The sequence below is a fragment of the Salegentibacter haimaensis genome (assembly GCF_054121495.1).
Window position 1 is genome coordinate 13003 of sequence record NZ_JBSYGH010000010.1, and the last position, 57402, is coordinate 70404.

Here is a 57402-nt window from a genome sequence, read left to right on the forward strand (position 1 = left end):
GGCAAGGCCCCGGGATACACGGCACCAATCACCTTCAGGCTGAAGGCCTGACATATCACACCTTGGGGCAACGCCCCGGGATACCCGGCACCAATCACTCTCAGGCTGAAGGCCTGACATATCACACCCTGGGGCAAGGCCCCGGGATACACGGCACCAATCACCTTCAGGCTGAAGGCCTGACATATCACACCTTGGGGCAACGCCCCAAGCATCCCCCTAATATCGCCCCCGGCCCCGCCCATCCGGCCGACCGCTCATCACAGGCTACAATTGCGGGAAGGGAAGACTTCAACAAATGCAAAATTTTAAAACTTTCATTATAATTATTTTGCGACTTAAAAATTGCGTTCTATATTTGACCACAATGAAAAACAGAATTGCAAATACCTGGTGGTGGAACAACTTACGTCAAACGTCGTGAGCTGATTTGCCATTGTATCAATATAATTGAAAGGCCTGTCTCACGACAGGCCTTTTTTTATTTAATAACATTGTCATTTCCGCAGTTTATACCGAATTCACTTGGGTACAGGCGGAAATCTCGATCAAACAAAGGTCATTTCCGCGTAGGCGGAAATCTCTAAAAAGATAAAGAACTAAATTAGACTCCCGTCTTCACGGGAGTGACAATTGTAAAACATATGTTCAAATTAACCACAACTCATAAAAAACTCCTCGCCGACACCATTACCCCGGTGAGTGTTTATCTAAAACTGAGGGACAAATACCCAAACTCCCTGCTTTTGGAAAGCAGCGATTACCACGCCAGCGACAATTCGTTTTCCTATATCTGCTGCAATCCTATCGCAAGTATAAAACTTCAAAATGAAGTGATCACCGAAGTTTTCCCAGATGGAAGTAAGAAAAGCACTCACATTTCTGCGGAAATAAACATCCCCGAAAAGATCCAGGAATTCTCTCAAAAGTTTGATGCTAAAAATGGCAAATTCAAGTTCATCAACAACGGACTCTTCGGCTATATCGCCTACGACGGGGTGCGGTATTTCGAGAATATTGAAATCAGCAAAAAAGAGGGCGATCTTCAGATTCCCGACATTTATTACGCGGTTTACCAAAATATCATAGCGATTAACCATTTCAACAACGAGGCTTATATCTTCGATCACAGTTATAATACCGAAAGCCGAATTGAGGAGATCGAACAGCAAATAAAAGTTCGCAATTTCGCTACCTATAATTTCTCCAGGCAGCAAGCCCCTACTTCCAACCTTACCGATGAGGAGTTTATAGAAAATGTAAAACTCGGTAAAAAACACTGTCAGCGTGGCGATGTATTTCAAATGGTGCTTTCCCGCAGGTTTTCCCAGAAATTCAAAGGAGACGAGTTCAATGTGTATCGCGCGCTTCGAAGCATAAATCCTTCCCCCTATCTTTTCTATTTTGACTACGGAAGTTTTAAAATCTTCGGAAGTTCGCCTGAAGCCCAGCTGGTGGTGAAAGAGAGCCGGGCCGAGATTCACCCCATCGCCGGCACCTTCAAACGCACCGGAAACGACGAGGAAGATGCCGAACTGGCCAAAAAACTCGCCGCCGATGAGAAGGAAAACGCCGAACACGTTATGCTGGTTGACCTGGCCCGAAACGATCTTAGCCGCCACGGTAATGATGTAAAAGTCGAAAAATACAGGGAAATCCAGTTTTTCTCTCACGTGATTCACCTGGTAAGCAAGGTCACCGGGCAAAAAGATCCCAACACCAATACCATGGAGGTGGTGGCTGATACTTTTCCAGCGGGAACGCTTAGCGGAGCGCCAAAACACAGCGCGATGAAACTCATTGAAAAATATGAAAATGTGAACCGCGATGCCTACGGTGGCGCTATCGGATTTATGGATTTTGAGGGCAATTTTAACCACGCCATCATCATTCGTTCTTTCGTAAGCAAAAATCACCAGCTGCATTACCAGGCCGGCGCCGGCGTGGTGTCTGAATCAAAAGAGGAAAGCGAATTACAGGAAGTTTATAATAAATTGGGAGCTCTTACAAAGGCTTTGGAAATAGCAGAGGAAATATAGCCCTCCCCCCTCCCGAAAGCTATCGGGACCCTCCGAAGGAGGGGGAGTTTTAAATAATTTTAAAATAAATGAGTACTAAGAATAAAAATATTAATTCAAAGAATGCCAACTCCCTCCCCCCAGGGGAGGATCGGGCTGGGGCCAGTATGGCCAGTGGGACCAAAGTATTGGTTATAGATAATTACGATTCTTTTGTGTACAACCTGGTGCATTATCTGGAAGAACTCGGCTGCGAAGTGATCGTGAGAAGAAACGATCAATTAGCGCTGGAGGATGTAGAGGAATTCGATAAAATCCTGCTTTCTCCCGGGCCAGGGATTCCCGAGGAAGCCGGATTGCTGAAACCAATCATTCAAAAATATGCAGCAACCAAAAGCATTCTGGGAGTTTGCCTGGGCCAGCAGGCCATAGGCGAGGTTTTCGGTGGAAAATTGGGAAATTTGGAAAGCGTTTACCACGGGGTCGCTACCGATATTGAAATTTGCGTGGACGACGAGCCTTTATTTAAAGATCTTCCGAAGAAATTAAAGGTAGGTCGCTACCATTCGTGGGTAGTGCTTAAAGAATTGCCCGATTCCCTTATCGCCACCTCTTATGATGATAATGGCCAGGTGATGTCCCTGCGCCATAGAGATTATGATGTACGCGGCGTGCAATTTCATCCCGAATCGGTATTGACGCCAGAGGGGAAGAAGATGATTGCGAACTGGATACATTCCTGAGTCATTTCCGCGAAGGCGGAAATCTCTTAGAAACTCCAAATTTAATAGGTGCAATTAATTTATTATGAGATCAAATCCAGAATATCACGTATATATAATTACCAACCGTAAAAATGGCACCTTATATATTGGTATGACGGGAAATATAAAGCAAAGATTGTATCAGCATCGCAACAAAAATTTAAAGAGTTTTAGTGGGAGATATAATTTAAATAAATTAATCTATTATGAAAAATTTCATTCTCCATTGCTGGCAATTCAACGGGAAAAACAATTAAAGAAATGGAATCGGTTATGGAAAGTGAACCTGATAAATGATTTTAATCCTGATTGGGAAGACCTAAGCTCAAGATTCAAAAATTATTAAATATCCTAAAAGCGGCAAACCAAATTATAATTCAGACTCCCGCCTTCGCGGGAGTGACAAGGAAACAAAAATGAAAGCACTACTCAACCGACTCATAAACCACGAAACCATCTCCAAGGAGGAGGCCAAACAGGCGCTTTTCAGCATTTCGAAGGGGGAATACAACGAAAGCCAGATCGCGGCTTTTCTTACGGTGTATATGATGCGCAGCATTACAATCGAGGAACTGGAAGGTTTCCGTGACGGGCTTCTGGAACTCTGCCTGTCCGTAGACCTCAGCGCTTACGATCCTATCGATCTCTGCGGAACCGGGGGCGATGGCAAAGACACTTTTAATATTTCTACCACGGCTTCCTTTGTGACTGCCGGAGCAGGAGTAAAAGTCACCAAACATGGGAATTACGGGGTTTCTTCGGTGAGCGGAAGTTCTAATGTGATGGAACAGCTCGGCATTAAATTCACCAACGATGCCGGATTTCTAGAAAAAACGCTTGAGAAAGCCGGAATTTGTATTCTGCACGCCCCCCTGTTTCACCCGGCGATGAAAAATGTAGCCCCGATCAGGAAATCGCTTGCGGTGAAAACTTTTTTCAATATGCTGGGACCAATGGTGAATCCGGCATTTCCCAAGCATCAACTGGTAGGCGTTTTTAATCTTGAACTGGCCAGGATGTATGCGTATTTATATCAGAATACCGATAAGAATTTTAGCATCCTGCACGCACTCGATGGTTATGACGAGATCTCGCTCACCGGCAGCACCAAGATTATTTCAAATGATTCAGAAATGATGCTAAGCCCCGAAGACCTGGGGCTTGAACCGCTGAAGCAGGAAGAGATCGCCGGCGGTGGAAGCGTGGAAAGTTCAGCAAAGATCTTTACCGATATTTTAAGCGGAAAAGGTACTGACGCTCAAAAAAACGTGGTTTGCGCCAACGCCGGGATGGCCATCGCCACCGCAAAAAACCTGAGCCCGCAGGAAGGTTTTGCTGAAGCTCAGGAAGCCCTGAAATCAGGCCGGGCATTGGAAACCTTGAAAAAATTACAGGAACTTAGCAGGTAGTTTTTAGTCGTTAGATTTTAGTTTATAATATGGAGGTTAACAACAAACCACAAACAGTAAAAAATGAGAGCAGATTGCCACGGGCTGCGCCCTCGCCATGATGAATTTTAAAAAACCGAAAAGACAGAACCGGGAACAGACAACAGAGAACCGAATTATGAACATACTAGACAAAATAATAGCCGACAAACACAAGGAAATAGCTTTGAAAAAGCAGCTAATCCCGATTTCGCAACTGGAAAATTCTGCACTTTTTGACAGACAAACTATTTCTTTAGCAAACCGACTTAGAAATTCGACCAGCGGCATCATCGCCGAACATAAAAGGAGATCGCCATCAAAATCGGTGATCAATCAGGATTTGAATGTGGCCGATGTTGCCAGGGGGTATGAAAATGCCGGGGTTTGCGGGATGTCGGTCTTAACCGATGGCAAGTATTTTGGCGGTTCTCTGGAAGACCTGATATATGCCAGAGCTTCGGTAAAAATGCCTTTGCTGCGGAAGGAATTCATCATCGACGAATATCAGCTGCTGGAGGCCAAAGCCCACGGCGCCGATGTGATTCTGCTTATCGCTGCGGTGCTGGAGCGGGAGCAGATAAAACAGCTTTCAGAATTTGCAAAAAGTCTGAATCTCGAGGTGCTGCTGGAAGTGCACAATGAAGAGGAACTCCAAAAATCTATTATGCCCAGCCTGGATATGCTGGGCGTAAATAACCGAAATTTAAAGACCTTTGAAGTAAGCACCGAGATCAGCAAGCAGCTTTCAGGAAAAATCCCTTCCGACTTTGTAAAGGTTTCCGAAAGCGGAATTAGCTCTGTTGAAGCGATAAAAGATTTAAAAACCTATGGCTACAAAGGCTTTTTGATAGGAGAGAATTTTATGAAAACCGAAAACCCCGGGGAGGCTGCCGGAGAATTTATAAAGGAGTTGGAAAACAATTAAAAGCTCTCCTCCTTTTCAAGGAGGAGTACCCGGAGGGGGAGGTGGTTTTCTTTCGTTGAAAAAGAAGAAAAGATTGCCGTGGGCGATGCCCTTGTAATGACAATATTCGTGAATTCGTGGCGAAAACTTACGCACGGATCAAGATAAAAATTTAAGATGGAGACCTGACAGGTTTCTGAAACCTGTCAGGTCTGAAGAAATAAAAATTACTTCTGGAGAAAACGAGAGAATAAGAGAAAAAAGAATATTTAAAAATGTCAAAGCTGAAAATCAAAATCTGCGGGATGAAGCAGCCCAAAAACATCAGCGAAGTAGCCGAGCTGCAGCCAGATTATATGGGGTTCATTTTTTATGAAAAAACGCCGCGTTTTTTCGAGGGAGAAATTCCGCAGCTGGATTCAGAAATAAAAAAGACCGGGGTTTTTGTGAATGCTTCCGTAAATTTTATCCTGGAAAAGGTAAAAAATCACAAACTCCAGGCGGTGCAGTTACACGGTGGGGAGTCGGCGGAATTTTGCAGCGAATTAAAAACCATCTTCGCAGGGATGGATGAAATGGAACTTATAAAAGTGTTTTCGGTAAAAGAGGAGTTCGATTTTTCAGAATTAGCAGGCTTTGAGGGCATAGTTGATTACTTCCTCTTCGATACCAAAGGAAAAACCAATGGCGGCACCGGAGTAACTTTTAACTGGGAGCTTTTAAAAAATTATCCCTCCTCCACCCCGTTTTTCCTCAGCGGCGGAATTGGACTCGAAGAAATTGAAGCCATCAAAAAGCTTCAGCATTATTTCAAAAATCAGGGTAGAAATGAGATTTTCTATGCAGTAGATCTCAATTCAAGGTTTGAACTGGAACCAGGGTTTAAAGATGTAGAAAGATTGTCTGCTTTTATAAAGCAGGTATAAGTTTAAGATTTAAATTGAAAACTAAAAAGCTGAATAAATAATAACTGCCTGGCCTGAATTTCACGCAAAGTACGCAAAGCCAAACGCAAAGGGCGCAAAGAATTTAGATTGATTTTGAAGTTTATGGTTTGGGGTTTATTGTTAAAAACCGAATATAAATAACAGGGACAAATATCAATAATAAAATAATCCGGCAGCGATGTCGTCCCAGTAACAAGTGTATTCGTGACCGAAAAGATCTTGAATAGACCTGACAGGTTTTCGAAACCTGTCAGGTCTGGACCAGAGCTTAAGGTAAACAGGTGAGGCATAAATGAATCTGGCAATGAAATACAAAAATATTAGTGTATTCGTGGCAAAATAACTTAGTTAAATCCGTAAAGAAAATTGCCCCGGGCCTCGCCCTAGCAACGACAAGTAAAAGACCTCACAGGTTTCCAAAACCTGTGAGGTCTGAAAAGAAGATTACCACGGGCTTCGCCCTCGCAATAAAGAAAAATAAATAGTTTAGAGTTTGTGGTTTCTATAACCGACAACTTATAACCGACAACAGATAAAAAAATGAGTTATCAGGTAAACGAAAAAGGATATTACGGCGATTTTGGCGGAGCTTATATTCCCGAAATGCTGTATCCCAATGTTGAGGAGCTGCGCAGGCAGTATCTCGATATTATGAAGGAAGAATCTTTCCAGAAGGAATTCAAAGCGCTTCTGCGCGACTACGTGGGGCGGCCCACCCCGCTATATTTTGCAGAGCGCTTCAGCAAAAAATACAACACCAAAGTCTACCTTAAACGCGAAGATCTTTGCCATACCGGGGCGCATAAGGTGAACAACACCGTGGGCCAAATCCTTATGGCCAAACGCCTGGGCAAAAACCGTATCATCGCCGAGACCGGTGCCGGCCAGCACGGGGTAGCAACGGCGACGGTTTGCGCACTTATGGGCATTGAGTGCATCGTCTATATGGGCGAGATCGATATCGAGCGGCAGGCTCCCAATGTAGCGCGTATGAAAATGTTGGGGGCAAAAGTCGTTCCCGCTAAATCGGGTAGCCGAACGCTTAAGGATGCCACTAACGAGGCGATTAGGGATTGGATCAATAATCCGCTGGATACGCATTACATTATAGGTTCGGTGGTTGGTCCGCATCCCTATCCCGATATGGTGGCCAGGTTACAGGCGGTGATTTCTGAAGAGATCAAAGTGCAGCTGAAGGAAAAGGAAAACCGGGAGAATCCCGATTATGTTGTGGCCTGCGTGGGCGGTGGAAGTAATGCCGCCGGTGCTTATTATCATTACCTCGATACCCCTGAAGTAGGCATCATCGCGGTGGAAGCCGCCGGAAAAGGTATAAATTCAGGAGAAAGTGCAGCGACTTCGGCTTTGGGAAAAGAAGGCATTATTCACGGTAGTAAAACCCTGTTGATGCAAAGCGAAGACGGGCAGATCACTGAGCCCTACTCCATCTCTGCCGGACTCGACTATCCCGGGGTTGGACCTATGCACGCAAATTTATTCAGAAGCGGGCGTGGGGAATTTATCTCTGTAACCGATGAAGCTGCGATGCAGGCCGGGCTTGAACTGGCAAAACTCGAAGGCATTATCCCTGCCATCGAAACCTCACACGCCCTGGCGATTTTTGAAGACCGGAAGTTTAAGGAAAATGAGATTGTGGTGGTGAACCTTTCCGGGCGCGGGGATAAGGACCTGAGTACGTATATTGATTATTTTAAGTTGTGAATTTCCGGCAGACCTCACAGGTTTCTAAAACCTGTGAGGTCTTAAGATGGTTGCCGCGGGCTATGCCCCCGCAATGACAATATTAGTGTATTCGTGGCAAGAAAGAAGAAAAGATTGCCGCGGGCGATGCCCTCGCAATGATGTAAAAATAAAAGTTTAGGGTTTAGGGTTTGTTGTTTATTTTCTAACAACAGATAGCCGAGAACAGACAACGGACAATAAACTCCAAACAACAAACAACAAACAACAAAAAATGAACAGACTACAAAAAACATTAGCGCAGGATAAAAAACTGCTTTCCATATATTTCACCGCCGGATACCCGGAGCCTGAAGACACGCTTTCCATCATCAAAGACCTGGAAAAAAGCGGGGTCGATTTTATTGAAATCGGGCTGCCTTTTAGCGATCCGCTGGCCGATGGGCCTACCATCCAGGAAAGTTCTACTATTGCCCTTAAAAATGGGATGACCACTAAAAAGCTTTTTCAGCAACTGGAAGGGATTAGAAATGAAGTTGAAATTCCGCTGATCATTATGGGCTATTTTAACCCTATACTTCAGTTTGGGGTGGAGGAATTCTGTAAGAAATGTGCTTCAGCTGGTATAGACGCTCTTATCATTCCCGATCTTCCGGTAGAAGAATACAATGAAAAATACCGGGACACATTCGAGAAACACGGCCTGAGCAATATCTTTTTGATTACCCCGCAAACTTCCGAAGATAGGATTCGGTTTATCGATTCGGTTTCAGACGGATTCATTTATATGGTTAGCACCGCCAGCGTTACGGGCTCTACCAAAGGATTTAGCCGGGAAACCCGGGATTATTTCCGAAGAATTTCAGCAATGAAACTCCGGAATCCGCAGATTATTGGTTTTGGAATCAGCGATGAAGAAACCTACAACCAGGCTACCGAATTTGGGAAGGGCGCCATTATTGGTTCGGCTTTTATCAAGCATCTTAATCAGGGTGGCAAGAATGATATTGCCAAATTTATTAAAAATATCAGGCCACTTTAACCACATTCTAACATTCCCTTGGCAGCTTTTAAGACTCCTGTTTCTTAACTTAGTAATTCACTAAAAAAGAGAAGATTATGCCAGGACCAATTGAAAAAAATAAAAAGCGAAGAAGAGAAGAACAGAAAAATCCTACCAATCCTACCGGAAATCGGAATGAGAAAACCAATGAGGTAGATTTTGATGAAAAGACCATAAAAGACCAGCAAAACAAAAAGTAGTTTATGGGTAGAGGAGATAAAAAGACAAAACGTGGCAAGATCGCCATCGGCACACACGGCAGGTTACGCCCCAAGCGTAAAAAGTTTAAGGTAAAGCCTACCACAATGGCCGAACAGGATAAAAAAGAACTGGAATAGCGGTAAAATGCTATTCAACAGTGGTCCCGGGTTCAGGAGCTTATCTTGAGTCCGGGATTTTTTTTGTTCCGGTTGCCGGTTGTCGGTGAAAAATTCAAGATTTAAGATTTAGGATTCAAAGTTTTTTGGCGGGTTGGATTCCGCGTCGCTGCGCTCTGTCGGGATGTCAAAAACTCCATTTGCGATAATCATTTAAATCTGCGTCATCGGCATTCCATAAAAAATTCAAGATTTAAAATTTAAGATTCAAGATTGTTTCTTTCAGGATGAGATTCCTCGTCGCTCCTCTGTCGCTCTGTCGGAATGACAAAAAATCAAAAATCATAAATCAATTTTGCGATAATCCTTCAAATCTGGGTCATTGGTGATCTATTGATGTAGGTTGTTGCCGGTTGCCGGTTGCCTGTTGCCTGTTGTCGGTGAAAAATTCAAAATTTAAGATTCAAGGTTTTGCGGTGGTGGGATGCGACTCCTCCGCGCTTCGCTCTGCCGGGACATCAAAAACTCAATCTGCGTCATCTGCGTTCCATTGTTGTAGCTTGTTGTGGGTTGTGGGTTCTCGGTTAAAAATTCAAAATTCAGGATTTAAGATTCAAAGTTTTTCTCGTCGCTTCGCTCTGGCGACAAGTCAAAAACTCAATCTGCGGAAATCCTTCCAATCTGCGTCATCAGCGTTCTATTATTGCAAGTTTCACGCAATCCCGATAACTATCGGGACCGCGAAGCTTAACGCAAAGCTCGCAAAGACCTTTTTAATTCAAAATTTAGGATTTAAGATTCAAGGTTGTTTTGGCTATATTCAATCTCCGGAATCCTTTCAATCTGCGTCATCTGCGTTCCAATCCCTTTAATAACCTCAAATTTCTACCTTCGTGCTTCTAACCTCGTACTTCAATATCAAGCTCGCAAAGACCTTTAATTCAAGATTAAAGATTCAAGGTTTTTGAGCAACAAATTAATCTGTGAAAATCCCTCAATCTACGTCATCTGCGTTCCAATCCCTTAAATAACTTTAAACTTCTACCTTCGTACTTCTAACCTCGTACTTCTACCCTCGTACTTCAATATCAAAACCATTCCCTGTACTGCATCACCCGGAAGTCTATCGTATTAAAATTTGGGTTGGCTTGTTTGAGTTGCTTGTAGAGCGGCATACTGCCAATAGCCCGGTTGGCAGAGCCTGATGGTGCCGTGAGGGAGACGGTCTCGATTCGCCGCCTGCCAAGAAAAAATTCGTGAACCCTGGGAGCTTCGGTAGAAACCGGTTGCAATTTGATATTTTCATCTATTTCTCGCAGATGTCTTCTAAAGAAATATTCGGGGCCGTTGCGGGAGTTCCCTCCTGTGAATAGCAATCTCTTAATCTTTGGATACCTGCGTAAAATCCCAATCATATCGCGCAATTCCACCTGCTGCATTCCCAGGTCGCTAGCATCGATCTTATCGCGTTTGCTGCTTTCTACCATATCGCAGATGCCAATGCCCCGCTCTTTTAAAAAATCTATACGCTGCTGTTTGGCTGCTTCCGAAGTTTCAAATTTGAGGTTGAGCTCAAAGATCCGGTCAAGCACCAGCCATAGGAGTCCGTCGCGGCTGCCGTAGCAGAAGTCTACATCGCCTTCTTTAAACTCGCCCATCGTAAATCGCGGAGGTGGTAAAGTACCTACGATAAGTTTGGTGGCGTTTTCAGGGATAAAGGGGCGATATGGATGGGTGTGGTGGAAGATGTTGTTTGTTGTTCGTTGTTTGTGGGTTCTCTGTTATGGGTTGAAAATTCAAAATTTATGATTTAAGATTCAAGGTTTTTGGGTGGGATGCGATTCCTCGTCGCTTCGCTCTGTCGGGATATCAAAAACTCAATCTCCGGAAATCCTTCAAATCTGCGTCATCGGCGGTCTATAAAAAATTCAAGATTTAAAATTTAAGATTCAAGGTTATCTTCCAAAATTCAATCAGCCTATGTCATCGGCATTTCATTATTGCACGTTTCACGCAATCCCGATAACTATCGGGATCGCCAAGCTTAACGCAAAGCTCGCAAAGACCTTTTAATTCAAAATTTAGGATGTAAGGCTCAAGGTTTTTTGGAATATTCAATCTCCGGAAATCCTTCAAATCTGCGTCATCTGCGTTCCAATCCCTTTAAAAACCTCAAACTTCTACCTTCTAACTTCGTACTTCTAACCTCGTACTTCTAACTTCGTACTTCAAACCTACCTCACAAATACCGGTTCGTTTTGCTTTTTGGTGTCCTGTTCGCTAAAGCGGTAGTCCATATAATCGAAGCCTTTGATGTCTTCCAGAGTTTTGGCATCTGAGTCGATGATATACCTCACCATAGCGCCCCGGGCCTGTTTCGCGAAGAAACTGATGATTTTGAGTTTTCCGTTCTTATAATCCTTAAAAACCGGAGAAATTACCGGGACTTTGAGTTTTTTAGCGTCTATCGCCTTAAAATATTCCTTGCTGGCGAGGTTGAGAAAAAGCTCGTCGTCCTGGAGTTCGCTGTTAAGGTACCCGGTCACTTTTTGTTGCCAAACCTCATAGAGATTCTTTTTGCGGTCTATGCCAATATCGGTTCCCATTTCGAGTCGGTAGGGCTGGATGAGATCCAGCGGGCGCAGAATTCCGTACATTCCCGAGAGGATGCGCAAAGTATCCTGAAGCCGGTCGAGTTTTTCGGTAGGAATGCTGTAGGCATCCAGGCCGGTGTACACATCGCCGGCAAAGGCGTAGGCTGCAGGCCTGGAGTTTTTCCTGTTATGTTCCTCCTGAAAATCCTGGTATCGGCTATAGTTAAGCTCGGCCAGCTTATCGCTGATGTTCATCAAGTCTGAAAGTTCTTTTTTGCTAAGTCGGCTAAGTTTGCGGTTTATTTTTGCGGCGGTTTCCAGAAATTCGGGTTGGGTACCGCGACTCGTAGGTAATTTGCTTTCATAATCCAGGCTTTTCGCCGGACTCACAACTATCTTCATAAGGGCAATGTTTTGACTCAAAGATAAGTGAAAGCCCCAAAACCTGAAACCCTGCCGCTTTGTACTTTTTTATCCAGGCATAGAGGGAGGTTATTTTTCCCCGTTTTACGGGAATCCGTTTTTTGAATTCTGAATTAAATGTTAAATTGGGGCGGGTTTAATCCTAAACGCATAAGTTCCGCTAACATAAATATTACATATTATTAAGTTTATCAAGGAATTGAAAAAATTAATAATGAAAAATTAGTTCATGAAAAAAGGACAAAGACTTTGGACTAGAGATGAACTAGTCTTAACCATAAATCTTTATTGCAAATTACCTTTCGGAAAATTACATAAATCAAACCCTCAAGTCATTCACCTTTCTAATTTACTCGGAAGAACACCTAGTTCTATAGCGTATAAACTAGTTAATTTTGCAAGTTTAGATCCAAGCTTACAGGCAAGAGGCATTAAAGGTGCAGCTAATACCAGTAAACTTGACAATGAAATTTGGAATGAATTTTATAATAATTGGAATGATTTACCATATCAAAGTGAAATACTTCGGGCTAAATTTGAACAAATTCCAGTTGAGTTTTTAAATAATATTAAATTAGATGATATACCAAAATCAGGTTTCTATAGAGAGTACACAATTAAATCGAGAGTAAATCAGGCATTTTTTCGACAAATGGTTTTAGCCTCTTACGATTCAAAATGTTGTATTACCGGAATAAATATTCAAGATTTATTAGTAGCTGGTCATATAAGGCCTTGGGCAAGTGATGAAAAAAATCGGATAAACCCAGAAAATGGGCTTTTAATAAATTCTTTACACGATAAAGCTTTTGAAAACGGATGGATTTCTATTGATGATAAATACAAATTTCAAGTTTCATCAAAAATTAATCAATTCTTACCGAATGAAATGATCGAAAAAAATTTCCTCCATTTTGCAAACAAGAAAATTTCTTTACCTAATAAATTTTTACCCAATCCAGAATTTCTCAAAGAACATTACGAGCAAAGATTTAAAAAATAAAATGGCTATTATGGATGATTAAATACTATTAGGCATATTTTAACTATCTGTATTAGTATGAAATATAGGAAGTCTGAAGAGCTATTATATCAATATTCAGCACAATTCAAAAAACTCAATCGAGGTTATTCCAAAAATCTCGGTCGAGCGCCCCATAAACCTGTATTATTGCTTTCAGTAATTCAACTAATTGCAAAAGGAGTAATAACCACTAACAAAATATTCATTGACCATCATTTAATGCTAGCATTTCAAAATAATTGGAAATTATTAGTAGATACTGGTCACTCAGAAAACTTTGCTCTACCTTTTTTTCATTTACGCTCTGAACCTTTTTGGCATTTAGTTACAAGGCCTGGAAAGCAATTAAGCTTAACCAGTTCAAAAAGTATTAAAAGCTTTAATAGCTTGAACCAAACCATAGCTTTCGCTGAAATCGACAAGCAATTATTTCATTTATCACTTCTTCCTGAAAATCAGTTATGGTTTGAACAGCTATTAATTGATTCATATTTCCCAAATATTAAATCCTATTATAAAAGACCAGAGAAATATTCAGAAGAATTAGAAATTGAAAATGAAATTTTGAATGAACCTTCCGAAAAATATCAAGCTCATATTTCAGAATTAAAATCAAAGCTTGAAGAGAACCAATTTGAGGAAGAAATTTTTATAAGAGGCAGCCTATTTAAAAAAACTATACCCAGAATTTACGATTTCACTTGCTGTATTTCAGGATTAAAAATAAGGTCTTCTCATAATGTACAAATGATTGATGCTTGTCATATTTATCCTTTCAGCATATCAAATGATGATACAGTAACTAATGGTATTGCTCTTTCTCCAACGCTTCACCGAGCATTTGACAGAGGAATAATCACTATAAATTCAAATTATATTGTAAGAGTTTCACCATCTATTGAGGATGAAAGCGAACAATTCCCAATTTCTAGATTTGATGGCAAGCAGATTCAACTTCCGAAAAATAAAAATTGGTATCCTTCCCAGGAATCACTAAGTTGGCATAATAAAGAAATATTTCTTCTTTAGAGATCAATCAAAATAATTAGTTTTTCACTTAAGAAATTCGATGAAAGAAAATTGTATATCTTTCGAATATATGTTTCGAGACGGAGGTAATTATAAGACCTTTGGAAATATTGTATTCAGCAATAAATTCAATAAATCGATTCAAGATTTAACCAAAGAAATAAAGACTGTTTTGATTGATGGGGAATATTTTTATCCGAATGATGCAGGTATTCCTAGATTTGATCAAATTGTTATAGATCTGGATTCAGATCCTAGTTGGTATGAGTTTTTAGGAGTCGAAGCATCAAATCAGAAGACAACTGATAATAGAGATATTTCAGAGTTTATATTGGCATTGAAAAACACATAAAAATTTTTCGTACCTTCTATCTCTCTATAAACCCGAAGCTTATGCAAGGTCCTAAAAAACAGCCCCCGCTAATAAAAGCCTACACCTCAAGATTTAGTTTCAGGGAGTCCTGTGATTTTTTGCTGGATTATAACGGCTTTATGCTGAGCGATCAAAAAAGCGGGGAAGGGAAATTCATAAAAATCAGCTTCAACCGCAACCGACGCAAAGCCAAAAAACAACATTTTAAATGCTTTTATAAAATGCTTTCGGCATACGGGAGATCGCTTAATTAAAAGCCTTTGGCTTTTTGGGGTTTATGGTTTATTGTTTGTTGTTGGGGGTAAAAATTCAAAATTTCTACTCAATACTCCCTACTAAGTACTCCACACTAATCCTCAAATCCGCTTTTAAAAAACACCCGAAACAGCGTGCCTTCGCCGGGGGTGCTTTCCATATGAATGCGGCCGTCCTGGCTTTCTATCATTCTTTTTATAATATAAAGTCCCATCCCGGTGCCGTGAATTTCGGGGTGCAGCCGGGTCGATTTATGGAAAATATTGCGCTGTTCCTCCATCGGAATTCCCAGGCCGTTATCTTCAATACACAAAATCACAAAATCTTTTTCCCTGGTGGTGGTAATTTTTATTTCTGAAGTCTTTGAAGGGTCGCGAAATTTAATCGCATTATGTACCAAATTATAGATTATACTGCGCAGGTTGTTCTTCGGAAAAATAATTTCAGAAGCATTGTAATCTGTACGGATTTTGATTTCCTCCTTATCTATAACCTCCCGCAGCGCATCGATCACATCCCGGCATATTTCCTCGATATTCAACCGGGTCTCTGCATCGGCCTTCGGAAGTTCATTCGATTCTTTTGAGGTGAAATCGGTGATTAAATCATCCAGATGCCTGGTAGCCGATTTTAATGCCTCTATCCATTTATTGAATTTTTCGGTATCTCCGGTAGAATAGGCGGCTTTTAAGGCATCGGCCAGCATTGTCATAGAAGATATGGGTTGTCTCAGGTCGTGAGATAGGGCAAAGAGCAGCACCTCGTGCTCGGCATTGAGCTTTTCGAGTTCCTTTAGAGCGGTTAACCGGCTGGTGATATCTACAAAGGTGATAATTACCCCATTTACCACTCCTTTTTCGTGCTCCACATAGGGAATGATATTCATTTCGTACCATTTCCCATCGGTGGTTTGCACTTCTTTTTCCAGAATCTCCTGGGTGGCGATCACCTCTTTGATATTCTGAATTATCGTGGGATATTTAATATTATCCTTCACCTCGGCTATGTTGCGGTCTATGTCTTTATGCGACAGGGAAAATTGTTTCATCGCCGGAGGGGTGAAAATGCGAAGAATCAAATCGGAATCGACAAACAACTGCGGAATGATCGTATTGGCAAAATAATTTTCCAGATCGAAATTGAGTTTCCGAAGAGCACGAACGTTACTTTTTCCAGATTGTGACATAATAGATTGGGTGTTATCAGTACTTAAAACCCTAATCAATTATGCTATAGGGAATTATTAAAGCTTCTAGCTGAACTAAATTAAAAACAATTGCAAAGAGAGCAGTTCTATATAAATTAATTTTAACATTTGACGGGTCGGTTGCCGGTTGTCGGTTCTGGGTTGTCAGTTCTGGGTTGTGGGTTTCCGGTTGTGGGTTCTGGGTTATCGGTTGTTGGACAACTAACAACAAACACTAAACACCAACCAACTCACATTAGAAAACTGGCAACAGGCAACAGGCAACAGGCTACTGACAACAAGCACAAATACTACAAACTGCTCTGTGCATATTTACGCCACTTCTCAACAGCTGCCTGAATATCTTCTGGCACCGGACTTTCAAAATGCATTTTTTCTCCGGTTTCGGGATGGGTGAAGCCCAGGGTCCTGGCGTGTAATGCCTGGCGGGGCAGAATTTTAAAACAATTTTCTACGAATTGCTTGTATTTGGTAAAGGTGGTGCCTTTTAAAATTTTGTCTCCGCCGTAGCGCTCATCATTAAACAGCGTGTGCCCAATATGTTTCATATGTACGCGTATCTGGTGAGTTCGTCCGGTTTCCAATCTGCAGCTCACCAAAGTCACGTAGCCCAGTCGTTCCAGCACTTTATAATGCGTTACTGCCGGTTTGCCTTTTTCGGCTTCCTGGCCTTCGTAAACCGTATTCTGGAGTCGGTTTTTGGGGTGCCGGCCAATATTGCCTTCAATACTTCCTTCATCTTCTTCCACATTTCCCCAAACCAGGGCCAGGTATTCCCGCTCGCTGGTCTTATCGAAAAACTGTTTGGAAAGATGGGCCATCGCCTGTTCGTTTTTGGCGATTACTAAAAGTCCGCTGGTGTCTTTATCGATGCGGTGTACCAGCCCGGGACGCTCGCTGGAATTATTCGGCAAATTATCAAAATGATAAACCAGGGCATTGATAAGCGTGCCGCTGTAATTCCCGTGGCCGGGATGTACCACCATTCCGGCGGGTTTATTGACTACCAGCAGGGTATCGTCTTCGTAAACGATATCCAGCGGAATGTTTTCCGGCGTAAGCAAAAATTCATAAGGCGGATGCTCGAACATTACCTGCACCACATCGCCGGCTTTTACCTTGTAATTCTGTTTTACCTGCTGCTCGTTAACATAGATATTTCCGCTTTTTGCCGCTTTCTGAATCTTGTTCCGGGTAGCGTTTTCGATAAAATTCATCAGAAATTTATCTACCCTTAAAGGCTTCTGGCCTACATCGGCCTTAAATTTATGATGTTCGTAGAGCTCATCGTCCTGCTCTTCGATGTCGTTTTCTTCCTCTCTCATTAAAATTCCAGTTCTTCGTCTTCAGAAATAATACTATCCTGAGATTCCTCTTCTTCTCCTTCCAGTCTATACCTGCCCGAGCCATCGCCCAGCACCAAATCGATTACTGAAGTTTTCATAAGCTCATCCCCGGCTTCGATCTTTTCGCCTTTATGACGAAGCTCCAGAACCGCATCTTTCGCGATATCAGGTTTATAGCTTATCTGCCCGATTTCAAATCCAAGCGAACGCAAAGTGGGTTCGGCCTGCCGGCGGGTGCGGCGAATGAGATCGGGGACCATCACCTTGCGATAACCCGACGGATTTAGCGTAAGATAAATTTTGCGGTTCTCCTTTACAAATTGCCCGGGTTCGGGTACCTGCTCGATCACCGAATAACGCGGGAAATCGGGATTAAAATTTGCCGAATCCAGAATTTCATAGCGCAATTCCAGCTCATCCAGGCGTTGATCTACCTTATCTAGCGAAAGTCGGGCAAGGTCTGGCACCTCAATTCGCTGATCCTGATTGGTAGAAAAATCAAGCCATTTCATAGCCAGAAACGCGAGTACCACCACCGCGATAGCTGCCAGTACCAACTGAATTAAAAAAGTTTTACTGAAGATAAATCTAAATAATCCCATTATTTTTGTTTGAGTGAGCAAAGATATAAAACGCTGCTATGATTGATGTTTATTGTTTAGGGTTTATTGTTTTTTTGAACTACAAACAATAAACGACAAACACCAAACTACTAAAAATGAAAAAAAAGATCGCCATCGCAATGGGCGGATATTCCAGTGAGTACCGCATTTCCATCAACTCCGGAAATATGGTTTACAAACACCTGGACCGCGAAAAATACGAACCTTACCGGGTGCATATTTTACCTAAAGAATGGTTCGTGGTGACCGACGATGACAGCCCCTACCCCATCAATAAAAATGATTTTACGGTTAAAATTGGTGGAAAAACCATCTCGTTCGACTGTGTTTTCAATACCATTCACGGTACACCCGGCGAAAACGGATTGTTACAGGCCTATCTTGAGCTGGTGGGCATTCCGCAAACCAGCTGTGATTATTACCAGGCGGCGCTTACCTTTAATAAACGCGATTTGATAAGCGTTTTAAAGCCCTACGGAATCAAGTCGGCTACAAATTATTTTCTCAATAAAGGCGATAAGATCGATGCTGCGGAAATACTGGACCGGGTGGGTCTGCCCTGTTTTGTGAAGGCCAATCGCGCAGGCAGCAGTTTTGGGATCACCAAGGTGAAGACTGAAGAAGAATTGCTCCCGGCCACAAAAACCGCCTTTAAGGAAGACGATGAGATCATTATCGAATCTTTTCTGGACGGAACTGAAGTTTCTGTGGGTGTAATTACCTGGAAAGGCAAGGTACGGGCGCTTCCGGTGACAGAGATTATTTCAGAAAATGAGTTTTTCGACTACGAGGCTAAATACCTCGGAAAATCCCAGGAAATCACCCCGGCGAATATTTCTGAAGAGAAAACCAAACAGGTACAGGAAATCGCCAAAACCATCTATAAAAAACTAAAAATGCGAGGATTCACCCGATCGGAATTCATCTTTCATAATGGCGAGCCGCACTTTATAGAGATGAACACTACCCCCGGGCTAAGCCAGGCCAGTATCCTGCCTCAACAGGCCCAGGCTGCCGGGATAAGCCTAAGCGATCTCTACGGCAGCGCCATAGAAGCTGCTTTAAAATAACTAAAAAAAGCTCCTCCCTTTTTCAAGGGGAGGTGGCCGAAGGCCGGAGGGGTTTATAGTTGGAAGTAAAATTCACGTTCCAAAACAAACCACCTCTTTCTTCAGCTCCCGCTGAATTCAATCCCCTCCTTCAAAAGGAAGGGGAGCTCATTCCCAAAACAAGAAACACCAAAAACACAAAATTCAAAAGCTCCTCCCCTTTCCCAAGGGGAGGTGGCCGAAGGCCGGAGGGGTTTTCCGAAGAAATACCTACATTTATATTTTAAAAGAATTTATATGAAAAAAGCCGTATTCCCGGGTTCTTTTGATCCGATTACTCTAGGTCATACCGATATTATTGAACGTGCCCTGCCGCTATTTAATGAGATCATCCTGGCTATTGGAACTAACTCCAGCAAAAAATATATGTTTTCTTTAGAAGAGAGACTGAATTTTCTCGAGGAGACCTATAAAAATGAGCCTAAAATAAAAGTGATGACCTACAGCGGACTTACCGTAGATTTCTGTAAAGAGCAGGGAGCAGCTTTTATTTTGCGCGGTCTGCGCAATGCGGTAGACCTGGAATTTGAAAAAAGTATAGGCCAGACCAATTTTAAAATGGCGGGAATCGACAGTCTGTTTTTTATCACCTCTTCGGGCAAGAGTCATATTTCTTCTACCGTGGTACGTGATGTTATAAAACACGGCGGAGATTACAGTTTTATGGTACCCCCGGCCGTGCTTCAAAAATAGGCCTAGAAAATATAATTGAGATTGATTCCCGCATAATAATTCCTGGGCATTCCGGGGTAAAAATAGCGGGGCGCCGCCCCACCAAACCCAACGGCATTGGTAAGTACACTGGCCGCATAATGCTCATCAAGCGCATTATTGACCCCGGCATACACATTCATTTCCAAATCACGAAACAGATTGAAATTATAGGCCGCTTTAAAGTTTAAAAGCTGGTACGAATCGGTATAAAGCGAATTGGCATCATTCAGCGGAATTTCTCCTACAACCTGATACAGGCTTAAAAACTGAAATCCGGCATCAGTTCTCACATCCAAACCGAAATTTAGCGTAGAAGCCGGTGCCCCCGGGATCTCATTTCCGGAAAAATCCTGGTCATTATTGATAAAATCTTCAAACCTGAAAAAATTAAAAGCAGCATTGAAATAAGGATTCAGTGACAGTCCGTTAACCGGGCTAAAAGTATAGCTGCTTAGCAACTCGATTCCGTTATGCCGGGTTTCCCCTGCGTTGAGCCCCACATATTGATCTTCGGCTACTCGCTGGGCCACCAACAGATCTGAAATATGTATGGAAAAAGCAGAAATTTCGGTATAGAGCTGATTGTTCAACCAATTAGCTTTAAATCCGATTTCATAGTTCACCCCGCGTTCAGCTTTGAGATCGGTATTAATGCTGCCATCGGGGGTTAGGGTTTCGGCTACCGTGGGAATACTGAAGCCGTGGCTTACCGAGGCATAAATATTTTTGCCTGCAGCCAGCTCGTAGCTGCTGCCAAGCCGGGGCGAAAAAATTGTTCCGAAACGATAGTCTCCTGAAATATCGGTCTCCTCATCATAAAATAAATCTTCCAGGCTGTAACCGGTGGAATTTATACTAAAACCTGCCTCCCACCTCCATCTATCGGTAAGTTGCAAATTCATTTGAGCAAAAACATTGAGATAATTTCTTAGCTGCTCATTATTGCTTAATCTCGCCCCGCGCACACTCCCTGGAGTTTCGAATTGCCGAAAAATATTTTCGAAGGTGCCGGTTTCATACCATTCGTTGAAATATTCGGCACCAAAGGCAAAATCGGTTTTTTTAGAAAACAATTCTGAAGACAGATTAAATCGCGTCCTGGCCCCGGCCGAAACCCGCTCTTCTTTTAAAATATCGAAAGGCCTGGGTTCGTAAGCATCCCTGAAATTCATAAATACACTGGTAGAATTGCTTAAATTTTCAGAAAAACGGTGCTGGTAGGTAACCCCAATCAAACCCCTGTCATAAGACTCAAATCCACGGGACTGTGCCCAGTTGGCATCGGCAGTTTCAGGATTATTTCTGAAGTCGCTTTCGTTGATTGAACTTGGAATGTAGGCTTTAAGCCTGGTTAAATTTGCCAGAAATGAAAGGCTGTTATTTTCCGAAGTAAGCAATCGGGCATTTACCAACCCCGATTGCCGGGAGTATTCCCCATTCTCCCGAAAGCCATCGCTTTGCAAATCGGTAAATGCAATATTTATCCCAGAATTTTCAGAAGCCAGGCTGGCACCAATTACCTGTTTTCGGGTATTAAAACTTCCCATTTGAGAGCGCACCGAAATTTGACTTTCCTGCGGCATTTTTGAATACAGATTGATAGAACCTGCCAGGCCGGCACCATAAATACTGGAAGTTGGACCTTTGATTACCTCGATTCGGTCTAAAGTTTCAGCGTCAAAATCATCAAGTGTTAGTTCACCCTCGGCGGTAGTAAGCGGAATTCCGTCGAAATACGACTGAATTCGATTAGTGCTGTACTGTGCCCGGGTCCCAATGCCCCGAATATTGATTTTATTGGTATTTAGCGCCCCCACATTGGTAAACATCCCGGGCACGCGGTTAAAACTCTCGGTGAGGTTTACATTATCATTCCGCATTAATTCTTCCTGCGGAAGAAGACTTACCGAACCGGCCATCTCCCGTATTCTTGTAGGAATTGCGGTGCTGCGCACAATAACTTCAGATAAATTTTCGGCCAGGGGCTGCAAGCTTATTTGCAGCCTCAAGTCTGGTTGGTTAAAGCTGATGCTTCGGCTCACAAAGCCCAGGCTATTAAATTCCAGCAGCACCGGAAATTCTTCTATGTTGATACTGAAATTTCCCTGTTCATTAGAAACGCCGAGAATTTCTGAAGCCTGATTCAGGATAGTTACTCCAGCCAGGCTTTCAGAAGTTTCAGCATTATAGATGGTACCTTTTAAATTTTGGGCATTTCCTGCAGTGCCAAGAAGCAGCAGGAGCAGTAGTAGTTTTTTCAATTCAGTAATTTTTATTCGGCACTAACTTTCCAGATGATATTTCCGTCGTCATCGTTTACCAACAGGGAACCGTCGGGATGGGTAGTTACTCCTACCGGCCGGCCGTAAACTTCGCTTTTGGTTTCATCGGCGATAAATCCGCCAAGAAAATCTTCGGGTTGTCCTGCAGGTTCACCATTTTCGTCGAAAGGTACAAAAACCACTTTATAGCCCGAAAATGAAGCCCTGTTCCAGGAGCCGTGTTGACCTATAAATGCTCCGTTTTTATATTTTTCCGGAAACTGATTTTGGGTGTAAAACCAAAATCCCAACGAAGCGGTATGGGGCCCTGTAGCCACATCGGGCATCAGGCTTTCCGCGACCAATTCAGGATGAGGGTCCTCTTCCCACCGCGGATCTTTAATTTGGCCAAAATAAGAATATGGCCATCCATACCAGCCATCTTCTTTAACTCTGGTGATATAATCGGGCACCAGGTTATTGCCAATTTTATCTCTTTCGTTTACGGCAGTCCAAAGTTCGCCGGTAATTGGGTTCCAATCCATCCCCACCGGATTTCTTAAGCCGGCAGCATAGATTTTTTCTCCCGAACCGTCGGGGTTAATTTCAAGGATGGCGGCGCGACGTACTTCTTTCTCCATTCCGTATTCCCCCACATTACTGGCCGAACCTACAGAAATATAGATTTTGCTGCCATCTTCGCTGGCAATTAAATTTCGTGTCCAGTGATTATTGTAACCCCCGGCGGGTAAATCAAGGATCTTCTCCCCTTCTCCTTCCAGGCTGGTTGCATCCTCCTGATAGGGATAACGAACCAGGGCATTGGTATTGGCAACATAGAAATAGCCATTTAAAACCAGCATCCCGAAAGGTTGATTGAGATTATCCAGAAAAACCTCTCTTAGGTCTGGCCTTCCATCGCCGTTTTCATCTCTTAAGATCGTGATACGGTTCGCGCTGTTTTTGGTATTCGATTCTACCACGAAAATATCTTCGTTGGGCGCGACATAAGTCCAGCGGGGATGATCGAAACCATCGGCAAAACGCTCTACCTTAAAACCGGCAGGAGCCTGCGGGGTTTTATCGGCAGGCCATCCAATCACTTTGCTTTCTTTGCGAACAGATTCTGAAGAAAAAGGCGGCACCAATCTTAAGGGGCCCACACTGGTTTCGACCACATCGGGCTGCCGGGCGGCCAGTTCTTTTTTTCTTTCTTCGCTTAGGTTTTCGTTCACCTGGGCAAACAGACTGCCCGAGAGCAGCACTGCTGTGGTAAACAGGCAGGTAATCTTTTTCATAATGCAATGTTTTTGTTTAAAAATAAGCCTAAAATCCCTGCGCCAAAAGATGCGGTCTGGCTTTGGGTTTACTTTAACAGGTTAGAAAACTAAGCTAAATGCCCATAGTATTTGGTGACTTTTGGTCTTTTCAGTAAGTTTATACCTGAATTTTATCGTTTTTTTATGAAAAAACTTCTGGCCATTGTACTGGCGGCATTCTGTTTATTTTCCTGCGATTTCGAGCGCTACAGGTTGGTGAAAGAATATGATTTGGAAACCCGCTTTGAGAAATCACAAGGCAGGGAAACCGCTACTTACCAGGAAGTAATGGATTTTTACAGGCAGCTCTCTGAAGTACATTCCAGTATTAGCATTCAGGAATTTGGAAAGACCGATAGCGGCGAACCTTTGCATTTGGTAATCTTCAATAATGGAAAGGAAAAAGATCTGGACAAGCTTCGCAGTAATCATAGTATTTTATTGATAAATAATGGCATTCATCCCGGTGAGAGCGATGGCATAGACGCTACGATGATGCTTTTTCGGGATATGGCTGGCGATTCTATAGCTGCACCAAAAAACACGATTCTGGCAACGATTCCGGTTTACAATATTGGGGGCGCGCTAAATCGCAACTCGGCTACCCGAACCAATCAAAACGGCCCTGCTGAATATGGATTTAGAGGAAACGCCCGCAATTACGACCTGAATCGTGATTTTATAAAAGCCGATACCCGAAATACACGCGCTTTCTATGAGATCTACCACTACCTGCAACCCGATGTTTTTATAGATAATCACGTGAGCAACGGAGCCGATTACCAATACACCCTCACCCATCTTTTTACGCAACACAACAAATTAGGCGGGGAGTTAGGTGAATATTTAAATGATCGAATGATGCCGGCCCTGGAAGATTCCTTAAAGCAAAAATCCTGGGATATCACGCCGTATGTAAATGTATTTGGGGATGTGCCGGAAAAAGGATTTTCACAATTTCTGGATCACCCCCGCTATTCTACCGGGTACACCACTTTATGGAACAGCCTCGGAATGATGGTTGAAACCCATATGCTGAAAGATTATGCCAAACGAGTTTTAGGCACATACGAGCTGTTGCGTTCAATGGCCTACATCACCGATGCTGAAACGCCAAGAATCAAAGATCTTCGCGATCGCGCCAGGAGAAAATATCTAACCGAACGCTGGTACCCTTTAAATTTTAGACCTGATATGGAGAATCCCAGCCGGCGGGAATTTAAAGGTTTTGAAGCTTCGGTTAAAACAAGTGAGGTGACTGGCGGCAACCGCTTAGCTTACGATAGAAATTTGCCCTTCACCCGGGAAATCGATTATTTCAATAATTTTATTGCTGAAGATCGCGTGGAGATTCCAAGGGCTTATGTAATCCCCCAGGGCTGGTGGAATGTGATCGAACTGCTGGAGCAGAATAAAATCACCTACGAACGCTTTTCACAGGATACAATTATCGAGGTGGAACGATACCGGATTGAAGATTATGAAACGGTAGAAGCTCCCTACGAGGGACATTATATGCACCGAAACACAAAGGTTTCGATGAAAAAAGATAGCGTGAAATTCAGAAAAGGAGATTATTATGTGCGTACCTTTCAGGATGGAGCCAGGTACCTGGTAGAAACCCTGGAGCCTATCGCCCCCGATTCATTCTTCAACTGGAATTTCTTTGATACCGTGCTTCAGCAAAAAGAAGGTTTTTCGGGCTATGTATTTGAGGATACCGCCGCTAAAATGCTGGAAGAAGATGAAGCTCTAAGGGATGAATTTGAGCAGAAAAAGCGCAGCGATTCAGAATTTGCTTCCAATCCTTATGCACAGTTACAATGGCTGCATAAAAGGAGTAAGCATTACGAACCCGCACATCTAAGCTACCCGGTTTTTCGCATTCCCCGCTAAAAATTCAGCAGGAAACAAGAGACGTATGTTAGCATAGGATTTCTGAAGGGCTTTTCGGCTCTTTTCGGCGTTTTTCCATTTCACTTTTTCGATGCCTTCACTCTGTTCAGGAATTAGTTCCCCAGTATATGACGAGTGCATCTGGTACCAATAAGTCACCTTGAGCTTATATTTCCCTTTTCGTTTGAAGATGTGATAGGTTTTTTGGAGAAATCCGGTGATTTTGAGGTCTTTTACTCCGGTTTCCTCTTCAACCTCACGAATAGCCGAATCTTCCAGGCTTTCATTTTTTTCGGTTTTACCTTTAGGCAGATCCCAGCGTTTATTGCGATAAATAAACAGGATCTCGCCATTGTCATTATAAACCAGGCCACCGGCAGCAATTACTACAGGCAGTTTTTTAAGCAAATGCTTTAGTAACTTTTTTTCTTTGCGATGATAAAGATGTACGTATCTTAGCTTTCCCTTGGCGACTCTTTTAACCAGCTTTTTGAAGTCTACGGTTTTGATCGAATAATTTTCGTATTTCTCGCCAAAATCCTCTTTTGAGGAAAGGATTATAGGAATATCATTAACAAAAACTTTATACATTTGCAGTATGATTTTAAATAAAGAAACAGCAAAAACCACCGCTGAACTCCTCCTGCAAATTAAAGCAATAAAACTGGAACCACAACAACCCTTTACCTGGGCCAGTGGATGGAAATCTCCTATTTATTGCGATAACCGGGTGGTGCTTTCATATCCTCCTATTAGAAACTACATTCGGGAACAATTTGCCCGGCAGGTAGAAGAGCTTTACGGCAAACCCGATGTGATCGCAGCAGTGGCCACAGGCGCCATTGGTATTGGAATGCTCGTAGCCGAATATCTAAGTCTCCCTTTTGCCTATGTTCGCCCGGAACCCAAGGGTCACGGAAGAAAAAATCAAATTGAAGGCAAGCTCGAATCGGGCCAGAATGTTGTGGTGATAGAAGATCTTATAAGCACCGGAAAAAGCAGTCTTAATGCGGTGAAAGCCCTTAAGGAAGCGGGTGCCAATGTAAAAGGAATGCTGGCCATTTTCACCTACGGATTCGATACTGCTGAAGAAAACTTTAAACAAGCCGGGGTAGACTTACACACATTGAGCAACTACGAATTTTTGCTGGAAACCGCCCAAAAAACAAATTATATCAATGCCGCTGAAGCCGAAACTCTGAAGACCTGGCGGCAGGATCCCGAAAACTGGAAAAAATAATATGCACTTAGAAAGTCAAAAAGTAACCACGAGTAAGAGCCAACAGGAAATGTTCGAATTTCTTACCAATGTTGAGAATTATGAACAATTAATGCCTTCAAGCAAAGAGAAATTTGAAGTTATAGATTCAAAAACCTTTGCTTTCGCGCTTAAAGGAATGCCTGAGATAGAATTGCAAATTCAGGAAACCCGCGAGCCCGAATTGGTAAGACTGGGATCTACTTCAGAAAAATTTAATTTTAGCCTGGATATTCATAATCAGGCCGCAGGCGAAAATCAAAGTGAAGTGCAGCTCGAATTTGAAGGAAAATTCAATGCGATGATGAGTATGATGGTAAAAGGCCCCTTGAAAAAATTCATCGAGAGCCTGGCCAATAATGCTTCGAAGCTTTAGTACTGTAATTCTACCTCTTTTAGGTCGAAGAATTTGATGATTTCGGAATCGGTTTCTACTTTTAGAAGTCCCTGATTAGAAACGCCTCTTATAATTCCTGAGAGATAGGTGCCGTTTGGCAATTTAAAGGTAGAAACCATATCTTTTTTAAACATTCTGGAACTATACCGGGAGAGGATTTTATTCTTTTCTGAATCGTTTTTTAGAAGATTGATTTCAGCTTCCAGGTATTCCAAAATTTGCTGAAGCAAATGCCGGGTATCGAAATGAATTCCGGTAATTTTTTTTAGCGAGCCGGCTTTGGGAAGGCCGGAGAATTCGGTTTGATTCACATTCAAACCTATCCCGATCACCGAAGCGGCCAGTTTATCCTGTTTTAAAATGTTTTCGATAAGAATCCCTGCAAGCTTTTTATTGCCTGACATTATGTCGTTGGGCCATTTTACCGAAACCGCGGGAATTTGGTTTTTCAGTAAAAACTCCTGAATAGCTATGGAAACTGCAGCACTAAGCAGAAACTGCTCTCCGTTATTAAGGTTTAGATCTGAAAATAACAGGCTAAAGGTGAGGTTTTCGCCAGGATTAGACTGCCAACCCGCTCCCCGCTGGCCTTTCCCCCGGGTTTGGTCGTAAGCTACTACGCATAGTGGGGCTTCAGGCCCATTTTGCCGGTAAAGTTCCCGGGCAAAATCGTTGGTAGAGGGGATGGCATTAACTTTGATTATACGCATATAGCTTTTAAGGAGTGAATAGGCGTTAATTCTTATGTTAACGCACAGTAAAAAAGGCTAAAAAATAATAACTTTGCGAAAATAAAAATTTTTAATGGCAAAAAAGGAAACGAACAGCGATCAGCTTATTGCAGAAATTATCAAAGGGATTGAGGAGGTAAAAGGAAATGATATTGATATTCTAGACCTTAGGCAAATAGAAAATACCGTTTGTGACTATTTTGTGATCTGCAATGGTACTTCCAATACACAGGTAAACGCCATAGTGAATTCCGTACAAAAATCAGTTAGTAAAGCTTTAAAAGACAAACCCTGGCACGTAGAAGGCAGCGAAAATGCCGAGTGGGTGCTTATGGATTATGTGAACGTGGTAGTGCACGTGTTTCAAAAACACATCAGGGAGTTTTACGATATCGAAGGTCTTTGGGGTGATGCAAAAATCACTTCTATCCAGACCAATTACTAGACATTTAATTTAGATTTACCAGCTAATGGCAAAACAACAACCCAAAAATACCAATACAAAGCCAGACCCGCGCAAACCAAAATTCAGTGCATACTGGATTTACGGGGCGATTATTATCTTTTTCCTGGCGATCAATTTCTTTTCTGGTGGCGGATTTAATGAACCCACCAAGACCAATCAGGCTGAATTTGAGTCTTATCTAAGAAACGGCGATGTAGAAAAAGTTCTTATCGTAAACCGAAAACAGGCTCAGGTTTTTCTAACCGAAGAAGCCAAGAATAAGGACATCCATAAAAAAACCCAGGAGCAGGAGATTTTCGCTACCGGCGAGTCACCTGCCTACACCTTTGAATTCGGAGATCTTCAGAATTTCGAAAACAGCATAAGCGAAATTAAACGTGAAAATAATCTGGATACCGTAGTAACTTACGATACCCAGAGCAATGTATGGGGTGAAATCTTTATCACTCTGCTTCCGTTTGTGTTGATTATTGGAATCTGGATTTTCATTATGCGACGAATGAGCAGCGGTGCCGGCGGTGGCGCCGGAGGCCAGATCTTCAATATTGGAAAATCCAAAGCCAAGCTTTTCGATCAAAATACCGATGTAAAGGTTTCCTTTAAAGACGTGGCCGGCCTTGAAGGCGCCAAGGAGGAAGTACAGGAGATCGTGGATTTCCTGAAACAACCCGAAAAATACACCTCTCTTGGAGGGAAAATTCCGAAGGGAGCCTTACTGGTTGGACCTCCGGGAACCGGTAAAACCTTATTAGCAAAAGCTGTAGCCGGAGAAGCCAAAGTTCCATTCTTCTCGCTATCGGGCTCAGATTTTGTTGAAATGTTTGTGGGGGTTGGTGCTTCCAGAGTACGCGACCTCTTTAAGCAAGCCAAGGAAAAATCGCCTTCGATCATATTCATCGATGAGATCGATGCGATAGGGCGCGCCCGTGGAAAGAGCAATTTTTCAGGCTCTAACGACGAGCGGGAAAATACCCTAAACCAGTTGCTTACCGAAATGGATGGGTTTGGAACCAACACCAATGTAATTGTAATTGCAGCCACCAACCGCGCCGATGTGCTGGATAAGGCCCTAATGCGGGCCGGGCGTTTTGACCGCCAGATTTATGTAGATCTTCCCGATCTTAACGAAAGAAAAGAAATTTTTGAAGTACACCTGAAGCCGCTTAAAAAAGTGGCCGATGAACTCGACACCGAATTCCTGGCCAAACAAACCCCGGGCTTCAGCGGTGCCGATATTGCGAATGTTTGTAATGAAGCTGCCTTAATCGCAGCGCGTAAAGGCAATAAAGCCGTTGGCAAACAGGATTTCCTCGACGCGGTAGACCGTATTGTAGGTGGACTTGAAAAGAAAAATAAAATCATTACCCCCGAAGAGAAAAAGGCGATCGCATTCCACGAAGCGGGTCACGCTACTGTGAGCTGGATGCTTGAACACGCAGCTCCCCTGGTTAAGGTGACAATCGTACCTCGTGGGCAATCTCTGGGTGCAGCCTGGTATTTACCTGAAGAGCGCCTTATTGTAAGACCAGAACAAATGCTGGACGAAATGTGTGCAGCCCTTGGAGGTCGTGCCGCAGAAAAGGTGATTTTTAATAAAATCTCTACTGGAGCCCTTAGCGATCTTGAAAAGGTGACCAAACAGGCCAGGGCTATGGTAACCATTTACGGGCTTAACGATGCGGTAGGGAACCTTACCTACTATGATTCTTCAGGGCAAAGTGAGTATAACTTCACCAAACCTTATAGTGAAAAAACTTCCGAATTAATAGATAAAGAAATTTCCAGCCTGGTAGAAACCCAGTATCAAAGAGCTATTGAACTTCTTACCAAACACAAGGATAAACTTACCCAGCTTGCCGAAATTCTACTGGATAAGGAAGTAATCTTTAAAGATGATCTGGAACGTATCTTCGGAAAACGACCTTTTGAAAAAGATCGTTTGGACGAGGAGCGAGATAAAGCCAGAGAAGAAGAAAAAGCTGCAAAAAAAGCTTCTGAAGAGCAAAATGAAACTACTGCTGAAGCCAAAGACGATAGCACCAACGGCGATTCACCGAAGCCTGTAGAAGAAAACGATTCGGTTAATAAATAGTTAGTAAGATCGAGGTAAAAAATTTTAATTTAAGTTAATGTTAAATTAAGATTTTTTACCTTTGGTTTTAATGATAGCCAGAAACTTACCCCAATCTCTATGAGTCTATTTAGAAAATTTCTTAAACCAAATAAATCTAAATCAGACCAGGCCCGGGATACCCCCGAGGCCAAGGAGCGCGGCAAATATATGCCCGAGGTTAAATTACCTACCGACGAGCGCTTTATGCTTAACTTCAAAAATAACGGAGGTAAATTTTTGTACTGTGAAAATACTCAGGAACTTCTGGATGCCTTCGATAATATTTTGATGGAGAACGACTGGTACGAAACCCAGTGCTGTTGTTTTGACCCAAATCTGAAAGAAAAATTCAAAGGTTTTAATCTGGAGTTCAATAAAAGTGAGCAGGCCTCTTTTTACCTTTCCACCTGCGAATATCTGGTGGCTAACGATGGCTCTATCCTCGTATCCTCCAATCAGATCAAAGAACGAAAACTTCACGAATTACCGGCTAATTTTGTAATTATCGCTTCAACCAGTCAACTTATAGACACGATTGGCGAAGGTTTAAGCCGAATTAAAAACAAGAACAAACAACGTATTCCTTCCAATATTACCACCATCAAAAACTTCGAAACACAGAAAGAAGGGGATTTTATGAGCTATGGAAGTAGCACAAAAAACCTATATTTGCTGCTTCTTGAAGATTTATAACACATGAGGGAAGGTATTATTAGAACCATATCGGGATTATTGTATATATCCATATTGGTTGTTTCCATTCTTTCTTCTGAATATATCTTCATTGCATTATTCTATTTGCTTGGGCTGGTTTGCCTTATAGAAATGCAGAAGCTTTTGCACCTAAAATCCTATGCGCTGTATGCTGTTCAGGCTTTGCTTTTTTATCTCTTTAGCTTTCTGAAATTTAATGAAGACGCCACCATACTTTTACTGTTCATCACCATTTTCGTGAATTTGTTTTTGGTGAAAGATCTTATCGTGGTGAGGAAAATTCCGGTTTTTGAGAAGAAAAAGTATATTATTATCATTTTCTACCTCATAAGTTCGGTTATATTTTTAACCCTTATTCCCACCATAGCCGGGATTTTTATACCAAAACTGGTAGTAGGGATTTTTGTGCTAATTTGGACTAACGATACTTTTGCTTATATTATAGGGAAGAATTTTGGCAGAAAAAAGCTCTTTGAACGCATTTCCCCCAATAAAACCATAGAAGGTTTCCTGGGCGGACTGGTTTTTAGTCTTATTGCCAGTTATTTTATTTTTGCCTACACCCAGTTTCTCACCTTTCCCGTGTGGTTGGGACTGGCACTCATTTTAAGCGTATTTGGGACACTTGGAGACCTTATTCAATCCAAGTTTAAAAGACAGGCAGGAGTTAAAGACAGCGGAAACCTAATGCCCGGGCACGGCGGATTATTTGACAGGCTGGATAGCATTATTTTTTCCAGCCCTTTCGTATATGCATATTTATATATTTTAGAGCATATTTATACTATTTAAGATGTTTCATAAAGAAGGTTATAAAATCATGGCCATTACTGCAATACTGCTTATTGCAATAAATGTGCTTTCTTACAGTTTAATTAATACTTATTGGATTAAATTTTCGATCCTGGTAATTAGCATCATCATCTTTTTGTTGATCGTGCAATTCTTCAGAAATCCGAAAAGAGCCACCACATTAAATGATAATCACGTGGTTTCGCCGGTAGATGGTAAAGTAGTGGCCATTGAAGAGGTTTTTGAAAAAGAATACTTCCAGGATAAACGCATACAGGTATCTATCTTTATGTCCCCTATTAATGTTCACGTAACCCGACACCCCGTTGGCGGAGTGGTAAAATACAGCAAATATCACCCGGGGAAGTTTTTGGTGGCCTGGCATCCTAAATCCAGTGAGGAAAATGAACGCACCACGGTAGTGGTAAAAAATAATTTGATGGGCGAGGTATTGTATCGTCAAATTGCGGGAGCCCTCGCCAAGCGTATTGTAAATTATGCAAAGGAAGGTGAAGAAGTGGTTCAGGGAAGCGACAGCGGATTCATAAAATTTGGATCCAGAGTAGATGTTTTGCTTCCGGTAGGCACCCCTATAAATGTAGAATTGAATCAAAAAGTAAAGGGCGGACTAAGCGTAATCGCCCAGCTGGAGAAATAATTTTATGTCTGAAAATAACGAGACCAGATTTCAAAAGGCTTATGATATGCTGAGCAATACTGAATTGCGTTTTGCCCCCGATGTAATGCTGAAATTCTACGCTCTTTACAAGCGAGCCACCGAAAAAAACGGATTTTTCATCCCTCCCGGCGATGAAGGAGATCTGCGAAGTGCCTTCAAGGTAAATGCCTTATTACAGGTTAAAAATCTTTCCCGAAATCAGGCTAAAGAACAATATATCGATCTTGTAGAAGAACATATTGGTGAAGTAAAATAAACTTCACCAATATGTTTTTTTTCATTTTATCCCAAACTTGCCAGGCTGGCTTTTAATGCTTCAATTTTCGCTTCGGCATCGGCCTTTTTAGCTTTTTCAACAGCAACCACCTGTTCCGGGGCGTTGTTTACAAATCTTTCGTTCGAGAGTTTTTTATCAACCGATTTCAGGAAACCTTCGGTATAATTCAATTCTTCCTGAAGCTTTTTCTTTTCGGCTCCCACATCTATCGCACCGCTCACGGGCACAAAATAATCGTTGGCCTTCACCCTGAACGATAAAGCTCCTTCAACCTGTTTGTTCACGTATTCAAACTCAGCAATATTCCCCATCTTGATAATAACAGGATCAAATACTTCTGAATTTTCATCATTATTAAGCACCCTTAGGTCTATAGTGTTTTTGAAAGAAATATTCTTTTCCTTCCGAAGCTTTCTAATCCCTGCAATTACTTCTGAAGCTACCGAAAATTCCTGAATGATTTTCTCATCAAATTCTTTTAATTCCGGCCATTTGGCTATGATTAAAGCCTCCTCAGGTTTACGGTTGCTGGTTTCCTGCCAGATTTCTTCAGTAACAAATGGCATAAAAGGATGAAGAATTTTTAGATTATCTTCCAGAATGCTAATAACTTCCTTATAAGTTTTCGCATCGATTGGTTCTCCAAAAGGAGGTTTCACCATTTCAAGAAACCAGGAACAGTAATCATCCCAAACCAGTTTGTAGGTCGCCATTAGCGCATCGCTAATGCGATATTTGGAATAATGATCTTCGATTTCCTTTAAAGTCTTTCTAAAGCGAGCCATGTACCAGTCTATGGCGATCTTTGCAGTTTCGGGTTGCGCAGCGGTTTCTGAAACCTCCCAACCTTTTACCAGTCTAAAGGCATTCCAAATTTTATTGGCAAAGCCACTCCCCTGCTTACAGAGATCTTCATCGAACATCAAGTCATTCCCGGCGGGGGAACTAAGTAGCATCCCAACTCTCACCCCATCGGCACCATATTTATCGATTAGTGCTAGCGCATCGGGTGAATTCCCCAGCGATTTAGACATTTTTCGTCTTAACTTATCGCGAACGATTCCGGTAAGGTATACATTATTAAATGGTTTTTCTCCCCGGTATTCATAACCCGCCATAATCATTCTGGCTACCCAGAAGAAAAGAATTTCAGGGGCGGTCACCAGGTCGTTGGTGGGATAGTAATACTCCACCTCTTTGTTATCGGGTTCAAGAATTCCGTTGAACACGCTAATGGGCCAAAGCCAGGAAGAGAACCAGGTATCGAGAGCGTCTTCATCCTGTTTAAGATCTGAAGCCTGTAATGATGAATTTCCTGATTTTTCACGAGCCTTTTCCAAAGCTGTTTCGGCGGTTTCAGCTACTACAAAATCTTCTTTTCCTTCGCCATAATACCAGGCCGGGATTTGGTGTCCCCACCAGAGTTGACGGGAAATATTCCAGTCGCGTACATTTTCCATCCAGTGACGATAAGTTCCCAAAAATTTATCGGGCACCAGATTCACTTCTTTATTAAGCACTGCATCTAAGGCAGGTTTAGCCATTTCTTTCATCTTAAGAAACCACTGGTCGCTTAATCTGGGTTCAATAACGGCACCTGTACGCTCACTGGTGCCTACTTTATTGATATGCTCTTCGATTTTTGAAAGAACTCCCAGCTCTTTAAGTTCATTTACAATCTCATCCCGAACTACAAAACGATCTTTGCCCTCGTAATGCAATCCGGCTGAATTTAAAGTCGCATCAGGATGAAAAATATCGATTACCTCCAGGCCATGTTTATCGCCCAGCATTTTATCGTTCTCATCGTGAGCGGGAGTTACTTTTAGGCAACCTGTACCAAATTCTACATCTACATATTCATCTTCTATAATTGGAATGCTGCGATTGGCTACGGGTACTATTGCCCGCTTCCCTTTTAAATGAGCATATCGCTCATCATTAGGGTTAATGCAAATGGCGGTATCGCCTAAAATAGTTTCAGGTCTTGTTGTAGCGATAGTAAGGAAATCATCACTACCTTCAATTTTATAATTTATATAATAGAGATTCCCCTGTTTTTCCTGGTAGATTACCTCCTCATCAGAGAGGGTGGTTTTGGCTTCGGGATCCCAATTTACCATTCTATAGCCGCGATAAATTAAGCCTTTTTCATAAAGATCTACGAAGACCTTAATAACCGAAGCGCTCATATCATCATCCATAGTAAATTTGGTGCGTTCCCAATCACAGGAGGCGCCAAGTTTTTTAAGCTGTTCGAGGATGATACCGCCGTGTTTATGAGTCCATTCCCAGGCGTGTTGTAGAAAATCTTCCCTGCTAAGGCTGTTTTTATCAATACCCTCAGCTTTTAGTTTGGCCACAACTTTTGCTTCAGTAGCAATAGAAGCGTGATCGGTTCCCGGCACCCAGCAGGCATTAAAACCCTTGAGTCTGGCCCGGCGAACCAGCACATCCTGAATCGTATTATTAAGCATATGCCCCATATGCAAAACCCCTGTAACATTTGGTGGAGGTATTACTATGGTATAAGGCTCTCTCTCGTCGGGTTCTGAATGAAAATAGTTATTTTCCATCCAGTATTTATACCACTTTTCCTCTACTTTTTTTGATTCGTACTGGGATGCAATTGCCATAATTTGGTCTGATTTTTGGAATATGGGCAAAAGTAATTATAACCAGAGGAATTTAAAAGAAGTTGAAATGATTAAAATTTGGAGTATTTTCGATTTCGGTATATCTTTACTTTTCTCTAAAAAAATCTGAATTATGAAAAAATTTATTGCAATCGCTATATTCCTGGTAATGGGAGCCACTACTGCACAGGCTCAGAATGTAGCAAAAATGGAGTTCGAGACCGAAACTCTCGACTTTGGCGAAATTAAAAAGAACTCAGACGGGGTTCGTGTTTTTAAATTTAAAAACACCGGAAATGCACCCCTGGTAATTGAAAATGTAACTTCCAGTTGCGGATGTACAATTCCGAAGAAACCAGAAGAACCCATTCTTCCCGGTGAAACCGGTGAGATCCAGGTGAAATACGACACCAAACGGGTCGGCCCAATTCGCAAGACTGTAACCGTATACTCAAATGCCGAGGTTCCTACCAAAGCACTTAAAATTAAAGGTAGAGTGCTGGAGGAGGAAGAAAGCAGCAGTTCATAAAAAAGCTTAAATTTTTAGCATAGACTCCCGGTAACTCCGGGAGTTTTTTTATAATAGACGTTCCAACCTGAATTCTTTGGTATATTCCCCATAAATTCTTTTCACTATTATCTTTATCTTTTTGCCTTCTTTTGAACTCAATAATTTCGAGATTTCATCCAGGCTGTATTTATGCACCGGCCTACCATTTATACTTTTAACAAGGTCTCCTATTTGTAATCCGGCCCGGAAAGCGGGGGAATCAGGTCGTACTTCAGCTATTCTATACTGCCTTTCCAAATTGTATTTTAAATGATAAGAAGTTTCCTGCGGGGCAAGATTATTAGTTTCTAATTGAAACGAAGGCCGGTCTGAAAAGGCGGCTTCGCGAACCATATGAAAACCCGAATGCTCCACTACCAGGCCACTCATATTAAATTCAAAGTCATCCTTGAGATACTTATTTGGTTTTAACCTAAGATTATTTCCGGGATAATCTATTACCGTATGAAAGCGTCCCAAAACCTGGGCACCCAGGCTTCCATGTCTTTTAAAACCATCAATTTCACTCACTGCAATGCTATCGGGGAAACTCAGGATAATATCTTTAAATTCAAATTCCCCCAACTTCAGGGCAGGAATACGGCTGCGCTGCCCATATACACTTCCTGTAATTCCGTAGCCCAAAAAATCTTCGAAAGATTTTTCTGGAATCAAATTGGTTTCAGCATCGTTAAAAATCCACAGCGGGTCGCCCAGACCACTATCCAGCAATAAATTTTGAGTTTTTAGCCCATTTTCACCGAAATTGGCAATGGCCTGTAGATAAGCTTTTCCTTCATGAATTTTGAGCGGAAAATCTTCACATCTTCTACATTTTGAATAAGAGTATTCTTCTGAAGAATAAATTTTAATACGTTTTCGAATATAATTGGTTTCGACCACCAAATCCCGAAAAACATCATAACCAATCAATCCGTTTACCGCCACCCCAAGCCGGTTTGCAAATGAAAATTTTCGACCGCTAACAATATACAAATCCCTATCGTTTAGCGTAAAATCCCCAATCACCAATTGATTCCCAGTAGATTTTAAGGCCTTTATAGCTTCATCGGTACCCGGGCCTTTTACATATACCGTTGAAACTTCAGGAAAATCGAGTGAATTTTCTTCCTTTAAACTAAAAATGATCGTAGAACCCACTCCAGAGTCTAACATAAAAGAAAGAAGAGTTCCATTAACTTCTATTGGAACTATAATTAAATTATGGACCAGATCTATGTCAACTTCAGAATATGAATTTTCACCGCTGAACTGATAATTTTGTTGGCTATAGACATCTACGGTAACAGCTTGAAGTCCAAGCAGTAATAAGAGCTGGAGAATTCTATAAATCATATTGCTTCAAAGTACTAAATTTTAAGGAATAAATGCGTGCATTAGGCTGTGGTATCTTTTAATTATTTCGCATTTTTGCAGTGCTTTAAAAATTAATTTCTATGCCAAGTATTTCACAAAAAGGGCGCAATATGCCCGAATCTCCTATACGCAAGCTGGTTCCTTATGCTGAAGCAGCCACCAAAAAAGGTCGTAAAATTTACCAGTTAAATATTGGCCAACCCGATATCCAAACGCCCAAAGCGGCCTTAGATGCGGTAAAAAATAATGACATTGATGTTTTGTCGTACAGCCACTCGGCCGGATTCGAATCTTACCGAAACAAGCTGGCTGCCTACTACAAAAAACACGATATCCCGGTAGACGCCGAAGATATTATCATCACCACCGGTGGCTCTGAAGCGCTTTTATTTGCGATGGGTAGCATCACCGATCCCGGTGACGAGGTTATAATTCCTGAGCCTTTTTATGCTAATTATAACGGATTCGCGACGGCTTCAGGAGTGAGTATTGTTCCAATTAAAGGCAGCATAGAAAACAATTTTGCCCTGCCACCCATTTCAGAATTTGAAGCATTAATCACCTCAAAAACGAAGGCTATTCTACTTTGTAATCCCGGAAATCCAACCGGGTACCTATACACCCGCGAAGAAATAGAGCAATTGGCGAAACTGGCACTAAAACACGATCTGTTTATCGTAGCCGATGAAGTTTACCGCGAGTTCGCTTACGACGGGGTAAAGCATCATTCGATTATGAGCATTCCCGAGCTGGCCGAAAATGCAATTATGGTAGACTCGGTTTCTAAACGTTACAGCATGTGCGGGGCCCGAATTGGGTGTTTGGTTAGCAAGAATAAGGAGGTGATGACCACGGCTATGAAATTTGCTCAGGCCAGGTTAAGCCCACCAACTTTCGCGCAGATCGCCAGTGAAGCAGCACTTGAAACTCCGCAGGAATATTTTGACGAAGTAATTGAAGAATATACCACCCGTAGAAATATTCTAATTGAAGGCCTGGAGCGCATCGAAGGCGTAAAGGTTGCCAAACCAAAAGGAGCCTTTTACTGCATCGCCGAACTTCCAATCGACAATGCCGATGAATTCGCACAATGGCTTCTGGAAAGTTTTGAGCTCGATAACGAAACTGTGATGGTAGCTCCTGCTGCAGGTTTCTATTCCACACCAAACACCGGCCTCAACCAGGTAAGGATTGCCTATGTTCTTAAAAAAGAAAACCTGGAGCGGGCAATTAAAATATTGGAAGAAGCTTTAAAAGTTTACAACAAGTAGATGCAGATTTCGCACAACATTTCTTTAAAACCTTACAACACCTTCGGGATAGATGTAAAGGCTCATAAATTCGTCTCGGTTTCTACAGAAGAAGAATTAAGAGAGGTTGTGCGAAATTCTTATGCTGAAGAGCTTTTCGTACTTGGTGGCGGAAGCAATATGCTGCTCACCGGGGATGTAACGAGAACCGTCTTACATTTAGGCCTTACAGGCAAACAAATCATCTCTTCTTCAGAAGATGAAGTAATCGTAAAAGCGATGGCCGGCGAGAACTGGCATCAATTTGTACTCTGGGCCATAGAAAACGATTTTGGTGGTTTAGAGAACCTTTCTTTGATCCCCGGGAATGTAGGGACTGCGCCTATTCAAAATATCGGGGCTTATGGCGTAGAACTCAAAGATGTTTTTGAGAGCTGCGAAGCTATAAATATCCAAAGCCTGGAATCACAAACTTTTTCTGCCGAAGACTGTGAATTTGGTTATAGAAATTCGGTGTTTAAAAACAAGCTGAAGGGCCGGTATATCATTACCAGCGTAAACTTCAGGCTTAGCAAGGGAAATCATAAGATACAAACGGGTTATGGCGCCATACAGGCCGCTTTGGAAACCAAAGGCGTCAAAGAACCCGGGATTAAGGATGTATCTGATGCGGTAATTAGCATTCGGCAGCAAAAACTTCCCGACCCACGGGTTTTGGGAAATAGCGGAAGTTTTTTTAAAAATCCGGTGATTTCCGAAGAGAAATACAAAGACTTACAGGAGAAATTTCCTGAGATTCCCTCCTACCCTGTAGCCCCGGGAGAAGTAAAAGTACCAGCCGGATGGTTAATCGACAAGGCCGGGCTAAAGGGCTATCGCCAGGGCGATGCCGGGGTGCATAAAAATCAGGCGCTGGTTTTAGTCAACTACGGAAATGCCAGCGGGAGTGAGCTTAGTGAGCTGGCTCAATATGTTCAGGAAAAGATCAAATCCAGATACGGCATTGAACTGGAGGCCGAGGTGAATATTTTTTAGAATTTCTGAACCTTTCTAAAAACTTTTCCAAATTAAAAAAGCCCTTCATTGCTGAAGAGCTTTTTCGCTGTGCGGGCGAAAGGACTCGAACCTTCACACCTCGCGGCACTAGATCCTAAGTTCATTTAGAGGGAATATCAAATAAAAACAAATAGCATTAATTAATTGATAATCAGTGTATTTGCATTTTTTTCAATTACATATAATATCATCTAAATTCAGTAAATGTGTTACCCATGTGTTACCCAGAATAATTATCTTAGTACTCTTAAATTAAAAATTATGGCTCATATTAAAGTAATTTTACACCCGAAAAAGATCGATGAAAATGAAAAAATTTACCGGCTTGCCATAAGAGTAACTTCATTTCGAAAACGCAGCTATTATCATTTAGGTTATAATCTCGATCCAGAAGATTGGGATGAGCAAGCTGAGAAAGTAAAAAAATCCCATCCTAAATATCAACATTTAAATCGTCTAATCCGTAAAAAGTATGATCAGATAGATGATATAATTTATGAGGCAGAACGAAATAAGAGGCAATTATCAGCAAGACAAATCATGGATAAAATAAAGCAATCCAGGAAAACTATTTCTTTCTTTGATTTTGCTGAGGAACATGTTGCTGAATTGGAAAGATCAAAAAAATTTAATCGAGCTATCTCAGACCGATCTAAAGCGAAAATCATCAAAGACTTCACTAAAGGACGTGACATCCTCTTTCAGGAAATTGATGAGAACTTCCTAAAACGTTTTAAAGTTTACCTTATAAATGAAAAAAATAATTCAGAAAGGACTGTTATGAACTCCTACGTGTTTATAAGGTTATTATATAACCGTGCGATCAGAAAAGGGGTAATTGACCGAAATTTTTATCCTTTCGGAAGGGATAAAATAATTATTAAATATCCGGATTCATTAAAGATTGGTTTAACCGAGCAGGAAATTCTAAAAATTGAACAAGTAAGTTTGAAGAAGTATTCTTCGCTATGGCATTCAAGAAACATTTTTTTATTTTCTTTCTATTTAGCGGGAATTAGAATCACCGATCTTCTTCATCTTAAATGGAACGATATCATAGAGGATCGATTATTTTATAGGATGAAGAAAAATTCCAAACTTGATTCATTAAAACTACCAGGAAAAGCAATTGAAATTCTCGACTTTTACCGGAAAGATAAAAAGTCGCATTCAGATTTTATTTTTCCTGAATTGAAAAAAGTTGGAGATGTAGAAACCAAAAAAAAATATAGTTTAATAAAGGGAGCTATAAAAACACATAATTCAAACCTAAAGGATATTGCTAACCTTGCAGGAATTAATAAGAAAATAACCAATCACATTGCGAGACATTCCTTTGGCAATATTGCCGGAGATAAAGTTTCTCCTCAAATGTTACAAAAGCTATATAGACATAGTAGTCTTCAAACTACAATTGGATACCAAAGGAATTTCATTCATAAAAGTTCAGATGAGGCTTTGCATGAAATTTTAAAATTTTCAAGTAGTGACTCAGTTAATTGATCAAAATTAAGTAGGATCAAATTCCAATCCCTCATAAGCTCAAGTACAAAGTCTATCACAGAAACTTATATTTTCTTTTCGCTATCTTTAGTTAGCTAATCACAAGAAAGATAAGATGTTTTTGGAGCGTTTCGCGGTTTTTACTCTTCGGCTAAGGACAAAGCTCCTGGATTCTTTTACCTATATGCTGCGGGAAACAGATTCGCAACTTGGCCAAATCTTCTTTACGTGCTGTCTTATCTTATTGACCGGACTTCTTTTTTATATCTGGATCGCCTCTTACTCTCTGTGGTTTAAGGTCAGTTTTACTGTTATTTACTTGCTTTCCGCTTTGTTCTGTATTTCCGGAATTTATTTTATTCTCACCAGAAAGAGAATTAGAAAAAGGTCCGACACTCTGGAAGTGTATACCGCAATTGATCCTGAAATTGAAAAAATTAAGCAGTTTAACCTGAAGCCAATTCCATTATCCCAGGGTCAGGCGAATGCTGTCTTTAAAGCGTTCTCCGGGAAATATCTTACCGGCGATTACCAAAGCTTCCAATCTTTAATTTCAATGGAACCCGTGCCAGCCAGGAGCCGATTGGAATGGAAAGATCTATCTCCAAAAAGACCAAAACAGGTAAACCGACAAACATTATTAGAATTTTTAAGCCATCTGATAATCGGTTTTGAAAACCTGGATAATCATCAAATGATTCTGTTGGTTGAGCATTATTTCATTCTTAAAAACACCGCAGGAACCGAACAACACTTATCCAGCAAAAATATTTCCGACTGGCGAAATAATAAAGCCACCTATCTTAAAGAAATCTCCAGTATTTTTAAAGCCACCTTATAGGTAATTACCACTTGATTACCTGTTACCATATTGATTTACAAGGATTTTAATTAGTCATTTGTTTCTATAACCAGAAGACAACTGCAGTGTTGTTTTTGTAAAATAATAGAACCTATGAATAATTTAGAATTAGAAGATCGATTGCTGCGCATTGAACAAATGCTCGGTGCAACCAGGGAGGTATTAACCTTTGATGAAGCCTGCCTGTATTCCGGGATTTCCAGAAGCTATATGTACAAGCTCACCTCTAAGGAACTAATTCCCCATTCTAAGCCCAGAGGGAAGTTTATCTATTTTGAGAGGAGTAAACTCAATGCATGGCTATTGGGAAACCAAAAAGCTTAAGCTATGAATGGTTACGAATTTTCAAGGGCATGGTTCGATTTTAGTTTTAACCATTCGAAAGTTAAACCGATCCATACCGCTATTTACTTTTTTGCCATTGAACGTTGCAATAGATTGGGATGGAAAGAAACATTTGGATTTCCAACCGATCTGGCCATGGAAGCCCTGGGCATCCGGAATTATAGAACTTATATCCGGGCCCTTGAAGATCTTGTAGCATGGAAATTTATAAAATGGGTTCAGAAAAGCAAGAACCAGTACACTGCCAATGTCATTGCTTTGGTAAAAAATACCAAAGCACCACCCAAAGCATTGGACAAAGCACTGTCTGGGCAGTGTACAAAGCAAGTCCAGAGCAGTGCTAGTATAGATAAACAATTAAACCATAAACAAATAAACCTTTTAAACCTTAAAACATTTTTTAAAAAGGAATTTTTAAAAGTGAATAGATCTGAAATTCCCGAAAACTACCTGGGCTACTTTGATTGGGCTCTTAAATTTCAAAAACTTTTTTTAGAAAACTTAAAAAATAAAGGCGCGCCAACAAAAAAAACAGAAAAGGCGAGTTTTAAAGAGTGCTTCGAGCCGATCCGCCTGATGATGGAGAAAGATGGGGTTTCAAAAGAACAACTGCAACTGGCCTATGAACTGTTGAATGGTTCCAACGAATTTTGGAAAGGAATTATACTAAGCACTCGTAAACTCCGTGAAAGAATTGGACAACTAATCGCCCAGGGGAAAAAGCCGGTGAAAATGAAAACTATGGACCTCCAGGTTCAGCATAAAATTCAAAATTATGACTAGCTCAGAATCTCCAATTATTTCGTCAAAGCTTGATTCGCAAAACCGGGAAGGCAAACCAAACAAAGCTCAGATTAGCAAACAAATTTTCTGGAAGTTGTTTTGTAAGTATTATCCTGGATTTCAAATAACCGATGATAACCATCAGATTGTCTTTAGCATTTTTCGCTATTTTTTACTGCAGCCCGATTTTAATGAATTTGGGATTATAAAAAACAAAGCGACACTTGAAAAAGGCCTGTTGGTATATGGAGATTATGGCGTTGGGAAAACGACACTTTTTGAAGCTATCCATAAGATCGGAAGAATAATCCTGAAGCACACCCAAAGTACCCAGCTTTGGTTCCCACGCATTTCCACGGTTCATTTGCTTACTCAGTATTATGAATCACAGAGGGATAAAACCAGCAATTTTAAACTGGAAAACTATTACCACGGAAAATTGTATCTGGATGATCTGGGTAAAGAAGATAAGGCCTATAACCGGGAAGAGATCATTGGAAATTTACTCTTTGAACGGCACCGCAGGAAATTAAAAACTTTTGTGACTACCAATGAAAACCCATCGGCGATTACTGCCCGCTATGGAAATCATATTGGAGACCGGTTACCGGAAATGTTTAATATCATTAAATGGGAAGGGAGGAGTTGGCGGGAATGATTAGTTCTAAAAAGTCCTCACCACATTTCCCACGCTTTCGCAAAAGCTTCAGCTTAGGGAAAAAAGGTTCGTCCAGGAAATAGGATTTGGAAGTAAGCCAAAAAATCGTGAGATAGAAAAATCAGAATATTTAACCTGGCAATTTTAAAGTTCAAATTCTTCCAACCCTGAAAGCTTTTTTGGCTTACCTCCGCAGTCTTAATGATAAAATTAATAAGGCGAGGAGTTAAGATTACTACTGATTACCTATTTAGCTCCTTGAAAAAAAGCATTAATAATTGTTCCGTGAAATTTCAATAAGGAGCAGCAAAGCAAGATGTGTCATTGTAATGACAATCTTGCTTTGCGCCCGATGGTTGCAAAGGTTTTAAAAAGAAAAAAATGAAAAGGGAATACATCCAGGTTCGTTGCTCGATCTACGAGAAGAAGCTGCTCCAAAGAAGAGCGGCCAGGGCAGGAATTTCCCTTTCAGAATATATCCGAGGGGCGGCCTTTGATAAAAATATCGTAGAACGGATCACCCCGGAACAAGCGGAAACTTACCAAATGCTGGTACAGTACAAGAATAACTTTAGCCGTATCGGTAATATGTTTAGAAAGCGGGATCCAAAGCTAGCCAATGCTGTGGAAAACCTGGCGAAAGAGATCAGAACACACTTAAAAAACTTTAAAAAATGATTGGGAAAGGACACGCTATTTCCGGCGCCAGGGTATCGATATCCTATGGCTGGAACCAGGAGAAAGAGGCCGAAGTTGTGCTTAGAGAACACGTGGCCGGAGATACCCCTGCAGAGATAGCCGAAGAGTTTAGGATTATTCAGTCGCAAAATGAACGCTGCATCAATAACACCTTAAGCTTTATCATCAGTCCAACAATTGAGGACGGACAGGATTTAAGCAAAAAAGAGCTGGAAGATCTCGCTAAAAAGTTTTTAAAAGAGATGAACCTGCAAAATAACCAATCTATTGGCTTTGTACACCGTGATAAAGCGCATACCCACGTTCATATCTATACTAATAGAATTGGTTTCGATGGTAAAGCCTATAACGACAGCTTCATTGGAAAAAGAAGCCAGATAGCTGCCGATAATGTTGCCAAAGAATTAGGCCTTACCAGGGTTCGGGAAGTACAGCAGGAAAGACTTAATGAGTTAAAGGGTTTGCGACAGGAAATCAAAAATATACATGATAGGGTACTTCAGTCCAGACCAAAATCGCTGGATGAATATATCAGTAAAATGAAAGCGCAAAAAGTAGATGTAATCCCAACGATCAATAAAGCGAACCAGCTTCAGGGTTTTCGGGTGGAATACAAAGGATTCAATCTTAAAGCAAGTGAAGTGGACCGGTCGATGAGCGGGAATAGGTTAATTCCCCAGATCTCCCAAAACAGGAGTTTTACCAGGCTAAAAGAAGTACCTAAAACCTTCCAGGTATTGGATAAGACAGTGCAACTAAGCAGCAATTTATCTACTAAAATAGCCAAAGGGCTGATAAAAGGAACAATAAAAATTATAAGAGATACCGGAATAGGTATGGGATATTAAAACTTTAAGTGATGAAAAAACTAGATGAAATTATGGAACTGATGGCCGATGAAATGAAGGATTTCAAAACGGCAGTGCTGGAGCTTCAAAAGCTTTCAGGACAACTGGTCAAGATGAGCATCCCAATAAGCACGGAAGCTGTGGAAAAGAACCTGAACACATTCCTGCAAAAGCAGGAAGTGGAAAAGCAAAAAACGGATGAAATCCTTATGGAAATTGATCGAAAATTAAAACACGCCAGGGTTATACCTAATTATTTGCTGACTCTTTTCGGAATCTCAGGAATTATTGCCCTGGGTTCAGTGGGGTATTTCGGGTACTCCTCAAAAGAAAAAGTAGAAGACAATTTTGAAGTTTACCAAACGATTATGGAATCTCAAAATAAATCGTACGAGGATTATTTTGCAGCATATCCGGAAATCCAGGAGACATACTGCGAGTGGCTACAGGGTGGATACCAGGGTTTGTAATGACAAATGCCCTGGTTTAAAAATTAGTAAAATTGCGTCAAATGCACTGAAACCTTCAGTAAACCCGTTGAAAATTGCGGCAAAATTTTAGTAAATAATTAAAACATGCTTTTTAAATCAGTGGATAGTGTGTGGATATTCCAGGAAATGGGCTCAAAGGCCCTGATAACAGGTTGAAATTTACTGGTTTTGAACAAAAGAGTAGGCAGCGCCCTATGCTGTTTTTACTTGACGCTTAACTTCCCGTACACTATAAAAACAGCATAGGATCCGGCGCAAGTTATGGTAGATATTGGGGTCTTAAACACCATTTCAACCGTAATCTAAAACTACTTATAAGCTTTTCTAATCTTTAATAAAATTTGAGAAATTAAGGTCAATATGGGTAACTCCAACAAAGGCCCTATCACCAATGCAAGGGAAATTAATGGATCATTTGGAAAAGCGGTAAGAGAAACGGCCAGAGCAATAGGTGAGTTTCTTGCAAGAGTGGTTAAGCTCAGGCTTGCAGAATCCTTATAATTAAATTTTAATAGTAAGCTCGCAAAACGTCCTACCAGAAAATTAATCAAAAAGAACAGAAGCATTGGAATCAGAAGAATGTAAAATACGCTAAGATCTTTTGTTAAATATTCTCCCTGCGATGCAAACATAGCAACAATGGCCAAAGCCAAGAAAATGATTTGTGCAGTTTCGAAAAAAGGAAGAACTTTCTTGCGCATCAATTCTGTTTTTCTAAGTTTGGCACTCCAATATTTTATAAGCTGCGCAATTAGAAATGGAGCTAAAAGCACCAAGAGAATACTTTCCCATAAAATTGCTGTATCAACGGAGCCGGATTTCCCGAAAAACAGGAACAGATAAACCGGAAGAAGAATTAATTGTAAAATTAGATTTACCGGCAATACAGCTGTTGACAAGGAAGTATTTCCTTTGGCTATTCCCGGTAAAGATCAAGTACCAGTCCGTGCAGGGTGTTACCATTAACATTACAAAACCTATCCATAAACTCAAATGTTCTTGTAAAAGGAGTAATCCCAAAAGATAGGCACAGATTGGCGTCCAGAGGAAATTGATTATCAGATTTGCCGAGATGAATTTAAGATTGGAAAAACTGGAAAGTAGGTTTGTAAAGGGAATATTCAAAAACAAACCAAAAAGCATCACCATTAGGAATGGGACGATAAGATATTCCGAAAAACTTTTGATAACTGAAATTTGCCCAAGAAGTAAACCCACACCAACTGCTACCGCAATTATTAATGTGTGATATTTGTTTAATTTATTCAAAAAGGTTTTTATTTCGCAAGTTTTAAAATTTTAATTGCACCACGCATTACAAATGTGAAAACTATTCCTCCTATGATCAAATCAGGCCATTTACTCTCCAGAAAATAAACCAGGATACCAGCCAATATGACCCCGCCGTTTACAATAATATCATTTGAGGTAAAAATAGCACTGGCCTGCATATGGGCCTCCTTGCTTTTAGCCTTATTAATTAACCATAATGAAATTAAGTTTCCGGCAAGTGCTAGAGAGGAAATGATAATCATCCACTGAAATAAGGGAGTTTCACTACTCATAAAAAACCTACGCAAGACTTCTACGAATCCCAGAGTCGCTAAAAAAATCTGAAAATATCCACTGAACTTTGCGACTTTCTTTTTTCTAGAAACAGCACCTCCCACTGCAAATAAACTTAGCGCATATACTATCGAATCTGCCAGCATATCCAGTGAATCCGCAATAAGGCCCATAGAAGAAGATATCCAACCGGTGGTTATTTCAATAAGGAAAAAACCAAAATTAATACCCAACACCCACCAAAGGATATTTTTTTGCTTGGTTTCATCGTCTCCAATTGGAACTTCAGCCTCTTCTGACCCTTTAAATTTATCGCCTAATTTTAATTCTGAAATCGAGGAATTAATTACATCAACCGCTCCATGGTGATATACTTCCAGCTTCCTATTGGGAATATCAAAGTCCAGATATTTTATCTGTTCAAAAGTTTCCAATTTCATCCTGATCATCTGCTCCTCGGAAGGGCAGTCCATTTGACTGACTATAAAGGTGCTTTTTTTCATTTTTTATAAGCTAAAAGTCTTAATGCATTAAATACTACAAGGAGTGTGGAACCTTCGTGTATAACTACCGCTACTCCAATATTTGCAAAACCAAAAATTGTTGCTGGGATAAGCAAAGCCACAATTCCCAAACTTACCCAAAGGTTCTGCTTGATAATAGATTTAGATTGTCTACTCAATCCTATTGCAAAGGGAAGGGTTTCCAATTTATCGGCCATAAGAGCAATATCAGCGGTTTCTAAGGCGACATCACTTCCCGCAGCGCCCATAGCGATTCCTACGGTGCTATTTGCCATGGCAGGCGCATCATTAACACCATCGCCTACCATTGCTACTTTAGATTCTTTCTCTTTCAGTTTTTTAATTGCTTCTACCTTTTCTTCTGGCAATAAACTACCCCAGGCATCAGTCAATCCTATTTCTTCTGCTACTGCGTCTGCTACCTTCTGGTTATCACCAGTAAGCATGATCATTCGTTTAATACCTATTTCCTTTAATTCAGAAAGGGTCTTTTTTGCTGCCTCCCGTGGGGTATCCATTAAGGCGATGATGCCTATATATTCTTTATTTTTCCGAATAAGCATCGTTGTATTTCCACCACCTTCAAGACCACGCACTTTCGTAGTTATTTTGTCGGAAGGTGTACTCTCATCAAGCCCTTCGTACAGATCGAGGTTCCCAACATAGATCTTATCATTTCCTAATGTTGCTTTAATACCTTTCCCTAACACGGCTTCCAGATTGGAAGCATCCGGGATTTCCTCACCTTCCAGACGCTCCTTTCCATCACGAACTACAGCTTTTGCCAGGGGATGATCACTTAAACTTTCCACGGCTACTACTATCTTGAGAAGTTCATTGTCTGAAATATCCCCAAGGGCTACTACTTGAGTAAGTTTTGGCTTTCCTTCCGTTAGAGTTCCGGTCTTATCGAAGGCAAGAGCGGTCAGTTCTCCAAGATCTTCCAGTGGGCGGCCTCCTTTGATTAATACCCCACCGCGGGCGGCCCTGGCCACACCACTCAATACAGCACTGGGGGTCGAGATTGCCAATGCACAGGGACTTGCAGCTACCAGTACCGCCATGGCCCTGTAAAAGCTGGCGCTAAAAGGTTCGTCAATAACTAAAAAAGCGAACAAAAGAATCCCGACCAAAATAAGGACTGAGGGCACAAAATATTTTTCGAACCTATCGGTAAGCAACTGGGTTGGTGATTTTTGGGTCTGCGCTTCGTTGACTAGTTGCACCAATCGGGAAAGCGTTGAATCTTTGGCTGCTTTGATTACCTTTATTTCAAGGGTGTTGTTACCGTTAATTGTACCTGCAAAAACCCGGTTTTCATCGTTGATATCATCAACCTCTGAGTACTCCTTCTCAATATCTTCTACGGGAACTTTATCTACCGGTACACTCTCCCCGGTTATTGAAGCCTGGTTTACACTACTCTGTCCATCTACCACTACGCCATCTGCGGATATTTTAGTATTTGGTTTTACGACAATAATATCGCCTATATTTAGTTTTTCGATACCAACTTCTTCCGTCTTACCATCTTTTTTGAGCAGGGCTGTTTTTGGTGCCAGCTCTGCCAATGCGGCTATAGATTTTCGTGCTTTGTTCATTGCATAATGTTCCAATGCGTGCCCAAGACTAAAAAGAAATAGTAACAAGGCACCTTCAGCCCATTCGCCCAAAATAGCTGCTCCAATAGCTGCAACCAGCATTAGAAAGTCAATCTCAAATCCGCCTTTGGCTACAGTTTCCACAGCTTCTTTCGCGGTATAAAAGCCCCCAAAGAAATAGGCTCCAATATAAAGTGCAAGGCTCACCCATTGCGGAACTGATTCTACAAAGGATAATCCAAAACCTATTCCCAATAAAACACCACAAATGATAGCAAAAATAAGCTCTGTATTTTTCCCAAAAATACCTCCGTGGGAGTGGGAATGTTCTTCGCCGGCACCGTGGCTATCAGCTTCTTTTTGATTCTGGACATCCTTATCTTCATGCTGTTGTTCCTGACTCATCTTATTTCCTTTATTTAATTCATCAGAAGTTTTTTCTGAAGAATTAAAGCCATTTTCACGAAAAGAGGAGCTTTTCTTGACTTGTAAGTTTTCTTTTTCAAGCTTTGTGATTATCTCATTAAAAGTGGTCTTATGTTTATCATATTCTAAACGGATCATTCCTCCCGCATTGGCAGAAGCTTCCAACACACCTTTGATATTCAGCAGACTCTTTTCTATAGTCCTTGCATGTCGGGTATGTCTAATTCCATCGACTTCTATAAGAAGATGTCCATATTTCTCTGTAATTTTTGCTCCTGTCCTTTCTGCCAAAGATTGAATGCGATCAATAGAGATAACGTCAGGATCATAATGAAAACAAAGAAGTGGAACCGAATCTTCCTTTTCATCTGCTATATGAACCCTCTCAAGTCCTTCTTCGGCTTCTAGATCATTAATAAGTCTTTGTACACAGGTATCTTTTTCATTCGGCACCTGAGGTAGCAATACCGGAATTTTCAGTTGTAATTTTTTCATATCCCTATTGGTTTAAAATCCATCTGTTAGCCTCTTCCTTTTCGGTAAGGTCGAAATATTTAACTTCCGAGCAGTAAAAAAGTTAGTAGCTCCAACAGCCCATTGCTGCCATTCTTTCGCACCCACAAATGCCATTTTTCCATAATTGGAAATATGAGCTGCATCAACCTTTAAATCTTCCCACAAGCCTTTGAGATTATAACCCTTAAAATTAACCAGCTCAAAAAAGAAATCCACATTATCCCCATTTTTAACAATATTATGTATCAAGGGATTAATTTTTTCTGCATCCTCCTTAGTGATCTTACCATAGATAGTAGCGGGTATCAAATTGCTTTTTTCTGTTTTGGTTATATGGATCATAGTTATGTCTGTCTTTTAAGTGATGTTATACTTGATTTCTCTTCCTTTAGTATAGGCTTCCCAACCTTCCTTTGCTGCATAAGGTACAATGAGCAGTGCCGCGACAGGATCTGCCCACCACCAGCCCAGCCAGTTAACCAATAGTAAACCGGCAAGAACAACTACGGTTTGGTATAGGCAGATAAAGGTATCCTTGGCATCGGCAAGTAAAGCTGGGCTGTCCAGCTTATGTCCATATTTTCTTTTGAAATAGATAAGAATGGGATTGATAATTAGAGAAATAATTAAAATGATTAATCCCATAGTACTCCAACTTGCAGTTTCCTGACTAAGGAGTTTTGTGATTGAATCATACGAGATGAATATGCAGACCAACGTAAATGATACTGCAATTACATAAAGGGTGATCTTCTTGCGTTTTTTGACTTTTTCTTCGTCAATGCCCTTGAGCTCGCCATGCAGCCGCCAGCCTAAAGTGGCCGCACTTATCACTTCTATTGTACTGTCCAGTGCCCATCCTATAAGAGCAGAACTATTGGCAGTTATTCCTGCAATTAGAGATACTATTACTTCAATGGTATCATAAATGACATTCCATATTTGAAGCGTTCTTGCCTTTTTTAAATCGTTTTTTCTTTCCGTTTCCATAAACTGATTTTGGTAATCTCCATACTATATAGTTCCATTTTCACCTCTTTTTTATATGCTTCCTTGCTCTTCAAAAATTAAACACCACTACATTTCTCACATATTCCCTTTACTACCAGGTTTACATTTTCTGCCATATATCCCTCTGGCAGGTTAATATGTGGAATCTTATGATCGGTCAAACAAACAGTTTCATCACAATTATTGCAATGAAAGTGGATGTGTAAGTCCTGTTCTACTTCGCAATTACAATCACTTTCACAGAGCGCATATTTTGGTATGCCTGTGCCATCATCTATTTGATGCACAATGTCATTTGCTTCAAATGTGCGTATTGTTCGAGATAATGTAGCCCGATCTGCTTTTCCAAAAGCATTTTCAATTTCGGTAAGGGTTACAGCCCGATCTTTTTTAGCCATAAATTTATAGATCAGTATACGCATGGCTGTTGGACGAACTTCGTATGCCTCTAAAATTTTCTCAACTTCCTTCATTTTCATCCTTATTTGAGTCATATCGTTTCAAAGATTCCCCGGTTTTTATCTGGAAAGCATCTTCAATATCGGAAAGATAAATTATGCCATCACCTGGATCCGGTGTTTTCCCGTTTTCCAGCATGATATTGATAGCTGATTGGGCTTCTTCATTTTGACATACCAGTTCTAACTTTACCACCGGACTGTCGGTTACACGGAAATCTAAAGAAGGTGATGCGCCTTTTGCTTTAAATGCCCCCGTTCCTTCTCCCTGGGAAAGGGTCATACTCTTAAAACCACTATTACTAAGTGCTTCGATTACTTTTTGAACTCGTTTCGGTTTTATAAATGCTTTTATTTCTTTCATCGCTGTTTTAGTAATTCTTTATTAAGGATGAACCCTCTGGAACTTTAATTAAGACAAACATTTTACAGAGAGCCCATCTATCTAAATTTTTAAAGCTCAATTTAATGACCATGAGAGGTTTGGCTTTTCTGCATTTCAGACACCAGGTAGTAGGCATTGTTATACGCAACTAAAGTACCTTCTGGAAGGGGCTCCAACAGTTTAATTTCTACCCATCCATCTTCATTTATTCCCGTTCTAACCTGCACTGGTTTCAATTCCCATTCGGTTTCACCATCTTCCTGGTGTTTTTGGGCCGTAAAGATGTAGGGATTTCCTTCTTCTTCAATTATTGCTTCTTCCGGTAAGGCAGGAACAGCTTCTTCACCGGTCCTGATTTTTCCGTTTATATACATGCCCGGGATGAGGTAATCTTCTTTATTGTCTATTTCCGCGTGAACGTGTACCGCCTTGGGATTTTGCTCAAATTGTTTACCAACTGAATATATCGTTCCCGTTAAATTACTACCGGGAACTGATTCAAGTGTAAAAGATATTTTTTGACCTTCTTTTACTTTATAGATATCTTTTTCGAAAACCATTAGATCGGCGTGAACATGCTCATTGTCAACCACCATAAACATTCCGGTCTGTGGTTCTACATATTGTCCTATTTGCACCAAAACTTTTTCTATATAACCTCCAATAGGGCTTACTACTGGGATATATTCGTAAAGGTTACCACTTCTAACCTGGGAAGCATTTAGGTTTAACTGACGCAATTGGGATTCATAACTTTTCACTTCACCTTTTACAGACTGATAGTTTGATTGGGTTTGTTGAAATGTTTTTCCTGAACCCACTTCCGCTTCATACAGTCGTTTCTGTCTATCAAATTCTTTCTCCAAAAATTGCATTCTACTATACGCATTAATATAATCAGACTGCATCCTGGTCAAATTTGGGTGGGAAAGATAGGCTAGTACCTGACCTTTATTTACCTTATCCCCCTCAATAACTTTTATAGAAGTTATATTACCGCCTAAAATTGCCGTAACGGTAGCTTCATATTGAGGCGGCACTTCCAGTTGTCCATTGGCTTTCACTACGCCAGAAAGAGCTTTGGTAGGCAGGGAATCCACTTTAATCCCTAAACTATTGAATTTCATCTCTGAAAGATGTACCGCGCGCATCCCACCTTCTTCTTCACCGTGATTTTCCCCTCCTTCTTCACTGTGGCCTTCTTCTGCGTCGTCATTGTGGCCGTCATCGCCTTCGGCATGAGCAGCTTCTGTTTCTTGGGAAGTGTCTTCTCCCGCATCAGGATTTTCTTTACATCCAAAGAACAGGCTGAGCGTTAAGGCAAGCATTAGAATATTTATTGATCTTGTATTCATATCGATTTTCTTATTTTAATTTTTAATTTGAATTCTTAAGGTAATATTCCAGTTGGTAACGGCTGTCGAGATAATCGTTAAAAGCACTCCAGGCATTTACCTCGATTCTAATGGCATCTCTTATATTTTGGAGAAATGTCACATAATCGATAGCGCCTTCCTTAAAGGCCAGCACTGATCCATCTTGTTGCTCTTTGGCCAGCGGAAGTGCTTCATCCCTATAATAATTCCATGAGTTTCTCCATTTGATGTAGTCTTCACGCATATTTTTATAGGCGGTTTCCAGTTCGATTTTATCCTGATAAAAGTTTTGCTCTGCAATCTGTCTATTTACTTGTGCTTCCTGTGTACGGCCTAATTCCGGCCCAAAAAACAGCGGAATTTGAATTCCTATTTGATATTGGAAGAAACCCGATTGCCCGGCTATTTCCTGCCTACCGTACTGACCCTGAAATTTGGGCAAAAATTCAGATTTTCGTTCTCTGGTAACCGCTTTGGCAACATCTATCCTTTGTTCCGAAACCTGTAGCAACGGATGATTTTCAAGCGACTCTACCAGAAAGTTTAAAGGTTCGTCTAAAGTTTCAACAGGCAAATCTGGTACATCATAGATTGTGTCACTAACGAACCATAGGTTTAAACGCTGTATTGATTTCAGGTAATCTCGGTACGATTGTTCCAGCTGTATTTTAACCTCGTTCGCCTGGTTGGAGGTAGCAAGATATTCCAATTTGGAGGTGGCCTCTGTTTCATACCTGATTCTTGCAGCCCTTTCAATATCTTCAAAAATTGAATCCATTTTTCTATAAACCTGGAATGTCCTTTTAGTTGTATAAACCGAGGCCCAGGCCCTGCTTACTTCACGTTCAATTTCAATAGTAGATAACTCTAAGGCACTTTCAGCAAGGGCAACCCTTTCTTTCTGCAATTTTAACCGGGGGGCAATTCCAAAAATATCAATGCCTTGCTGTTGGACGCCAATTTGAGTATAGACCCCAGCAGAGCCATTTCCTACTTCTTCTTTTCCTGTAAAGATTTGGGTATTTCCAAAATCATAGGCGGTTTTACGCAATACTTCCTCACTTTCAATTTCAAGTTGAGCAGCTTTTAATTGCGGAAAGTTTTGGATTGCCATTTCTTTAGCCTCTTGCAAACTAATAGTTTGTAAAGAATCCTGTTGTGAATATTCAGATGACATTGCATCAGATTGTGCATTTACAGAAAAGGTTCCGCCTAAAACAAAGCCAATTATCAAAATCGTAGCTAAAGATCGTGAATTGGAAGAACCAAGCTTGTTCTGTTCCTTTTTCTCCCGTCTCTTCTCTACAAATGTATAAAGGACAGGAAGAACCACCAGCGTAAGCAAGGTAGCCGTAAGCATACCACCTATAACAACTGTAGCAAGTGGTTGTTGAACTTCTGCACCGGCAGATGTGGAAAATGCCATTGGTAAAAAACCGAAAATATCTGTTGTTGCTGTTAACATAATAGGTCGTATTCGTTCTTTGGTTCCTGTAAAAATTCTATCTCTTATACTGGTTACTCCTTCTTCTTTTAAAGAATTGAATCTATTTATTAGTACCAGTCCGTTTAAAACTGCAACACCAAACAGAACAATGAAGCCTACACCTGCGGAAATGCTAAATGGCATACCTCTTAACCAAAGGGCAAAAACACCTCCGATAGCAGCCAATGGTATCGCCATATAGATCATGATAGATTGGGAAAAAGATTTTAAGGCAAAATATAGAAGCACGAAAATCAGGAATAAGGCTATCGGTACCACAATCACTAATCGGTCTTTGGCACTCTGAAGGTTTTCGAACTCCCCTCCATAAGTAATATAATAACCTGGTGGCAATTCTAATTCCTCATCTAATTTTTGCTGAATGTCGTTCACCACAGACTCTACATCCCTTCCCCGGGCGTTTACACCCACATAGGTTCTTCTGTAGGTATCATCTCTTGAAATTTGCATAGGCCCCGGAACATACTCAATATCTGCTATTTCTTTTATAGGCACCTGAGTTCCGTCGGGAAGATCGATATACATTCCACGCAAGTCATCAATATTCTTTCTATGTTCCTCATCAAATCTTACTACTAAATCGAATCGCTTTTCTCCTTCAAAAATGACTCCTGCGGTTCCTCCCGCAAAAGCAGTACTTATATAATCATTTGCTTTTTGGATATCCAGGCCATATTGAGCAATTTTATCACGGTTAAATTTCACGGTCATTTGTGGCAGCCCAGATGTTCGTTCAGGATTAACATCTCCTGCTCCAGGTACGGTCTGGATAATATTAGCCATTTCCTGTACCTTTTCCGACAACACATCCAGGTCCTCCCCATATAGTTTAACCGCAATATCTTCTCTTACTCCTTCTAATAATTCGTTGAACCTTAATTCTACAGGTTGAGTAAACACCAGATTTACCCCTGTAAGTTCTTTATTCAGTTTTTCCTTGATCTGTGCTATAAGTGCTTCTTTAGTTTCAGCGCTTGTCCATTTATCCTTATCCTTTTCAAGGATCAGATACATATCTGCGATATCCATTGGCATTGGATCTGTAGGAATGTCGGCTACTCCAATCCTTGCGGTTACCGTTTTAATTTCAGGGAAATTTTCTAGGAGTATGTTTTCTATTTTTTTGGAAACTTCAATAGATTCTGTTAATGAACTCCCTGGTCTGATCAAAGCCTGCATGGCAATATCTCCTTCATCAAGTTGAGGCACAAATTCTCCTCCCATTCTGGAAAAGATAAAACCGGCTATCACAAGTAAAATGGCGGCGGCCCCAATAACAATGAGCTTCAGTTTTAATGCCCCTTTCAGTAAAGGCATATACACTTTTTGGATTCCACCAATTATCTTATCACTTAACCTTTCCAACCAGCGTTCAAATCTTCCAAACCAGTTCTTTTTATTCTGAATGGGTTTCATAAATAGGGCAGACATCATAGGGACATAGGTAAGACATAAGAAAATAGCTCCAATCATCGCAAAACCGAAGGTATAAGCCATAGGCTTAAACATCTTTCCTTCTACCCCCGTAAGAAAAAGTATAGGAGTGAATACAATAAGAATTATAATCTGTCCAAAAAACGCGGAACTCATCATCGTACTTCCCGCATCATAGGCTACTTCATCCATTTTAGCCTGAGTAAATTTCAGTTTTCCTGATCTAATCCGTTTTTGTATTTCATACACGGTTCCTTCGATGATAATCACTGCACCGTCTATAATGATTCCAAAGTCAATAGCGCCCAAACTCATTAGATTAGCCCAGACATTGAATTGTTTCATTAAAATAAAAGCAAAAAGCAGTGATAGTGGAATCGTGGTTGCGGTAATAAGACCACCTCTTAGACTACCTAATAATAATACAAGAGCAAAAATAACGATCAAGGCTCCCTCCAGTAAATTGGTTTTAACCGTGTCGGTAGTTCTTTCTATTAATTCACTGCGATCTATTATGGGATCTATGCTTAGGCCTTCAGGAAGGGATTTTTCCACCTCAGCCATCCTGTCTTTTACATCCTGGATCACAGCATTGGGGTTTGCTCCTTTAAGCATCATTATCATACCACCTACTGCCTCTTTCCCATCCTGGGTAAATGCCCCATAGCGAACCTGGCTCCCAAATTGGACATTCTCAGCTACATCCCCAATAGTAATCGGGATCCTGTTTTCGGTGCTTATCGCAATATCCCTGATATCATCTAACGAACGAATCAATCCTTCGCCCCGTATAAAA

Annotated in this window: 58 protein-coding genes (1 of these 58 only partly in view); 37 read left to right on the top strand and 21 right to left on the bottom strand. The window is 41.1% G+C overall.

The genetic code is table 11. From position 1 onward, the window contains the following. From ACW6QP_RS10375 to ACW6QP_RS10425, 11 genes are all read left to right on the top strand, one after another. The coding region (locus ACW6QP_RS10375) for a hypothetical protein (protein ID WP_457910805.1) at positions 1-326 on the top strand (326 nt) is incomplete at its 5' end. A gap of 318 nt (positions 327-644) precedes the next feature. Further along, positions 645-2039: an anthranilate synthase component I family protein gene (locus ACW6QP_RS10380; protein ID WP_457910806.1), complete on the top strand. Its 1395-nt coding sequence runs from the start codon at positions 645-647 to the stop codon at positions 2037-2039. 146 nt (positions 2040-2185) lie between these two features. After that, positions 2186-2761, top strand: a complete 576-nt coding sequence (locus ACW6QP_RS10385) for an anthranilate synthase component II (RefSeq protein ID WP_457910934.1) — start codon at positions 2186-2188, stop codon at positions 2759-2761. 64 nt (positions 2762-2825) lie between these two features. Next, positions 2826-3128, top strand: a complete 303-nt coding sequence (locus tag ACW6QP_RS10390; RefSeq protein WP_457910807.1) for a GIY-YIG nuclease family protein — start codon at positions 2826-2828, stop codon at positions 3126-3128. A 70-nt stretch (positions 3129-3198) separates the two neighbouring features. Further along, a complete protein-coding gene (gene trpD, locus ACW6QP_RS10395) occupies positions 3199-4191 on the top strand; it encodes an anthranilate phosphoribosyltransferase (protein ID WP_457910808.1) in 993 nt (330 codons plus the stop codon). Between the two features lie 157 nt (positions 4192-4348). Continuing rightward, positions 4349-5137, top strand: coding sequence for an indole-3-glycerol phosphate synthase TrpC (trpC, locus tag ACW6QP_RS10400; RefSeq protein WP_457910809.1), 789 nt, complete (start codon positions 4349-4351; stop codon positions 5135-5137). A gap of 254 nt (positions 5138-5391) precedes the next feature. Further along, a complete protein-coding gene (locus ACW6QP_RS10405; protein WP_457910810.1) occupies positions 5392-6042 on the top strand; it encodes a phosphoribosylanthranilate isomerase in 651 nt (216 codons plus the stop codon). 561 nt (positions 6043-6603) lie between these two features. Continuing rightward, a complete protein-coding gene (trpB, locus tag ACW6QP_RS10410) occupies positions 6604-7785 on the top strand; it encodes a tryptophan synthase subunit beta (protein WP_457910811.1) in 1182 nt (393 codons plus the stop codon). A 253-nt stretch (positions 7786-8038) separates the two neighbouring features. Continuing rightward, a complete protein-coding gene (gene trpA, locus ACW6QP_RS10415) occupies positions 8039-8806 on the top strand; it encodes a tryptophan synthase subunit alpha (RefSeq protein WP_457910812.1) in 768 nt (255 codons plus the stop codon). A gap of 77 nt (positions 8807-8883) precedes the next feature. Then, positions 8884-9027 carry a hypothetical protein gene (locus tag ACW6QP_RS10420; protein WP_457910813.1) on the top strand — a complete coding sequence of 48 codons (144 nt, stop codon included), beginning with the start codon at positions 8884-8886 and terminating at the stop codon, positions 9025-9027. 3 nt (positions 9028-9030) lie between these two features. Then, positions 9031-9165 carry a 30S ribosomal protein THX gene (locus ACW6QP_RS10425; protein WP_457910814.1) on the top strand — a complete coding sequence of 45 codons (135 nt, stop codon included), beginning with the start codon at positions 9031-9033 and terminating at the stop codon, positions 9163-9165. 1067 nt (positions 9166-10232) lie between these two features. Here the strand turns inward: ACW6QP_RS10425 and ACW6QP_RS10430 are convergent. Both ACW6QP_RS10430 and yaaA read right to left on the bottom strand, forming a co-directional pair. Further along, on the bottom strand, positions 10233-10892 hold the full coding sequence (locus ACW6QP_RS10430) for a uracil-DNA glycosylase family protein (RefSeq protein WP_457910935.1): 660 nt from the start codon (positions 10890-10892) through the stop codon (positions 10233-10235). A 486-nt stretch (positions 10893-11378) separates the two neighbouring features. Next, positions 11379-12140 (bottom strand): peroxide stress protein YaaA, encoded by a 762-nt coding sequence (gene yaaA, locus ACW6QP_RS10435; RefSeq protein ID WP_457910815.1) that lies wholly within the window; start codon positions 12138-12140, stop codon positions 11379-11381. A 250-nt stretch (positions 12141-12390) separates the two neighbouring features. On the opposite strand from yaaA, the gene ACW6QP_RS10440 reads away from it, so the two are divergent. The 4 genes from ACW6QP_RS10440 to ACW6QP_RS10455 are packed head-to-tail and all read left to right on the top strand — an operon-like array spanning position 12391 to position 14841. Next, positions 12391-13164, top strand: coding sequence for an HNH endonuclease (locus ACW6QP_RS10440; protein ID WP_457910816.1), 774 nt, complete (start codon positions 12391-12393; stop codon positions 13162-13164). A gap of 57 nt (positions 13165-13221) precedes the next feature. After that, the gene (locus tag ACW6QP_RS10445; RefSeq protein ID WP_457910817.1) at positions 13222-14214 is read left to right on the top strand and encodes an HNH endonuclease; all 993 of its coding nucleotides are present in this window, start codon (positions 13222-13224) and stop codon (positions 14212-14214) included. Positions 14215-14254: 40 nt separating this feature from the next. Beyond that, positions 14255-14566: a hypothetical protein gene (locus ACW6QP_RS10450; RefSeq protein WP_457910818.1), complete on the top strand. Its 312-nt coding sequence runs from the start codon at positions 14255-14257 to the stop codon at positions 14564-14566. 41 nt (positions 14567-14607) lie between these two features. After that, positions 14608-14841, top strand: a complete 234-nt coding sequence (locus ACW6QP_RS10455) for a hypothetical protein (RefSeq protein WP_457910819.1) — start codon at positions 14608-14610, stop codon at positions 14839-14841. A 95-nt stretch (positions 14842-14936) separates the two neighbouring features. Here the strand turns inward: ACW6QP_RS10455 and ACW6QP_RS10460 are convergent, their stop codons facing one another. The 3 genes from ACW6QP_RS10460 to ACW6QP_RS10470 all read right to left on the bottom strand — a co-directional run bounded on the left by ACW6QP_RS10460 (position 14937) and on the right by ACW6QP_RS10470 (position 17997). Then, positions 14937-16028, bottom strand: a complete 1092-nt coding sequence (locus ACW6QP_RS10460) for a sensor histidine kinase (protein ID WP_457910820.1) — start codon at positions 16026-16028, stop codon at positions 14937-14939. A gap of 311 nt (positions 16029-16339) precedes the next feature. Continuing rightward, on the bottom strand, positions 16340-17374 hold the full coding sequence (locus tag ACW6QP_RS10465; RefSeq protein ID WP_457910821.1) for an RluA family pseudouridine synthase: 1035 nt from the start codon (positions 17372-17374) through the stop codon (positions 16340-16342). Further along, entirely contained in the window at positions 17374-17997 is a 624-nt protein-coding gene (locus ACW6QP_RS10470) for a PASTA domain-containing protein (protein WP_457910822.1), read from the bottom strand. Before ACW6QP_RS10470 ends, ACW6QP_RS10465 begins: the two co-directional genes overlap by 1 nt. Positions 17998-18113: 116 nt before the next feature. Between ACW6QP_RS10470 and ACW6QP_RS10475 the strand changes: the two genes are divergently transcribed. Both ACW6QP_RS10475 and coaD read left to right on the top strand, forming a co-directional pair. After that, a complete protein-coding gene (locus ACW6QP_RS10475; protein WP_457910823.1) occupies positions 18114-19088 on the top strand; it encodes a D-alanine--D-alanine ligase in 975 nt (324 codons plus the stop codon). 276 nt (positions 19089-19364) lie between these two features. Continuing rightward, the gene (gene coaD, locus ACW6QP_RS10480) at positions 19365-19820 is read left to right on the top strand and encodes a pantetheine-phosphate adenylyltransferase (RefSeq protein ID WP_457910824.1); all 456 of its coding nucleotides are present in this window, start codon (positions 19365-19367) and stop codon (positions 19818-19820) included. A 2-nt stretch (positions 19821-19822) separates the two neighbouring features. On the opposite strand, the gene ACW6QP_RS10485 is transcribed toward coaD, so the two are convergent. Beyond that, positions 19823-22102, bottom strand: coding sequence for a TonB-dependent receptor domain-containing protein (locus ACW6QP_RS10485; protein ID WP_457910825.1), 2280 nt, complete (start codon positions 22100-22102; stop codon positions 19823-19825). A gap of 11 nt (positions 22103-22113) precedes the next feature. Next, the gene (locus ACW6QP_RS10490; RefSeq protein ID WP_457910826.1) at positions 22114-23400 is read right to left on the bottom strand and encodes a PQQ-dependent sugar dehydrogenase; all 1287 of its coding nucleotides are present in this window, start codon (positions 23398-23400) and stop codon (positions 22114-22116) included. Between the two features lie 165 nt (positions 23401-23565). Here ACW6QP_RS10490 and ACW6QP_RS10495 point away from each other — a divergent pair, with 165 nt between their 5' ends. Continuing rightward, positions 23566-25317 carry a M14 family metallopeptidase gene (locus ACW6QP_RS10495; RefSeq protein WP_457910827.1) on the top strand — a complete coding sequence of 584 codons (1752 nt, stop codon included), beginning with the start codon at positions 23566-23568 and terminating at the stop codon, positions 25315-25317. Here the strand turns inward: ACW6QP_RS10495 and ACW6QP_RS10500 are convergent. Then, a complete protein-coding gene (locus ACW6QP_RS10500; protein WP_457910828.1) occupies positions 25285-25908 on the bottom strand; it encodes an NUDIX hydrolase in 624 nt (207 codons plus the stop codon). The genes ACW6QP_RS10495 and ACW6QP_RS10500 overlap by 33 nt on opposite strands. 7 nt (positions 25909-25915) lie before the next feature. On the opposite strand from ACW6QP_RS10500, the gene pyrE reads away from it, so the two are divergent. Both pyrE and ACW6QP_RS10510 read left to right on the top strand, forming a co-directional pair. Then, entirely contained in the window at positions 25916-26557 is a 642-nt protein-coding gene (pyrE, locus tag ACW6QP_RS10505) for an orotate phosphoribosyltransferase (RefSeq protein ID WP_457910829.1), read from the top strand. A 1-nt stretch (position 26558) separates the two neighbouring features. After that, a complete protein-coding gene (locus ACW6QP_RS10510; protein WP_457910830.1) occupies positions 26559-26951 on the top strand; it encodes an SRPBCC family protein in 393 nt (130 codons plus the stop codon). Here the strand turns inward: ACW6QP_RS10510 and ACW6QP_RS10515 are convergent. Further along, positions 26948-27682: a biotin--[acetyl-CoA-carboxylase] ligase gene (locus tag ACW6QP_RS10515; protein WP_457910831.1), complete on the bottom strand. Its 735-nt coding sequence runs from the start codon at positions 27680-27682 to the stop codon at positions 26948-26950. The two genes, ACW6QP_RS10510 and ACW6QP_RS10515, sit on opposite strands and share 4 nt — an antisense overlap. Positions 27683-27776: 94 nt before the next feature. Between ACW6QP_RS10515 and rsfS the strand changes: the two genes are divergently transcribed. From rsfS to ACW6QP_RS10545, 6 genes are all read left to right on the top strand, one after another. After that, the gene (rsfS, locus tag ACW6QP_RS10520) at positions 27777-28148 is read left to right on the top strand and encodes a ribosome silencing factor (protein ID WP_457910832.1); all 372 of its coding nucleotides are present in this window, start codon (positions 27777-27779) and stop codon (positions 28146-28148) included. Positions 28149-28173: 25 nt separating this feature from the next. Beyond that, positions 28174-30261, top strand: a complete 2088-nt coding sequence (gene ftsH / locus ACW6QP_RS10525; RefSeq protein ID WP_457910833.1) for an ATP-dependent zinc metalloprotease FtsH — start codon at positions 28174-28176, stop codon at positions 30259-30261. A 99-nt stretch (positions 30262-30360) separates the two neighbouring features. Then, positions 30361-30975: an LUD domain-containing protein gene (locus ACW6QP_RS10530; protein ID WP_457910834.1), complete on the top strand. Its 615-nt coding sequence runs from the start codon at positions 30361-30363 to the stop codon at positions 30973-30975. A gap of 3 nt (positions 30976-30978) precedes the next feature. Further along, positions 30979-31788 (top strand): phosphatidate cytidylyltransferase, encoded by an 810-nt coding sequence (locus ACW6QP_RS10535; RefSeq protein ID WP_457910835.1) that lies wholly within the window; start codon positions 30979-30981, stop codon positions 31786-31788. A gap of 1 nt (position 31789) precedes the next feature. Beyond that, positions 31790-32446: a phosphatidylserine decarboxylase family protein gene (locus ACW6QP_RS10540; protein WP_457910836.1), complete on the top strand. Its 657-nt coding sequence runs from the start codon at positions 31790-31792 to the stop codon at positions 32444-32446. Between the two features lie 4 nt (positions 32447-32450). Further along, a complete protein-coding gene (locus tag ACW6QP_RS10545) occupies positions 32451-32723 on the top strand; it encodes an acyl-CoA-binding protein (protein ID WP_457910837.1) in 273 nt (90 codons plus the stop codon). 26 nt (positions 32724-32749) lie between these two features. Here the strand turns inward: ACW6QP_RS10545 and ACW6QP_RS10550 are convergent, their stop codons facing one another. Next, entirely contained in the window at positions 32750-35380 is a 2631-nt protein-coding gene (locus tag ACW6QP_RS10550) for a valine--tRNA ligase (RefSeq protein WP_457910838.1), read from the bottom strand. 133 nt (positions 35381-35513) lie between these two features. Here ACW6QP_RS10550 and ACW6QP_RS10555 point away from each other — a divergent pair, with 133 nt between their 5' ends. Beyond that, positions 35514-35909 (top strand): DUF1573 domain-containing protein, encoded by a 396-nt coding sequence (locus ACW6QP_RS10555; RefSeq protein ID WP_457910839.1) that lies wholly within the window; start codon positions 35514-35516, stop codon positions 35907-35909. Positions 35910-35957: 48 nt separating this feature from the next. Here the strand turns inward: ACW6QP_RS10555 and ACW6QP_RS10560 are convergent, their stop codons facing one another. Further along, positions 35958-37286, bottom strand: a complete 1329-nt coding sequence (locus ACW6QP_RS10560) for a PDZ domain-containing protein (RefSeq protein WP_457910840.1) — start codon at positions 37284-37286, stop codon at positions 35958-35960. Positions 37287-37387: 101 nt separating this feature from the next. Here ACW6QP_RS10560 and ACW6QP_RS10565 point away from each other — a divergent pair, with 101 nt between their 5' ends. The 10 genes from ACW6QP_RS10565 (at position 37388) to ACW6QP_RS10610 (ending at position 45781) form a co-directional block, all read left to right on the top strand. Then, a complete protein-coding gene (locus ACW6QP_RS10565) occupies positions 37388-38578 on the top strand; it encodes a pyridoxal phosphate-dependent aminotransferase (protein ID WP_457910841.1) in 1191 nt (396 codons plus the stop codon). Continuing rightward, the gene (gene murB, locus ACW6QP_RS10570; RefSeq protein WP_457910842.1) at positions 38579-39592 is read left to right on the top strand and encodes a UDP-N-acetylmuramate dehydrogenase; all 1014 of its coding nucleotides are present in this window, start codon (positions 38579-38581) and stop codon (positions 39590-39592) included. Positions 39593-39874: 282 nt separating this feature from the next. Further along, entirely contained in the window at positions 39875-41116 is a 1242-nt protein-coding gene (locus tag ACW6QP_RS10575) for a phage integrase SAM-like domain-containing protein (protein ID WP_457910843.1), read from the top strand. 403 nt (positions 41117-41519) lie between these two features. Next, positions 41520-41957 (top strand): hypothetical protein, encoded by a 438-nt coding sequence (locus ACW6QP_RS10580; RefSeq protein WP_457910844.1) that lies wholly within the window; start codon positions 41520-41522, stop codon positions 41955-41957. Between the two features lie 114 nt (positions 41958-42071). Further along, a complete protein-coding gene (locus tag ACW6QP_RS10585) occupies positions 42072-42302 on the top strand; it encodes a helix-turn-helix domain-containing protein (protein ID WP_457910845.1) in 231 nt (76 codons plus the stop codon). 3 nt (positions 42303-42305) lie between these two features. Continuing rightward, positions 42306-43106, top strand: coding sequence for a hypothetical protein (locus tag ACW6QP_RS10590; protein ID WP_457910846.1), 801 nt, complete (start codon positions 42306-42308; stop codon positions 43104-43106). After that, positions 43099-43764, top strand: coding sequence for a hypothetical protein (locus tag ACW6QP_RS10595; RefSeq protein ID WP_457910847.1), 666 nt, complete (start codon positions 43099-43101; stop codon positions 43762-43764). Before ACW6QP_RS10590 ends, ACW6QP_RS10595 begins: the two co-directional genes overlap by 8 nt. 381 nt (positions 43765-44145) lie before the next feature. Then, the gene (mbpA, locus tag ACW6QP_RS10600) at positions 44146-44442 is read left to right on the top strand and encodes a mobilization protein MbpA (RefSeq protein ID WP_457910848.1); all 297 of its coding nucleotides are present in this window, start codon (positions 44146-44148) and stop codon (positions 44440-44442) included. Then, positions 44439-45311: a relaxase/mobilization nuclease domain-containing protein gene (locus ACW6QP_RS10605; protein ID WP_457910849.1), complete on the top strand. Its 873-nt coding sequence runs from the start codon at positions 44439-44441 to the stop codon at positions 45309-45311. Before mbpA ends, ACW6QP_RS10605 begins: the two co-directional genes overlap by 4 nt. 11 nt (positions 45312-45322) lie before the next feature. Next, positions 45323-45781 (top strand): DUF6730 family protein, encoded by a 459-nt coding sequence (locus tag ACW6QP_RS10610; protein ID WP_457910850.1) that lies wholly within the window; start codon positions 45323-45325, stop codon positions 45779-45781. A 329-nt stretch (positions 45782-46110) separates the two neighbouring features. On the opposite strand, the gene ACW6QP_RS10615 is transcribed toward ACW6QP_RS10610, so the two are convergent. The 10 genes from ACW6QP_RS10615 to ACW6QP_RS10660 form a co-directional block, all read right to left on the bottom strand. After that, positions 46111-46701, bottom strand: coding sequence for an arsenic resistance protein (locus tag ACW6QP_RS10615; protein WP_457910851.1), 591 nt, complete (start codon positions 46699-46701; stop codon positions 46111-46113). Next, on the bottom strand, positions 46607-46951 hold the full coding sequence (locus ACW6QP_RS10620; protein WP_457910936.1) for a hypothetical protein: 345 nt from the start codon (positions 46949-46951) through the stop codon (positions 46607-46609). Before ACW6QP_RS10620 ends, ACW6QP_RS10615 begins: the two co-directional genes overlap by 95 nt. A gap of 128 nt (positions 46952-47079) precedes the next feature. Beyond that, entirely contained in the window at positions 47080-47871 is a 792-nt protein-coding gene (locus ACW6QP_RS10625; protein ID WP_282018585.1) for a cation transporter, read from the bottom strand. Further along, positions 47868-50414: a heavy metal translocating P-type ATPase gene (locus tag ACW6QP_RS10630; RefSeq protein WP_457910852.1), complete on the bottom strand. Its 2547-nt coding sequence runs from the start codon at positions 50412-50414 to the stop codon at positions 47868-47870. The genes ACW6QP_RS10625 and ACW6QP_RS10630 overlap by 4 nt, the downstream gene beginning before the upstream one ends. A 12-nt stretch (positions 50415-50426) precedes the next feature. Further along, entirely contained in the window at positions 50427-50777 is a 351-nt protein-coding gene (locus ACW6QP_RS10635; protein ID WP_231563351.1) for a SpoIIAA family protein, read from the bottom strand. Between the two features lie 15 nt (positions 50778-50792). Then, entirely contained in the window at positions 50793-51425 is a 633-nt protein-coding gene (locus ACW6QP_RS10640) for a cation transporter (protein ID WP_037321285.1), read from the bottom strand. 77 nt (positions 51426-51502) lie between these two features. Beyond that, positions 51503-51919 carry a Fur family transcriptional regulator gene (locus ACW6QP_RS10645; RefSeq protein ID WP_457910853.1) on the bottom strand — a complete coding sequence of 139 codons (417 nt, stop codon included), beginning with the start codon at positions 51917-51919 and terminating at the stop codon, positions 51503-51505. Next, the gene (locus ACW6QP_RS10650) at positions 51906-52268 is read right to left on the bottom strand and encodes a P-II family nitrogen regulator (RefSeq protein WP_421811497.1); all 363 of its coding nucleotides are present in this window, start codon (positions 52266-52268) and stop codon (positions 51906-51908) included. Before ACW6QP_RS10650 ends, ACW6QP_RS10645 begins: the two co-directional genes overlap by 14 nt. Positions 52269-52369: 101 nt before the next feature. Then, complete coding sequence (locus ACW6QP_RS10655; protein ID WP_457910854.1) at positions 52370-53644, bottom strand: efflux RND transporter periplasmic adaptor subunit; 1275 nt, start codon at positions 53642-53644, stop codon at positions 52370-52372. A gap of 22 nt (positions 53645-53666) precedes the next feature. Beyond that, positions 53667-57402, bottom strand: partial view of a CusA/CzcA family heavy metal efflux RND transporter gene (locus ACW6QP_RS10660; RefSeq protein WP_457910855.1) — the 3' portion only. The gene runs 698 nt beyond the window's last position; only the last 3736 of its 4434 coding nucleotides appear in the window; the start codon falls outside the window, past its right edge; it ends in the stop codon at positions 53667-53669.

What these genes read in the sequence shown, in the direction of transcription:
- ACW6QP_RS10380 (WP_457910806.1), top strand. Translation starts at nt 645, where the DNA reads ATGTTCAAATTAACCACAACTCATAAAAAACTCCTCGCCGACACCATT.
- ACW6QP_RS10385 (WP_457910934.1), top strand. Translation starts at nt 2,186, where the DNA reads ATGGCCAGTGGGACCAAAGTATTGGTTATAGATAATTACGATTCTTTT.
- ACW6QP_RS10390 (WP_457910807.1), top strand. Translation starts at nt 2,826, where the DNA reads ATGAGATCAAATCCAGAATATCACGTATATATAATTACCAACCGTAAA.
- trpD (WP_457910808.1), top strand. Translation starts at nt 3,199, where the DNA reads ATGAAAGCACTACTCAACCGACTCATAAACCACGAAACCATCTCCAAG.
- trpC (WP_457910809.1), top strand. Translation starts at nt 4,349, where the DNA reads ATGAACATACTAGACAAAATAATAGCCGACAAACACAAGGAAATAGCT.
- ACW6QP_RS10405 (WP_457910810.1), top strand. Translation starts at nt 5,392, where the DNA reads ATGTCAAAGCTGAAAATCAAAATCTGCGGGATGAAGCAGCCCAAAAAC.
- trpB (WP_457910811.1), top strand. Translation starts at nt 6,604, where the DNA reads ATGAGTTATCAGGTAAACGAAAAAGGATATTACGGCGATTTTGGCGGA.
- trpA (WP_457910812.1), top strand. Translation starts at nt 8,039, where the DNA reads ATGAACAGACTACAAAAAACATTAGCGCAGGATAAAAAACTGCTTTCC.
- ACW6QP_RS10420 (WP_457910813.1), top strand. Translation starts at nt 8,884, where the DNA reads ATGCCAGGACCAATTGAAAAAAATAAAAAGCGAAGAAGAGAAGAACAG.
- ACW6QP_RS10425 (WP_457910814.1), top strand. Translation starts at nt 9,031, where the DNA reads ATGGGTAGAGGAGATAAAAAGACAAAACGTGGCAAGATCGCCATCGGC.
- yaaA (WP_457910815.1), bottom strand. Translation starts at nt 12,140, where the DNA reads ATGAAGATAGTTGTGAGTCCGGCGAAAAGCCTGGATTATGAAAGCAAA.
- ACW6QP_RS10440 (WP_457910816.1), top strand. Translation starts at nt 12,391, where the DNA reads ATGAAAAAAGGACAAAGACTTTGGACTAGAGATGAACTAGTCTTAACC.
- ACW6QP_RS10445 (WP_457910817.1), top strand. Translation starts at nt 13,222, where the DNA reads ATGAAATATAGGAAGTCTGAAGAGCTATTATATCAATATTCAGCACAA.
- ACW6QP_RS10450 (WP_457910818.1), top strand. Translation starts at nt 14,255, where the DNA reads ATGAAAGAAAATTGTATATCTTTCGAATATATGTTTCGAGACGGAGGT.
- ACW6QP_RS10455 (WP_457910819.1), top strand. Translation starts at nt 14,608, where the DNA reads ATGCAAGGTCCTAAAAAACAGCCCCCGCTAATAAAAGCCTACACCTCA.
- ACW6QP_RS10460 (WP_457910820.1), bottom strand. Translation starts at nt 16,028, where the DNA reads ATGTCACAATCTGGAAAAAGTAACGTTCGTGCTCTTCGGAAACTCAAT.
- ACW6QP_RS10465 (WP_457910821.1), bottom strand. Translation starts at nt 17,374, where the DNA reads ATGAGAGAGGAAGAAAACGACATCGAAGAGCAGGACGATGAGCTCTAC.
- ACW6QP_RS10470 (WP_457910822.1), bottom strand. Translation starts at nt 17,997, where the DNA reads ATGGGATTATTTAGATTTATCTTCAGTAAAACTTTTTTAATTCAGTTG.
- ACW6QP_RS10475 (WP_457910823.1), top strand. Translation starts at nt 18,114, where the DNA reads ATGAAAAAAAAGATCGCCATCGCAATGGGCGGATATTCCAGTGAGTAC.
- coaD (WP_457910824.1), top strand. Translation starts at nt 19,365, where the DNA reads ATGAAAAAAGCCGTATTCCCGGGTTCTTTTGATCCGATTACTCTAGGT.
- ACW6QP_RS10490 (WP_457910826.1), bottom strand. Translation starts at nt 23,400, where the DNA reads ATGAAAAAGATTACCTGCCTGTTTACCACAGCAGTGCTGCTCTCGGGC.
- ACW6QP_RS10495 (WP_457910827.1), top strand. Translation starts at nt 23,566, where the DNA reads ATGAAAAAACTTCTGGCCATTGTACTGGCGGCATTCTGTTTATTTTCC.
- ACW6QP_RS10500 (WP_457910828.1), bottom strand. Translation starts at nt 25,908, where the DNA reads ATGTATAAAGTTTTTGTTAATGATATTCCTATAATCCTTTCCTCAAAA.
- pyrE (WP_457910829.1), top strand. Translation starts at nt 25,916, where the DNA reads ATGATTTTAAATAAAGAAACAGCAAAAACCACCGCTGAACTCCTCCTG.
- ACW6QP_RS10510 (WP_457910830.1), top strand. Translation starts at nt 26,559, where the DNA reads ATGCACTTAGAAAGTCAAAAAGTAACCACGAGTAAGAGCCAACAGGAA.
- ACW6QP_RS10515 (WP_457910831.1), bottom strand. Translation starts at nt 27,682, where the DNA reads ATGCGTATAATCAAAGTTAATGCCATCCCCTCTACCAACGATTTTGCC.
- rsfS (WP_457910832.1), top strand. Translation starts at nt 27,777, where the DNA reads ATGGCAAAAAAGGAAACGAACAGCGATCAGCTTATTGCAGAAATTATC.
- ftsH (WP_457910833.1), top strand. Translation starts at nt 28,174, where the DNA reads ATGGCAAAACAACAACCCAAAAATACCAATACAAAGCCAGACCCGCGC.
- ACW6QP_RS10530 (WP_457910834.1), top strand. Translation starts at nt 30,361, where the DNA reads ATGAGTCTATTTAGAAAATTTCTTAAACCAAATAAATCTAAATCAGAC.
- ACW6QP_RS10535 (WP_457910835.1), top strand. Translation starts at nt 30,979, where the DNA reads ATGAGGGAAGGTATTATTAGAACCATATCGGGATTATTGTATATATCC.
- ACW6QP_RS10540 (WP_457910836.1), top strand. Translation starts at nt 31,790, where the DNA reads ATGTTTCATAAAGAAGGTTATAAAATCATGGCCATTACTGCAATACTG.
- ACW6QP_RS10545 (WP_457910837.1), top strand. Translation starts at nt 32,451, where the DNA reads ATGTCTGAAAATAACGAGACCAGATTTCAAAAGGCTTATGATATGCTG.
- ACW6QP_RS10550 (WP_457910838.1), bottom strand. Translation starts at nt 35,380, where the DNA reads ATGGCAATTGCATCCCAGTACGAATCAAAAAAAGTAGAGGAAAAGTGG.
- ACW6QP_RS10555 (WP_457910839.1), top strand. Translation starts at nt 35,514, where the DNA reads ATGAAAAAATTTATTGCAATCGCTATATTCCTGGTAATGGGAGCCACT.
- ACW6QP_RS10560 (WP_457910840.1), bottom strand. Translation starts at nt 37,286, where the DNA reads ATGATTTATAGAATTCTCCAGCTCTTATTACTGCTTGGACTTCAAGCT.
- ACW6QP_RS10565 (WP_457910841.1), top strand. Translation starts at nt 37,388, where the DNA reads ATGCCAAGTATTTCACAAAAAGGGCGCAATATGCCCGAATCTCCTATA.
- murB (WP_457910842.1), top strand. Translation starts at nt 38,579, where the DNA reads ATGCAGATTTCGCACAACATTTCTTTAAAACCTTACAACACCTTCGGG.
- ACW6QP_RS10575 (WP_457910843.1), top strand. Translation starts at nt 39,875, where the DNA reads ATGGCTCATATTAAAGTAATTTTACACCCGAAAAAGATCGATGAAAAT.
- ACW6QP_RS10585 (WP_457910845.1), top strand. Translation starts at nt 42,072, where the DNA reads ATGAATAATTTAGAATTAGAAGATCGATTGCTGCGCATTGAACAAATG.
- ACW6QP_RS10590 (WP_457910846.1), top strand. Translation starts at nt 42,306, where the DNA reads ATGAATGGTTACGAATTTTCAAGGGCATGGTTCGATTTTAGTTTTAAC.
- ACW6QP_RS10595 (WP_457910847.1), top strand. Translation starts at nt 43,099, where the DNA reads ATGACTAGCTCAGAATCTCCAATTATTTCGTCAAAGCTTGATTCGCAA.
- mbpA (WP_457910848.1), top strand. Translation starts at nt 44,146, where the DNA reads ATGAAAAGGGAATACATCCAGGTTCGTTGCTCGATCTACGAGAAGAAG.
- ACW6QP_RS10605 (WP_457910849.1), top strand. Translation starts at nt 44,439, where the DNA reads ATGATTGGGAAAGGACACGCTATTTCCGGCGCCAGGGTATCGATATCC.
- ACW6QP_RS10610 (WP_457910850.1), top strand. Translation starts at nt 45,323, where the DNA reads ATGAAAAAACTAGATGAAATTATGGAACTGATGGCCGATGAAATGAAG.
- ACW6QP_RS10620 (WP_457910936.1), bottom strand. Translation starts at nt 46,951, where the DNA reads ATGGTGATGCTTTTTGGTTTGTTTTTGAATATTCCCTTTACAAACCTA.
- ACW6QP_RS10625 (WP_282018585.1), bottom strand. Translation starts at nt 47,871, where the DNA reads ATGAAAAAAAGCACCTTTATAGTCAGTCAAATGGACTGCCCTTCCGAG.
- ACW6QP_RS10630 (WP_457910852.1), bottom strand. Translation starts at nt 50,414, where the DNA reads ATGAAAAAATTACAACTGAAAATTCCGGTATTGCTACCTCAGGTGCCG.
- ACW6QP_RS10635 (WP_231563351.1), bottom strand. Translation starts at nt 50,777, where the DNA reads ATGATCCATATAACCAAAACAGAAAAAAGCAATTTGATACCCGCTACT.
- ACW6QP_RS10640 (WP_037321285.1), bottom strand. Translation starts at nt 51,425, where the DNA reads ATGGAAACGGAAAGAAAAAACGATTTAAAAAAGGCAAGAACGCTTCAA.
- ACW6QP_RS10645 (WP_457910853.1), bottom strand. Translation starts at nt 51,919, where the DNA reads ATGAAGGAAGTTGAGAAAATTTTAGAGGCATACGAAGTTCGTCCAACA.
- ACW6QP_RS10650 (WP_421811497.1), bottom strand. Translation starts at nt 52,268, where the DNA reads ATGAAAGAAATAAAAGCATTTATAAAACCGAAACGAGTTCAAAAAGTA.
- ACW6QP_RS10655 (WP_457910854.1), bottom strand. Translation starts at nt 53,644, where the DNA reads ATGAATACAAGATCAATAAATATTCTAATGCTTGCCTTAACGCTCAGC.